The following is a 57,671-nucleotide window of genomic DNA, read 5'->3' on the forward strand; positions in this document are numbered from 1 at the left end:
TGCAGGGGGGACCCTGTGGGAGAGTAGGACACCGCCGAACAAATTTTGAGAAAGGCCCACGCCGTTATGGCGTGGGCCTTTCTGCGTTTACGGGCGTTTTTGTATTCGCGGGGGAATTGGCAGGCCCACAGGGAGCCTGCCACCGAGTTTCAGAGCCGGCCCGCCGCTTTCAAGGCCAGGTACGCGTCGGCCAGTGCGGGAGCGAGATCTTCAGGCGTCGCGTCCACAACCGTCACACCGTGCCGACGGAGTTGCTCCGCCGTGCGGTGCCGTTCGCTCTGCGCCTGTGCTGCTGCCGCCGCCTCGTACACCGCGTCGGCGTTTCCGCGTGCCGTCGCCATTCGGGCGATATGCGGGTCGGCCACAGAAGCGAGCAGCACCGTATGGCGTTGGGTCAGTTGGGAGAGCACGGGAAGCAGACCCTGTTCGACCGGTGCCGCGTCGAGCGTCGTCAGAAGGACGATCAGGGAACGGCGTGGAGCCGTACGGAGCGCCGTGGCCGTGAGTCCGCGCGCGTCCGTTTCGACGAGCTCCGGCTCCAGCATGGCCATCGCGTTGACCAGGGACGGGAGGACATCGCCTGCGGCACGGCCCTGGACGAGGGCACGGACCCGGCGGTCGTAGGCGAGCAGATTCACGCGGTCGCCCGCGCGGGAGGCGAGAGCGCCGAGGAGGAGTGCCGCGTCCATCGAGGCGTCCAGGCGTGGGGCGTCGCCGACGCGGCCGGCGGAGGTGCGGCCGGTGTCGAGGACCAGGAGGATGTGCCGGTCACGTTCGGGACGCCAGGTGCGTACGGCGACCGCAGACTGCCGGGCCGTGGCTCGCCAGTCGATGGAACGGGTGTCGTCGCCGGGAACGTACTCGCGCAGGCTGTCGAATTCCGTGCCTTCGCCGCGGGTCAGGACGCTGGTGCGGCCGTCGAGTTCACGCAATCGGGCGAGTTTCGACGGCAGGTGCTTGCGGCTGGTGAACGGGGGCAGAACCCGTACGGTCCAGGGCACTTTGTGGCCGCCCTGGCGGGAGAACAGACCCAGGGGGCCGTAGGAGCGGATCGTGACGCGGTCTGCCTCGCGGTCGCCACGGCGGGTGGGGCGCAGGCGGGTCGTCACGTGTCGGCGTTCGCCCGGTGGGACGGTGAGGTGGTGGCGTGAAGCGTCGATCTCCGTGCCGGGCTGCCAACTGCTCGGCGGCCAGCCGTCCCTGAGGCGGGCCCGGAGGGTGCGTCCGGACGGGTTGGTCACGGTGAGGGCGATGTCGGCGGTCTCGCCGAGGCGCGCGGACGTGTCGCCGGAGCGGGATAGCACGAGGCGCCGTACCGGAGCAGCCAGAGTGAAGTCACAGGCGCAGGCCAGGGCGAGCGGGCCGTTGACGGCGAGGAAGCCCGTCCAGCTCGGTTCCCAGATGCCGATGGGGATCGATCCGATGGCCGCGAGGAGGGCGGCGCGTCCGGTGAGGGGCATCAGCGGGGGACCGGGACGTGGGCGAGGATCGCGTTGATGACGGAGTCGGCCGTCACGCCCTCCATCTCGGCCTCGGGGCGGAGTTGGACGCGGTGGCGGAGGGTGGGCAGGGCGAGGGCCTTGACGTCGTCGGGGATGACGTAGTCGCGGCCGGTCAGCCACGCCCAGGCGCGCGAGGTGGCAAGAAGTGCGGTGGCGCCGCGCGGGGAGACGCCGAGGGTGAGGGACGGCGACTCTCGGGTGGCACGGCAGATGTCCACCACGTAGGCGGTGATCTCGGGGGAGATGGTCGTCTTGGCGACCGCGGCACGGGCGGCTTCGAGGTCGGCGGGGCCGGCCACGGGGCGTACGCCGGCGGCGCGCAGGTCGCGCGGGTTGAAGCCCTCGGCGTGGCGGGTGAGGACGTCGATCTCGTCCTGGCGGGAGGGGAGAGGGATCGTCAGTTTGAGGAGGAAGCGGTCGAGTTGGGCTTCAGGGAGGGGGTACGTGCCCTCGTACTCGACCGGGTTCTGGGTCGCGGCGACCAGGAACGGGTCTGGGAGCGGGCGCGGTGTGCCGTCCACCGTGACCTGGCGTTCCTCCATCGCTTCGAGGAGGGACGACTGGGTCTTGGGAGGGGTGCGGTTGATCTCGTCCGCGAGGAGGAGGTTGGTGAAGACGGGGCCGGCCTGGAAGGAGAACTCGGCGGTGCGGGTGTCGTAGACGAGGGAGCCCGTGATGTCGCTCGGCATGAGGTCGGGGGTGAACTGGACGCGTTTGGTGTCCAGTTCGAGTGCGGAGGCGAGGGCGCGCACGAGCAACGTTTTCGCGACTCCGGGGACTCCTTCAAGTAGCACGTGTCCGCGGCAGAGGAGAGCGACGACGAGACCGGTCACGGCGGGGTCCTGGCCGACCACGGCTTTGGCGATCTCGGCGCGCAGGGCCTCCAGGGAGGCTCGGGCGTCGGCCGGGTTCCCGGTGTTCCCGGCGTTGTCGGTGGTCGGGTCCATCATGGACGGCGTACCTCTCTTTCGAGGGCGTCGAGTTGGTCGGTGAGGGCGATGAGGTCCGTGTCATCGCCGGGCGGCGGTCCGAAGAGGAGGGAGTGCAGGGCCTGGCCGTCGCCGTGGAGGTGGGCGGAAAGGGCGGGGAGCAGGGCCTCGGGAGCGTCCGCCTGGGAGACGGAGACGCCGACGAGGGGGGCGAGGCGGGTGCGAGCGGTGGAGCGAAGAGCGGCAGCCGCGCGGTCGCGGGCGTTGGCTTTGCGGTAGAGGCGGGCGCGGCCTTCGACGGTTTCGGAGGCGCGGATCGCCACGGGGAGTTTCTCGACTACCAGGGGGCCGAGTCGGCGTGCCCGCCAGAAGGCAGCCAGGACCGCGGCGAAGAAGAGCTGGAGTGTGCCCCAGAGCCAGCCGGAGGGGAGCAGGTCGAACAGGGACTTCTGGTCGCCCGTGCCGGTGGCCGAGGCGTCGGAGAGCGAGGGGAGGTACCAGACCAGATGGTGGCGGGAGCCGAGGAGTTGGAGGGCGAGCGAGGCGTTGCCCTGTTCGTCGAGCCGGTCGTTGAGCAGGATGTCGGGCGCGCCGAGGACGATGGTGTCGCCGCCTCCGGAGACCGCGGGGACGCGGATCAGCGTGGCCAGACGCTGGCTGGGGTAGCACGAGTCGGCGTCGAGGTGGGTGGTGGTGTAGCGGATGCCACCGGTGTCGGCGCTGCCGGCGCGGCGGGCCTCGGCCAGGCTGCAGTGGGGGTCGAGCGTGGACTTCAGGCTGGTGGCGGGGTCGGCGGTGACGCCGGGGGCGAGCCGTTCCACGGACGTGCTGCCGGCGGCGACCAGGATCGTGCGGCCGCCCGATCCGGCGGTCGACACCCGCAGCTGGGACTGCTGCCCCGGCGTGAGCAGGTCGGGGACGGCGACGAGCAGGGTGGTGTCGCGGCCGGCCGCGGCCCGGGCTTCCGCCAGGGTGGTGACCACACGGGTGGACACGCCCCGGTCGGCGAGGAGTTCGGCGACGGCGCGGCTTCCGTGGGGGTCGGCGGAGCGCGGGTCGAGGGCTCCGTGCCTGCTGTCGGAACGGACGACTGCGATGGCCACGGCACCGGCCAGCAGGAGCACCACGGCGAGGACGATGCCCCGGGTCCGGGTCCACACCTGGCGGGTGGTGGGCGCGGTGGAGGTGGGCGGAAGGGCTACGCCGGTGGTCATTCGGCGGCCCCCTGGCGGGTGTTGTGGGCCGTGCTCGGGGTACTGCTGGCGAGTATCGGCTTGGTGCGTTCCAGGTCGCGGTCGAGTTCGGCGATGCGCTCGTACGACGCCTGGGTCGCCCTGCGGCCTCCGTACGTCACGTCGTCGAAGTCCCGGGCGGCCGCGCGCAGCCGGTCCGTGTGGGCGGGCAGGACGCGGCCGGCTTCGGCGGCGGCTTCGTCTGCGGTGCGGCCCGGGCGGACGTCGAGCAGGGCGCGTTCCTCCAGGGCGCGGACGACGGCGCGCATGCGTTCCTGGAGGGCCTGGTTCCAGTGGCCCTGGGCGGCGTGTGCCTCGGCGGCCGCGCGGTGTTCGGCGGCGCTGCGGGGGCGGTCGTCGAACAGGGCGGCGGCGGAAACGGGTCGGCGGCGTGGGGTGCCCAGGCGCCACCACAGGGCGCCGAGGACGGCGACGATTGCCAGGACCACGACGACGAGGCCCAGCGTGCCCCCGGGCGTCGCGGACGCGGCGGCGGAGAGCATGCGGCCGACCCAGTCCAGGAAGGCGTTCAGGGCACGCTGGAACAGCCCGGGGTCGTTCTCGTGGTACATCCGCTTGGACAGCTCATGCCGTGCCGCCTCCCGTGCGGGGTCGCGCGGGATCGTCACGGGCGGTTCGTCGCCCGAGCCCAGCGACAGCAGGGCCGTGGCCCGGGCCCGTAGCAGGCCGTGTACGGCCTCTTCGGCGGCGCGCGGCAGGGCGGCGGGCACCGCTGTGAGAACTCCCCCCGTCGGACTCACCGCATCAGCTCCCCGGGACGGTGCCGGGGGTGCTGGCGCCGTAGTTCTCGACACCGGCGGCGCGGGCCAGTTCGAGGTCGAGGGCCTCGCGGCGGATGCGCTGGTCGATGTAGAGGAGCACGGTGACGCCCGCGTTGATCGGGAAGGTGAGCATGGAGCCGATCACCGAGCCGATGCCGCTGACGATGAGGAACGTCCAGCCGACGTTGGCGTTGGTGCTCTCGAGGAAGCCGGAGAAACCGTCGCCGCTGAGGATGGCGGCGCCAACGGCGAAGGGGATGACGGCGATCGAGGAGACGATGTTGGCGATGATCGTCGCCAGGATCTGGATGCCGAAGACCCGCCACCAGGAGCCGCGGACCAGCTTGATGGAGCGCCCCAGCGACTTCGTGATGCCCTGCTTCTCCAGCATCAGGGCGGGGGAGGCCAGGGAGAAGCGGATCATCAGCCACAGGGTGACCACGCCGCCCGCGAGGATGCCCAGGACGAGCAGTGCGGCGATGGCGCCGCCGGGGCCGCCGGCGATCGCGACGACGATGCCGGGCAGTGCGCCGACGAGCAGGATGCCGACCGCGATGAGTCCCATCAGGACGATGAGGCCGAACAGCTTGACGACCTGCGGGCGCGCGTCGCGCCAGGCCTCGCGGGTGGTCACGGACTTGCCGAGCACGGCGCGGCTGGTGACGGTGGTCAGCAGGGCCGTCGCGATGATGGTGCCGACCAGCGTGATCAGCAGGACGGCGCCCGAGCTGGCCATGACCTCGCCCGCGGCGCGGGACACCTCGCTGAAGGAGGCGCTCGGGTCGTTGAGGGTGTCGGTGGTCTCGGTGTCGTTCAGGACGAGGCCCTGGAGGAGGATCACCGCGACCTGGGTGACGACGGCGACCGTCAGCGAGATGCCGAGGACCGTGCGCCAGTAGGTGCGCATGGTGGAGACTGCGCCGTCGAGGATCTCGCCGACGCCGAGCGGGCGCAGCGGGATCACACCGGGCTTGGCGGCGGGCGGGGGGCCGCCCCAGCCGCCGCCCCAGGCTCCGTATCCGCCGGGCGGGCCGTAGCCGCCGCCCGGACCGCCGGGCCCACCGGGGCCGCCGTAGCCTCCGTAGCCGCCGCCAGGGGGCTGGCTGCCCCAGCCGGGGCCGGGCGGTGGGGGCGGCGGTGCCTGGCCTGGTGCCGGGGCGCCCGTGGGCGCGGACCACTGGCCGGGTGGTGGCTGGTCCTTGGACCACTTCGAGCCGGAGCCCTGTGGGTCCGTTTCCGGCTGATCGGTGGGCTGCTCGGCAGGGCCTGCGGGGACGGGGCGGTCGGCAGGGGCGGACGCGCCGGGTTCCCGCCCGTCGGACGGGGCGGATCCGGGCGAGGCCCAGCCCGGAGTGTCGTTCATCGAAGCTCCTTCACGGTGCCCGTCCGCGGTCGCGGTGGCAGGTTGGCTGCCATCGTGCCATGGGGTGGTCACCCAGTGACCTGCCGCGGTACAGGCTCCGCACCTTCAATTGTCCGCCGGATACGGGGCAGACTGACGGCATGGCTGATCAGTACGCGCAAACCGGCGAGGACAAGCGGCCGACAGGAATGCCCGTGATCCGGTGGGAGGAGCCGCCCGAGGGCCCCGTAGTGGTCCTTCTTGACCAGACCAGACTGCCGGCCGAGGAGGTCGAGCTGGTGTGCACGGATGCGTCCGCGCTGGTGGAGGCGATCCGGACGCTCGCGGTGCGCGGGGCGCCGCTGCTCGGGATAGCGGGGGCGTACGGCGTCGCGCTCGCCGCCGTGCGGGGTTTCGACGTGGACGAGGCCGCGGTGGCGCTGGCGGGTGCCCGGCCGACGGCCGTGAATCTTTCCGTCGGGGTGGGCAGGGCCGTTTCGGCCTACCGGTCGGCTCTGGCCAAGGGCGGTGACAGCGGGGCTGCGGCCGTGGCGGCACTGGTTGCGGCGCGGGCGCTGCACCGGGAGGACGCCGAGGCCAGCGCCCGGATGGCCGGGCACGGGCTGGCGCTGTTGGACGAGTTGCTGCCGGGCGGAGGGCACCGGATCCTGACGCACTGCAACACCGGGTCGCTGGTGTCGGGAGGTGAGGGAACGGCGTTCGCGGTGGCCCTCCAGGCGCATCGCGTGGGGCGGCTGCGGCGGCTCTGGGTGGACGAAACGCGTCCGTTGCTGCAAGGCGCTCGCCTGACGGCGTACGAGGCGGCTCGCAGCGGCATGGCGTACACCTTGCTCACCGACAACGCGGCAGGTTCGCTGTTCGCGGCGGGGGAGGTGGACGCGGTGCTGATCGGGGCGGACCGGATCGCGGCCGACGGATCGGTGGCGAACAAGGTGGGGAGCTATCCGCTCGCGGTGCTCGCGCGCTACCACCATGTGCCGTTCATCGTGGTGGCGCCGGTGACGACAGTGGATCTGGAGACGCCGGACGGTGCGTCCATCGAGGTCGAACAGCGCCCCGGATATGAGGTGACCGAGGTCACAGCGCCGCATGTGCCGGTGACGGGAGCGGGAGGCGGGATTCCGGTGGCACCTCTGGGGACCCAGGCGTACAACCCGGCGTTCGACGTGACGCCGCCCGACCTGGTGACGGCGATCGTCACCGAGGAAGGCGCCGTTTCGCCCGTGACGGCTGAGGCTCTTGCCGAGCTGTGTGCCAGGTCACGCCAGGTAGCGATCAGCTAATCGGACGATGGCGGCTCGATCGACGGTGACGGCCCCTCGACCTGCGGCGATTCGCAGACGAAGGGGCCGTGACATCAGAGGGTGACATCCGTGGGGAGCCCCAGCACCCGGTTGCCCGTGTGAACGGGCCGACATCCATCACTGACATGGACGTCGGGGGACGGGGGCAGACAGTGACGGCTCCCTGCGGCTATCGTCACTGGCCGGTGACCCTGGTCACCTGCGCAACCTTCACTGTTATGAGAATGGGATGATGTCGTTTATGAAGGGACGAGTCCTTGTCGTCGACGACGACACCGCACTGGCCGAGATGCTCGGCATTGTGTTGCGTGGTGAAGGTTTTGAGCCGTCTTTCGTAGCCGACGGTGACAAGGCGCTGGCCGCTTTCCGTGAGACCAAGCCCGACCTGGTGCTGCTGGACCTGATGCTGCCCGGTCGGGACGGTATCGAGGTGTGCCGCCTGATCAGGGCGGAGTCCGGGGTGCCGATCGTGATGCTCACGGCGAAGAGCGACACCGTCGATGTGGTCGTGGGCCTGGAGTCGGGCGCGGACGACTACATCGTGAAGCCGTTCAAGCCGAAGGAGCTGGTCGCCCGGATCCGGGCCAGGCTGCGGAGGTCCGAGGAGCCGGCGCCGGAGCAGCTCGCCATAGGTGACCTGGTCATCGACGTGGCCGGGCACTCGGTGAAGCGGGACGGGCAGTCGATCGCGCTGACCCCGCTGGAGTTCGACCTGCTGGTCGCGCTCGCCCGCAAGCCGTGGCAGGTGTTCACGCGTGAGGTGCTCCTGGAACAGGTCTGGGGCTACCGGCACGCGGCGGACACCCGTCTTGTCAACGTTCACGTCCAGCGGCTGCGCTCCAAGGTCGAGAAGGACCCGGAGCGGCCGGAGATCGTGGTGACCGTCCGTGGTGTCGGATACAAGGCCGGACCGAGCTGACATGTCCGAGGACAGTGCTGCTTCGGCCCCCGGCCGGTCCGGGGACCGTCCGGAGCGGCCTGTCGGCGGAAAGAGGCCCCGTTCGCGCTGGGCGATGCTCTTCGAGGGCGGCCTGCTGCAGGGCGGGGTCCAGGGCAGCCCGGTGCTGCGGCTGTTCATGCGCTGGGTGCGGCGGCCGTTGCTGCCGGTCATGCGGCTGTGGCGGCGCAACATCCAGCTCAAGGTCGTCGTCACCACCCTGCTGATGTCGCTGGGCGTCGTTCTGCTGCTCGGATTCGTCGTCATCGGGCAGGTGCGCAACGGCCTGCTGGACGCCAAGGTGAAGGCCTCGCAGAGCCAGGCCACCGGGGGTTTCGCGGTGGCCAAACAGAAAGCCGACGAGGCCGCGGCCGGCACCGGTGACACCGCTGTGTCGGCGGACGGCCGGCAGTCGCAGAACCTCACCCCGTGGATGAGTGATCTCGTCGAGTCCCTCTCCAGCGGTGGTCAGGGCGCCTTCGACGTGGTGACGCTGCCCGCGGGTGACAACAGCGGCGGCGGGCGCGGACCGCGTGCCTCCGGCCAGGTCGACCCGACGTCCAGCGTGCCCGACGACCTGCGCACGCGGATCAACAGCAGCATGACGGCCGCGCAGAGCTACACGCGGATTGTCTACAAGGACAGCGACAAGGAGTCGCAGCCCGCCCTGGTCATCGGCAAGCAGGTCAACGACCCGAACAGTGACCCGTACGAGCTGTACTACCTCTTCCCGCTCACCCAGGAGGAGAAGTCCCTCAGTCTGGTCAAGGGCACGCTCGCGACCGCCGGGCTCTTCGTCGTCGTACTGCTCGGGGCCATCGCCTGGCTGGTGGTGCGGCAGGTCGTCACGCCGGTGCGGATGGCGGCCGGGATCGCCGAGCGGCTGTCCGCCGGGCGGCTCCAGGAGCGGATGAAGGTCACCGGCGAGGACGACATCGCGCGGCTCGGCGAGGCCTTCAACAAGATGGCGCAGAACCTCCAGTTGAAGATCCAGCAGCTGGAGGACCTGTCGCGGATGCAGCGCCGGTTCGTGTCGGACGTGTCGCACGAGCTGCGTACGCCGTTGACGACCGTGCGGATGGCCGCCGACGTCATCCACGAGGCGCGCGAGGACTTCGACCCGGTGACCGCACGATCCGCGGAGCTCCTCGCCGACCAGCTGGACCGGTTCGAGTCGCTCCTCGCCGACCTGCTGGAGATCAGCCGCTTCGACGCGGGCGCGGCGGCGCTGGAGGCCGAGCCGATAGACCTCAGAGAGGTCGTACGGCGGGTGGTCAGCGGGGCTGTGCCGCTCGCGGAGCGCAAGGGCACGCACATACGTGTGCTCGGCGACCTGCAGCCCGTGGTCGCCGAGGCGGACGCCCGGCGCGTGGAGCGGGTGCTGCGCAACCTGGTGGTCAACGCCGTGGAGCACGGCGAGGGCAAGGATGTAGTCGTCAAGCTGGCCTCGGCGGGCGGGGCGGTCGCGATCGCGGTGCGCGACTACGGCGTCGGGCTCAAGCCCGGCGAGGCGACCCGGGTCTTCAGCCGCTTCTGGCGGGCGGACCCGGCACGCGCGCGTACCACCGGCGGTACGGGCCTGGGGCTGTCGATCGCTCTGGAGGACGCGCGGCTGCACGGCGGCTGGCTGCAGGCGTGGGGGGAACCGGGCGGCGGTTCGCAGTTCCGGCTGACGCTGCCGAGGACCGCTGACGAGCCGCTGCGGGGCTCGCCGATACCCCTGGAGCCCAAGGATTCCCGGCGCAACCGGGGTCTCAGTGACGCCGGTCTGCCGAGCGGCGAGGACAAGCGGGCCACCGTGCCGGTGCAGTCCGGCGGCGGACAGGGGGCGGCGCTCGCTTCCATGGCACAGCGGATGGCCACCGTGGCCCCGACCGCCGACCCGACCGCGCTGCCCGGCAACGGTGCGCGGGTGGTACCCAGGCCCAGCGGGGGCGCGAGGCGCCAGGAGGGCACGCCCGGGACCGGCCCGGCGGACGACGGGAGCGTCGGCGGGCAGGACGAGTCGAACAAGCCAGGGGAGGCATTTCGTGGTCGCTGACCGCGAGGGGAGCGCGCGGCCCGGACCGGTGCGCGCGGTGGCGTACGCCGCCTGCGGGGCCGTACTGCTGGCGGGCTGTGCCTCCATGCCGGACAGCGGCGACCTGCGGGATGTCGAATCCACGCCCCGGCAGGACACGCAGGTGCGGGTGTTCGCCATGCCGCCCCAGCAGGACGCCTCCTCCACCGAGATCGTCCAGGGCTTCCTGGAGGCTCTGACCAGCGACGATCCGCGCTATGACACGGCGCGCAAGTATCTGAGCACGGCCGCCGCGAAGACCTGGCGGCCGGAGTCGCAGGCGACGGTGCTGGCGAACGGGCCGAGCATCCAGACCGACCCGCGCCCGGCCGGCCGGGACGGCACGGACAGCATCACCTACTCGCTGCAGGGCAGCCGGGTGGCCACGGTCGACGCGCAGCAGGCGTACACGCCTGTCGCCGGGGCGTACCAGCGGACGGTGCATCTGACGAAGGACGCCAAGAGCGGGCAGTGGCGGATCGACGCGCTGCCGCAGGGCGTCGTGATGGGCAAGTCCGACTTCCAGCGCAACTACACGTCCGTCAACAAGTACTACTTCGCCTCGGACACCTCGGCCGGAGAGACCGGGCAGCCGGTGGCGGTCGCCGATCCGGTGTTCGTCCGCAGCCCGGTGGATCCGACGACCCAGCTGGTGCGTTCGCTGATCAAGGGCCCCACCACGTGGCTCGGCCCGGTGGTCCGGTCGAGCTTCCCGACGGGTACGGCGCTGAAGAAGGGTGTGTCCGGGCTGACGCCGGACGACCAGAACCAGGTCACCGTGCCGCTGAACGTCAAGGCGTCCCGGATCGGGTCGGCCAAGTGCACCGAGATGGCGACCCAGTTGCTGTTCACGCTGCGGAGCCTGACGCCCACCGTGGACTCGGTCGCGCTGCGGTCCGTCAACGGCGGCCGGATGTGCGACGTCACCGAAGATCAGGCCGAGGCCACCGCCTGGCGCCCGTCCGCCAAGCGGCCCGACTACCTGTACTTCCTCGACAGCAAGCACCGGCTGGTGCGGATGACGACCGGCGGTACCGGCACCAGCGCGGTCGCCGTGCCGGGCCCGTTCGGCGCGGGCACCAAGTCGCTGCGGTCGGTGGCGGTCGCCCGCGACGAGCGGACCGCGGCCGGGGTCACCGGCGACGCCAAGTCGCTGTACGTCACCTCGCTCGCGTCGGACGGTTCGCTGGGCGATGCCGTGCTGACCAGCCACGGAGCGACCGAGGACGACCGGCTGACGGCGCCGAGCTGGGACGCCCGCGGTGACCTGTGGGTGGCCGACCGGGATCCCGCCAAGCCGCAGCTGTACATGCTGGCGCAGGGCGTCGGTCAGCCGCTGGCGGTGCAGATCCCCGAGCTGGACGGCCGTATCAAGGACGTGCGGGTCGCCGCCGACGGGGTGCGGATCGCGCTCGTCGTGGAGAAGGACGGCAAGCAGTCGCTGCTCGTGGGGCGGATCGAGCGCACCAAGTCCGATGACCAGCAGGAGGTTTCGGTCCTCGAACTGCGTTCCGCGACTCCTGGCTCCGAGGAGGTCACCGCGATGTCCTGGGCCGGGGACAGCCGGCTCGTGGTGGTCGGGCGCGAGCAGGGCGGCGTGCAGCAGACGCGGTACGTCCAGGTCGACGGCTCCACGCCGGACGGGCTGGCGCCCGCGGCCCTCACGGGTGTCCTGGCAATCGCCGCGTCCGAGGACGACCGGGTGCCGCTGGTGGCCGACTCGCAGGACGACGGGATCGTCCGGCTGCCGTCCGGGGCGCAGTGGCAGAAGGTGGTCAAGGACGGTTCGGCGCCGGTCTATCCGGGCTGAGCCCGGAGGTGGCGTGAGACCGGCCGTCCCGGTCCGGCGCGGAGCCGGCGGGGCGGCCGTCTTGTTCGGGCGGGGCGCCCGTTGTCCGTGCGGCCGGGACGACCTTGTACGGAGCGCCCGGGGGCTGTGTGCCCAGGGCGACCGTTCTCGGGTGGAACACCGGTCTCCTCACCCGTGTGGGTGACGCGTTGTATGGGTCGCACGGAGTTGTCCACAGGCAGTTGTCCACAGGGGTGGCCGGTGTGGCCGGTCATTGGCACAGTGGGCACATGCGGGGGTGGTGGCAGGACCTCACCGACCTGGTACTCCCGGCCGAGTGCGGAGGCTGCGGTACGCCTCGCACGGTGCTCTGTGCCGAGTGCCGTGCCGCCCTGAACGGGGCCGTACCGCGCCGGGTGCGCCCGGTGCCGAAGCCGCCCGGGCTGCCGGCGGTGTACGCGGCGGCGCATTACGCGGACGAGGTACGGGCGGCTCTCCTCGCCCACAAGGAACGGGGCGCGTTGGCGCTCGCCGGGGCCCTGGGCGCGGCTCTGGCGGGAGCGGTACGGGCCGGACTCCGGGAGAGCCGGACGGCCTGGGCCGGTGACGGGAGCGGCGGTGCCCGGGCCGGTGGGCCCGTGCTGCTCGTGCCGGTGCCCTCCGCGCCGTGGGCCGTGCGGGCGCGGGGACACGATCCGGTGCGCCGGATCGCCCTCGCGGCGGCCATGGAGCTGCGCCGCACCGGGGTCTCGGCCCGGGTCGCCCCGGTGCTGCGGCAGCGGCGGGTCGTGGCCGACCAGTCGGGGCTCAACTCACGGCAGCGGCTGGTGAACCTCGACGGCGCACTGGAGGTGACGGCCGGCGGCGCCCGGCTGCTCGCGGGCGGCCGTGTCGTCCTCGTCGACGACCTCGTCACGACCGGCGCAACCCTCGCGGAGGCGGCGCGTGCGGTACGGGAGTCGACGGGGCCTGGAGGGGCAGAGGAGGAGACAACGGCTGTGTATCGGCGCGCGGCTTGGGAAGGAAGGGAAGAACGGACGGCCGGACCGAGGGAAGAACGAGCGAGGTGGACACGGGACGCACCGGGAATGGCCGAGGGGAACTCCCTCGCATGGCCGATCCGTGCGGCTGTGGTCGCGGCCGTACCGGATTCTTTCGAAATGAACCGGAACTGACTGTGAGCGCTCATCGTTGCAGGTAGTGACCGGATCAATTCACCTGAATGGAGGTACGCATCAGTAGAGGGTGACGACATCCGTCCGGGCGAGATATGTTCGGTTGTGAGGGAGAAAGCCGCAGGCCGTGCCTCCCGTATCCGAATGCCGTGCCGCGGGTTTTCCGTAATCATCGCGGTGCTGGGGTGCAGATCTTGCCCATGGGGGAGGAGGAGGTGACGTCGTCGAGTCCGAGGCTCCGGGGTTCACCGGAGTCGGGTGCAAAAAGGGAGATGCTCCGCCAGTGAAGCGGAGTGCTCCGGGAACGGAGTTCTGCGTGGACATCGTCGTCAAGGGCCGCAAGACCGAGGTGCCCGAGCGGTTCCGCAAGCACGTGGCCGAGAAGCTGAAGCTGGAGAAGATCCAGAAGCTCGACGGCAAGGTGATCAGCCTCGACGTCGAGGTGTCCAAGGAGCCCAACCCCCGACAGGCCGACCGTTGCGACCGAGTGGAGATCACGCTCCGCTCCCGCGGTCCGGTGATCCGGGCGGAGGCAGCGGCCAGCGACCCGTACGCGGCACTCGACCTGGCGGCGGAGAAGCTGGACGCGCGGCTGCGCAAGCAGCACGACAAGCGGTTCTCGCGCCGTGGCGCACAGCGGATCTCGGCCGCCGAGGTCCCCGACCACGTCCCGGACGCGGCGACGCTCAACGGCGACGGCAGCCCCGTCCGGGCGGAAGAGCCCGACGGTGTGCCCACCAAGAAGATCGGTTCCCTGGAGGTGAAGGGTGAAGGCCCCCTCATCGTCCGCGAGAAGACCCACGTCGCTTCCCCGATGAGCCTCGACCAGGCCCTCTACGAGATGGAACTGGTCGGACACGACTTCTACCTGTTCGTCGACTCCGAGACCAAGGAGCCGAGCGTCGTCTACCGGCGGCACGCGTACGACTACGGCGTCATCCACCTCAGCACGGACCCGATGGTCGCCCAGGCGCAACCCCCGGCGGCGGGAGGCACGCTGGGCGGCTGACCCGCCCGCCCGGCAGCTGAGCCTGTGCCCCTGGAAGCGTGTGTGCGCCCCCGGGGGCACCGGTGTGCGACCACTTCGCGCCCCGCTCTGTCTCCGCGTTGTCGCCCGGGCATGGAATCATGGCCGCAACGGTCCAACCGGTGGATCGCTGCCTTGGGTTGGCGATGGCACAGCACCACAGGCCACAGCCTTCAGGGGGAGGAACGATGGCGGACAGCTTCGGACCGCTGCAGGACGATGCCGACGACGGCGTCGTCGGCCTGGGCCCGGACGCGGGGGCCACTTCGCGCAAGGAACCGATCAGAGTCCTTGTCGTGGACGACCATGCCCTCTTCCGCCGCGGTCTGGAGATCGTGCTCGCCGCCGAGGAGGACATCCAGGTCGTCGGGGAGGCGGGTGACGGCGCCGAGGCCGTCGACAAGGCCGCCGACCTGCTGCCGGACATCGTGCTGATGGATGTCCGGATGCCCAAACGCGGTGGTATCGAGGCGTGCACCTCCATCAAGGAGGTCGCGCCCAGCGCGAAGATCATCATGTTGACGATCAGTGACGAAGAGGCCGATCTCTACGAGGCGATCAAGGCGGGCGCGACCGGATATCTCCTCAAGGAGATCTCGACGGACGAGGTGGCCACGGCCATTCGCGCGGTGGCCGACGGACAGTCGCAGATCAGCCCTTCCATGGCGTCGAAACTCCTTACCGAGTTCAAGTCGATGATCCAGCGCACCGACGAGCGCCGGCTGGTGCCGGCGCCACGGCTCACCGACCGAGAACTCGAAGTACTCAAACTCGTCGCCACGGGCATGAACAACCGCGATATCGCGAAGGAGTTGTTCATCTCCGAGAACACCGTGAAGAACCATGTGCGCAACATCCTGGAGAAGCTGCAGCTGCACTCCAGGATGGAGGCGGTGGTCTACGCGATGCGGGAGAAGATCCTGGAGATCCGCTGAGTCCGCCGACGTCGGTCAGCGCAGCGCGGTCGTCAGCGCGCGGGTGACGTCCCGGACGAGCGGCTCGCGCAGTTCCGGGGTGTCCACCCGCTCCACGCGCACCGTGGTGCAGTTCACCCAGCTCGCCGCTTCGACGAGCGCCTCGGCCACCGCCGGAACCGCCTTCGGGCCGTCCAGTGTGACCTGGCGTGCCACCAGGATGCCGCCGGCCTCACGCGCCGGGTCGACCCGGCCCACCAGGCGGCCGCCGGCCAGCACCGGCATCGCGTAGTAGCCGTACACCCGCTTGGGCTTCGGGACGTACGCCTCCAGGCGGTGGGTGAAGCCGAAGATCCGCTCGGTGCGTGCCCGGTCCCAGATCAGGGAGTCGAAGGGGGAGAGCAGCGTCGTACGGTGCCGGCCGCGCGGAGCTGTGGCCAGGGCCGCCGGGTCCGCCCAGGCGACCTTGGACCAGCCCTCCACCTCCACAGGGACCAGGCCCGATTCGGCGATCACCGCGTCGACCTGCTCGCCCTTGAGCCGGTGGTAGTCGGCGATGTCCGCGCGCGTGCCGACGCCCAGCGACTGACCGGCCAGCCGGACCAGGCGGCGCAGGCACTCGGTGTCGTCCAGATCGTCGTGCAGCAACGTGTCCGGGACCGCGCGCTCGGCGAGGTCGTACACCCGCTTCCAGCCGCGTCGCTGGACGCACACCACCTCGCCGTACATCAGCGCGCGCTCCACGGCGACCTTGGTGCCGGACCAGTCCCACCACTCGCTGGTCTTCTTCGCGCCGCCCAACTCCGTGGCGGTCAGCGGGCCTTCGGTTCGCAGCTGCTTGATGACCTGGTCGTACGCGCCGTCGGGGAGCTCGTGGCTCCAGTGCGGGCGGTCGCGGTAGGCGCGGCGGCGGAAGGCGAAGTGCGGCCACTCCTCGATCGGCAGGATGCAGGCCGCGTGCGACCAGTACTCGAACGCGTGGGGTCGTGCCGGAGACGCGCCGAAAGATCCCGTCGTCCAGTAGGCGGCCTCGACCGCCTTGCGGCCGACGGCGCCGAGGCGGGCGTACGGGATGAGCTCGTGGGAGCGGGCGAGGACCGAGATGGTGTCGAGCTGGACCGCGCCGAGGTGGCGGAGCACGCCCCGCACGCCCGAGCGGCGGTCGGGGGCGCCGAGGAAGCCCTGTGCCCTCAGGGCGATTCGGCGGGCTTCGTCCGCCGAGAGGGCGGCGGTGGGGCGCGGAAGGGTCGTCATGGCTCGGACGATAGAGGGTGGCACTGACAGTCCCGTACGACATGGGGTTTCATCCCTGCGAAGGGCCCGGCAGGTAGGGCGCGGCCGAGGGCAGGCCCAGGTCCGACGGCAGCAGGGAGCCCACCCAGCAGTCGCGTCGCACACCCTTGTTGTTGAGGGCGGAGCGAAGGGTGCCCTCGATGGTGAAACCGGCGCGTTCCGCGACCGCGCGGGAGCCGTGGTTGCCGACCTCGGCACGCCACTCGACCCGGTCGATCGCCAGCTGCGTGAACCCCCAGCGGGCGGCCGTGAGGGTGGCCTCGGTGATGTAGCCGCGGCTGCGGTACTCCTTGGCGGCCCAGAAACCCACCTCGGCCGTCCCCAGGGAGCGCATGGTCAGGCCGAGCATCCCGGCCAAGTCCCCCGTCGGCAGGAAGACGCCGAAGGTGAACATCGAACCCTCGGACCAGCCGTCGGGGACCAGCTGCTCCGTGAAGCTCCGGGCGTGTTCCGGGAGATAGGGCGAGGGAATCGTCGTCCAGCGCTGGATGTCCGGGTCCTGGACGGCCGTGTACACCGCTTCGGTGTCCTGCGGGCCGACCGTGCGCAGCAGCAGGCGGGGGGTGGCGAGCGTGACGGGTTCCATCGGCCGATTCTGCTCGGCCCGGCGCCTGGCACGCCATCCATTTCGCGTTCCGTGACCGGGTGATCACGGATCGCGCAATTCCTCGGCGGATGCGGCACTATCCGCATGCACCGGCCGTTGTCCCCTGTGAAGCGGCGATGAAGCGGAAAACAACCTGGCGACACCACCGAGCACAACCGAATACCCACCCGGAGGAGTCACACGAAGGGGGCTCGGGGAGCCCTCGGGAAAGCAGCGGACGGCCGTCGGGCCGCCAGGCCTCCCGGCGCGGCCGGGTCCTCGCATACGATGGCCGTTGCTCAGTACGTCCAATGGAAACCGACCGTCCCAGGCCCGACCGGCAAGGAGACAAACCCCCGTGTCCGTCCTCTCGAAGATCATGCGTGCAGGCGAAGGCAAGATCCTGCGCAAGCTGCACCGCATCGCGGACCAGGTCAACTCCATCGAAGAGGACTTCGTCGACCTCTCCGACGCCGAGCTGCGGGCCCTCACCGATGAGTACAAGCAGCGCTACGCCGACGGAGAGAGCCTCGACGATTTGCTCCCCGAGGCGTTCGCCACCGTCCGCGAGGCCGCCAAGCGCGCCCTCGGCCAGCGCCACTACGACGTGCAGATCATGGGTGGCGCCGCCCTCCACCTCGGCTACGTGGCCGAGATGAAGACCGGTGAGGGCAAGACCCTCGTCGGCACCCTCCCCGCGTACCTCAACGCGCTGTCGGGCAAGGGCGTCCACCTCATCACGGTCAACGACTACCTGGCCGAACGCGACTCCGAGATGATGGGCCGCGTCCACAAGTTCCTGGGCCTGAACGTCGGCTGCATCCTGGCCAACATGTCGCCGGCCCAGCGCCGCGAGCAGTACGCGGCGGACATCACGTACGGCACGAACAACGAGTTCGGCTTCGACTACCTGCGCGACAACATGGCATGGTCCCAGGACGAGCTCGTCCAGCGCGGCCACAACTACGCCATCGTCGACGAGGTCGACTCCATCCTGGTCGACGAGGCCCGTACGCCGCTGATCATCTCCGGCCCGGCCGACCAGGCCACCAAGTGGTACGGCGACTTCGCCAAGCTGGTCCTGCGCCTGAAGAAGGGCGAGGCCGGCAACCCGCTCAAGGGCATCGAGGAGACCGGCGACTACGAGGTCGACGAGAAGAAGCGCACGGTCGCGATCCACGAGTCCGGCGTCTCCAAGGTCGAGGACTGGCTGGGCATCGACAACCTCTACGAGTCGGTGAACACGCCTCTGGTGGGCTACCTGAACAACGCCATCAAGGCGAAGGAGCTCTTCAAGAAGGACAAGGACTACGTCGTCATGGACGGCGAGGTCATGATCGTCGACGAGCACACCGGTCGTATCCTCGCCGGCCGCCGCTACAACGAGGGCATGCACCAGGCGATCGAGGCGAAGGAAGGGGTGGACATCAAGGACGAGAACCAGACCCTCGCCACGATCACCCTGCAGAACTTCTTCCGCCTCTACAAGCGCCACGACCACAACGGCAAGGAACAGGCCGGCCTGTCCGGCATGACCGGTACGGCCATGACCGAGGCCGCCGAGTTCCACCAGATCTACAAGCTCGGCGTGGTCCCGATCCCGACGAACAGGCCCATGGTCCGCAAGGACCAGTCGGACCTGATCTACCGCACCGAGGTCGCCAAGTTCGAGGCGGTCGTCGACGACATCGCGGAGAAGCACGAGAAGGGCCAGCCGATCCTCGTCGGCACGACCTCCGTCGAGAAGTCGGAGTACCTCTCGCAGCAGCTCTCCAAGCGCGGCGTCCAGCACGAGGTGCTCAACGCCAAGCACCACGAGCGGGAGGCGTCGATCGTCGCGCAGGCGGGCCGCAAGGGTGCCGTGACGGTGGCCACCAACATGGCCGGCCGTGGTACCGACATCAAGCTCGGCGGCAACCCGGACGACCTCGCCGAGGCGGAGCTGCGCCAGCGCGGCCTCGACCCCGAGGAGCACATCGAGGAGTGGGCGCAGGCGCTGCCCTCGGCTCTGGAGAAGGCCGAGCGCGCGGTGAAGGCCGAGTTCGAAGAGGTCAAGGAGCTCGGCGGCCTCTATGTCCTCGGTACCGAGCGGCACGAGTCGCGCCGGATCGACAACCAGCTGCGCGGTCGTTCCGGCCGTCAGGGCGACCCCGGTGAGTCCCGCTTCTACCTCTCCCTCGGCGACGACCTGATGCGCCTGTTCAAGGCCCAGATGGTGGAGCGCGTGATGTCCATGGCCAACGTGCCGGACGACGTGCCGATCGAGAACAAGATGGTCACCCGCGCGATCGCGTCCGCGCAGTCGCAGGTCGAGCAGCAGAACTTCGAGACCCGTAAGAACGTTCTGAAGTACGACGAGGTGCTCAACCGCCAGCGTGAGGTCATCTACGGCGAGCGCCGCCGCGTCCTGGAGGGCGAGGACCTGCAGGAGCAGATCCAGCACTTCATGGACGACACGATCGACGCGTACGTCGGTGCGGAGACCGCCGAGGGCTTCCCGGAGGACTGGGACCTCGACCGTCTGTGGGGCGCCTTCAAGCAGCTCTACCCGGTCAAGGTGACCATCGACGAGCTGGAGGAGGCGGCCGGCGACCGGGCCGGTCTGACCGCCGAGTACATCTCCGAGTCCATCAAGGACGACATCCACGAGCAGTACGCGTCGCGCGAGGCGCAGCTCGGCTCCGAGATCATGCGTGAGCTGGAGCGCCGGGTCGTGCTCTCGGTCCTGGACCGCAAGTGGCGCGAGCACCTCTACGAGATGGACTACCTCCAGGAGGGCATCGGCCTGCGCGCGATGGCCCAGAAGGACCCCCTGGTCGAGTACCAGCGCGAGGGCTTCGACATGTTCACCGCGATGATGGACGGCATCAAGGAGGAGTCCGTCGGCTACCTGTTCAACCTGGAGGTCCAGGTCGAGCAGCAGGTCGAGGAGGTCCCGGTCGAGGACGCCGCGGCGGTCCCGGAGGGTGTCCAGGACGCGGTGCCGGCCCAGGCGGGCTCCCGTCCCGAGATCCGTGCGAAGGGCCTGGAGGCGCCGCAGCGGCGGGGCATGCACTTCTCCGCGGCCACCGTGGACGGCGAGGGCGGCATCGTCGAGGGCGACTTCGACTACGACGACGAGGAGCCGGCGCGTTCCGAGGCGGACGGTCTCACCCGCGCCGAGCGCCGCAAGCAGGCGAAGAGCCGCCGCGGTCGCAGGAAGTAACGGCAGCACCGACAGCGCTCCACCAGGGCCGGCCACCCCGCAAGGGGGGCCGGCCCTTCGGTCTGTGGCCGGGGCTGGTGGGCCTTGGGTTTGTGGCCGGGAGTTCGGCGGACTTCGGCTCGTGGCCAGGGAGCGGTGGGCCTTCGGCTTGAGGCTCGAGGCCTGAGGGCGGCGGCTTTCGGTATGTGCCCGGGGGCGGACTTCGGCTCGTGACGTTGGTCCGGCAGTTCTTCGGCCTGTGGCGCGGGGGACGGGGTCCTCACAGCGCCGGGGAAGCGTCCTGCCGGCAGAACGCTTCCCCCGGCGCGCTGAGCCAGGACTAGCCGCCGTGCGGTGTGCGGGGGCCGCCCAGTTCCACCGCTGTGCAGCGCCAGCGCAGGTCCTGGCCCTGTTCCAGGCGGAAGGCCATGGCGCGCAGCTGGTCGCCGGCAGCGACGCGGGCGAAGACCTCCAGGGCGCCGGCGCGGGGCACGTAGTAGCCGATGTCGCGGACGACCGGGTCGGTGCCGCGGGTGCGCAGGGGGCCGCGTTCGGCGAGGCGGGCGAGGTCGTCGTAGGCGGGGCCCGCCGTGTGCCGCAGCATCCAGTGGACGGGACGGCGGCCGCTCAGGACGGCCAGCAGGCGCTCCGCGAAGAGGTCGGTGGGGCGTGGGTTCGGCGGAGCCGCCGGAGGCGTCAGAGGCCTGCGGGAGGACGCGCCGGGGCGACGGGAGTCACGGCGGCCGGGCGGGCGGGTGCCCGGGCGGAGCTGGGCGGTCCTGGTCATGACCTTGTTCATGGGGATCCCCGTTCGGCGGGCCTGGCGGGTACCAGGCGGTAACTTGCGGTTGAGGATCTTGTACGGGGGCCGGGCCGGCGACAGCAAGGCGGTGACGGCCCGTGTCGAGGGCCTGGAAGGGTTCACCTATCCGAGTGATCGGGGGTGCGGGAAACCCACTGGGCGGGCGGCGGTGCCGGGTGAATCGCCGGGCACCGGGTTGACGTCCCCGACGTCACCGCCCGGGACCCGAAAGGGGACGCCCGCACGTATCCTGAAGGCCCTCCGGGAGGCGCCAGGACCTTCCGGAGACGCAGAGAGTCGAAGAGTCCGGAAGAGAGCGGCCACCCATGCGCGTCTACGTCCCCCTGACCCTCTCCGGGCTCGCCGAGGCGCACAAGACGGGCGAGCTGGGGACCGGTCCGTTCGCCGCCTACGCCGTCACGCCCGCGCTGCGCGAGTGGTACCTCACCGACGACATAGAGGAACTGGAGTACGCCGCGCTCAACCGGGCCGCGCTCGCCTCCCTGCGGCTGCTGGCCGCCGACCAGGGCGCGCCGCGGCGCCGGGTCGTGGTCGCCGTGGACGTCCCCGACGGCACGGCGGCGGCCGACCCGGACCGCGGGCTCGACCCGGCGGCGCTGGGCGAGGTGCGGGTCACCGGGACGGTCGCGCTGGCCAAGGCGGCCTCCGTGCACGTCGACTCCGACGACGCGGAGGAGGACGTGACCGCGGCGGCCGGGGCTCTTCCGGCGGCGGACGGCGGGGACGACGACGCGCAGTTCGTCGTGGACGGGGCGGAGGACCACGAGCTGCTCTGGTACGCCACGCAGGAGATCCCGAACCTGGTGGGGCTCGGCGGCTGAGCGGGGCCAACAGGGCCCATTCGAACGCCTGTGACCTGCGGCGATGCGTCGCCGGTCTTGATTGTCAGTGCTGGCGGGTAGCGTTTTTGGCATGGGGAAGCACGGAAGCGCGCACATCGTCTGGGACTGGAACGGGACCCTGTTCCACGACAACGACGCGATCATCGGGGCGACGAACGCGGCATCGGCCGAGCTGGGCCTGGCGCCGATCACGCTGGACCAGTACCGGTCGCTGTACTGCGTGCCGGTGCCGAAGTTCTACGAGCGGCTGATGGGGCGGCTGCCGACCGAGGCCGAGTGGGAGGCCATGGACGAGATCTTCCACCGGTACTACGCCGAGCACCGCGGCTTGTGCGGGCTGACCGACGGGGCGGTCGAGCTGCTGGCCGGGTGGCGTTCGGCTGGGGGCAGCCAGTCGCTGCTGAGCATGTACGTGCATGACGAGCTCGTGCCGTTGGTGCGGGGATTCGGGATCGAGCCGCACTTCATACGGGTCGAGGGGCGGGTCGGGCCGTCCGGGGGCAGCAAGGCCGAGCACATGGTGCGGCATCTGCGGTCGCTGGGGGAGGTGCAGCCCGGGCGGACCGTGGTGATCGGGGACGCGGCGGACGACGCGGTGGCCGCGCGGGCCGTGGGCGCGAAGGCGGTGCTGTACACCGGGGGGTCGCACGGCAGGGCGAGCCTGGAGGAGGTCGGCGTGCCGGTCGTGGACTCACTGGCGGAGGCGGTCGAGGAGGCACAGCGGCTCGTGGCGTGACCGGTTGGCTGCGGGTGCGGGTGCGGGTGAGGGTGCGGTGGGGGCTCGGGTGAGGGTGGGGTCGTTCACCGGCGCTTGCAGGGTGCCTCCCCCAGAGGGGGTACCCCCAGCGCCCACCCTCCCCCACTCTCGGCTTCGCTCGAGCGGGGGCCCCCATCGCCCCAGCGGCACGACTGTCCGCAGGCTATGCAGGAGGCGGCGGGGGAGCGGCCCTTTTAGGGGCGCGGGGAACTGCGCGACCGGCCCCCACTCACCCGCAGCCGAAATTCCGGCCCCGCCCACCCCGCCCGCGGCCAAGCGAGCGCCGCGTCGCTGTGCAGAACGTCAAAGTTCCACCCCCTCTTTTGTACACATACGGCTCATGACGGCCCCCGGGTGAGGAGCGATAGCCTTGGTGGCGTGATCAGCGCGATAGTTCGCGGGGGCGTCGGCGCCCCTGCCCTGCGCCCGGTGAGCACGGAACACCTCCGTGACCGGGCGGCGGTCGCTGGTCTTCGCGGGCGGAGGGCACCCGAAACGGCCCTGGTAGCGGCGTCGCCGAGAGCGACGTCACACCCTCGGGGCATGTCGAGAATGGCCGAATACCCCCCGCTCGTCTCACCCTGCGGCATAGCGTCGGAGCAGACCGGAGACCCCGGCCGTGGCGTCGAGCCGCAGGGGGAAGAGCCCGTACTTCCTTCTACGTCACGCAATGGCGCGCGACAGGAGCCAGAGGACAATGCAGACCAAGCTGGACGAAGCCAAGGCCGAGCTGCTCGATCGGGCCGCCCGGGTAGCTGAGAACAGCCCGGCAGGGGGGCACCTACCGACTGGGACGACGGGGACGGCGGACCAGGAGTCCGTGTTCACGTTCCTTCAGCGCTACTACCTGCACACCGCGCCAGAGGACCTCGCCGACCGCGACCCGGTCGACGTCTTCGGCGCAGCCGTCTCGCACTTCCGTCTCGCCGAGACCCGTCCGCAGGGCACCGCGAACGTCCGGGTCCACACCCCGACCGTCGAGGAGAACGGGTGGACCTGCAGCCACACCGTGGTGGAGGTCGTCACCGACGACATGCCCTTCCTCGTCGACTCGGTCACCAACGAGCTGACCCGGCAGGGACGGGGCATCCATGTCGTGATCCACCCGCAGTTCGTGGTCCGCCGCGACCTCACCGGCAAGCTCATCGAGATGCTGCCCATCCCGGCCGCCGGCGGGGAACTGCCGCACGACGCGCACATCGAGTCCTGGATCCACGTCGAGATCGACCGCGAGACCGACCGCGCCGACCTCAAGCAGATCACCGTCGATCTGCTGCGGGTGCTGTCCGACGTCCGCGAGGCCGTCGAGGACTGGGAGAAGATGCGGGAGGCGGCGGTCCGTATCGCCGAGGACCTCGGCGCCGAGCCGGTCCCCGGCGACCTGCCCCGCCCCGAGGTCGAGGAGGCCCGCGAGCTGCTGCGCTGGCTGGCCGCCGACCACTTCACCTTCCTCGGCTTCCGCGAGTACCAGCTGCGCGAGGACGACTCGCTGGGCGCCGTGCCCGGCACCGGCCTCGGCATCCTGCGCTCCGACCCGCCCCACGCCGGTGAGGAGGGCCACCCGGTCAGCCCCTCCTTCGAGCGGCTCCCGGCCGACGCGCGCGCCAAGGCCCGCGAGCACAAGCTCCTCGTCCTGACCAAGGCGAACAGCCGGGCGACCGTGCACCGGCCGTCCTACCTGGACTACATCGGGGTCAAGAAGTTCGACGCGGACGGCAACGTCGTCGGTGAGCGCCGCTTCCTGGGCCTGTTCTCGTCCGCCGCGTACACCGAGTCGGTGCGCCGGGTGCCCGTGATCCGCCGCAAAGTAGACGCGGTGCTCGAGCGGGCCGGCTTCTCGCCCAACAGCCACGACGGCCGCGACCTGCTCCAGATCATGGAGACCTTCCCGCGCGACGAGCTGTTCCAGACCCCGGTCCCGGAGCTGGAGTCGATCGTCACGAGCGTCCTCTACCTCCAGGAACGCCGACGGCTCCGGCTCTACCTGCGCCAGGACGAGTACGGCCGCTACTACTCGGCCCTCGTCTACCTCCCCCGCGACCGCTACACGACCGGTGTCCGGCTGCGGATCATCGACATCCTGAAGGAGGAGCTCGGCGGCATCAGCGTCGACTTCACGGCCTGGAACACCGAGTCGATCCTCTCCCGGCTGCACTTCGTCGTCCGGGTCCCGCAGGGCACCGAGCTGCCCGAGCTGTCCGACGCCGACAAGGACCGTATCGAGGCCCGCCTGGTCGAGGCGGCCCGCTCCTGGGCCGACAGCTTCGGCGAGGCGCTCAACGCCGAGTGCGGCGAGGAGCGCGCGGCCGAGCTGCAGCGCCGCTACATCAACTCCTTCCCCGAGGGCTACAAGGCCGACCACACCCCGCGTGCGGCGGTCGCCGACCTGGTCCACCTGGAGCGGCTCACCGAGGAAGCGGGCAACGACTTCGCGCTCAGCCTCTACGAGCCGGTGGGCGCCGCCCCCGACGAGCGCCGCTTCAAGATCTACCGTAAGGGCGCCGCGATCTCCCTGTCGGCGGTGCTGCCGGTCCTGAACCGGCTGGGCGTCGAGGTGATCGACGAGCGGCCGTACGAGCTGCGCTGCTCGGACCGGACGACCGCGTGGATCTACGACTTCGGGATGCGGATGCCGAGGACGGCGGGCGGCGGCAACGGCGACTACCTGGGCGACGACGGCCGTGAGCGGTTCCAGGACGCCTTCGCGGCGACCTGGACCGGCCTGGCCGAGAACGACGGCTTCAACGCGCTGGTGCTGAGCGCCGGGCTGAGCTGGCGGCAGGCGATGGTGCTGCGGGCGTACGCCAAGTACCTGCGGCAGGCCGGTTCCACGTTCAGCCAGGACTACATGGAGACCACTCTCCGTCACAACGTCCACACCACCCGGCTGCTTGTCTCGCTCTTCGAGGCGCGGATGTCGCCGGACCGGCAGAAGGCCGGCCTGGAGATCACCGACGCCCTCCACGAGGAGCTGGACGCCGCCCTCGACCAGGTGGCGAGTCTCGACGAGGACCGCATCCTGCGCTCCTTCCTGACCGTCATCAAGGCGACGCTGCGCACCAACTTCTTCCAGGAGACGGTGGAGGGGACCCCGCACTCGTACGTCTCGATGAAGTTCGACCCGCAGGCCATCCCGGACCTCCCGGCGCCGCGCCCGGCGTTCGAGATCTGGGTGTACTCGCCGCGCGTCGAGGGTGTGCACCTGCGCTTCGGCAAGGTCGCGCGCGGCGGTCTGCGCTGGTCCGACCGGCGTGAGGACTTCCGGACCGAGATCCTCGGCCTGGTCAAGGCGCAGATGGTCAAGAACACCGTCATCGTGCCGGTCGGCGCCAAGGGCGGGTTCGTCGCCAAGCAGCTGCCGGACCCGGCGAAGGACCGGGACGCGTGGCTGGCCGAGGGCATCGCCAGCTACAAGACGTTCATCTCGGCGCTGCTCGACATCACCGACAACATGGTGGCCGGCGAGGTCGTGCCCCCGCAGGACGTGGTCCGGCACGACGAGGACGACACCTACCTGGTGGTCGCGGCCGACAAGGGTACGGCGACGTTCTCCGACATCGCCAACGAGGTCGCCGGGAGCTACAACTTCTGGCTCGGCGACGCCTTCGCCTCCGGCGGCTCCGCGGGCTACGACCACAAGGGCATGGGCATCACCGCGCGCGGCGCCTGGGAGTCCGTGAAGCGGCACTTCCGGGAGCTGGGCGTCGACACGCAGACCGAGGACTTCACCGTCGTCGGCATCGGTGACATGTCCGGTGACGTGTTCGGCAACGGCATGCTGCTCAGCGAGCACATCCGCTTGGTCGCCGCCTTCGACCACCGGCACATCTTCATCGACCCCACCCCGGACGCGGCCACCGGCTACGCCGAGCGCCGCCGTCTGTTCGACCTGCCCCGCTCCAGCTGGGGCGACTACAACACCGAACTGCTCTCGGCGGGCGGCGGGATCTTCCCGCGCAGCGCCAAGGCGATCCAGGTCAACAGCCATATCCGCGAGGCGCTCGGCATCGAGGCGAAGGTCGCCAAGCTGACCCCGGCCGAGCTGATGAAGGCGATCCTGGAAGCGCCGGTCGACCTGCTGTGGAACGGCGGTATCGGCACCTACGTCAAGGCGTCGACCGAATCGAACGCGGACGTCGGCGACAAGGCCAACGACGCCATCCGCGTCGACGGCGCCGACCTGCGCGTCAAGGTCGTCGGTGAGGGCGGCAACCTGGGCCTGACCCAGCTCGGCCGGATCGAGTTCGCCCGCCAGGGCGGCAAGATCAACACCGATGCCATCGACAACAGCGCCGGCGTGGACACCTCCGACCACGAGGTGAACATCAAGATCCTGCTCAACGGCGTGGTCGCGGACGGCGACATGACGGTCAAGCAGCGCAACAAACTGCTCGCCGAGATGACCGACGAGGTCGGCGCCCTGGTGCTGCGCAACAACTACGCGCAGAACGTGGCGATCGCCAACGCGCTGGCGCAGTCCAAGGACATGCTCCACGCCCAGCAGCGGTTCATCCGCCACCTGGTCAGGGAGGGCCACCTCGACCGGGCGCTGGAGTTCCTGCCCACCGACCGCCAGATCCGCGAGCGGCTCGGCTCCGGCCAGGGACTGACCAGCCCGGAGACGGCCGTCCTGATGGCGTACACGAAGATCACTGTCGCCGACGAGCTGCTGGCGACCTCGCTGCCGGACGACCCGTATCTGAGCGGCCTGCTGCACGCCTACTTCCCGACGGCCCTGCGCGAGCGGTTCGCCGCCGCGCTCGCCACCCATCCGCTGCGCCGTGAGATCACGACCACGGTCCTGGTCAACGACACGGTCAACACCGGTGGTACGACCTATCTGCACCGGCTGCGCGAGGAGACCGGGGCCTCCCTGGAGGAGATCGTCCGGGCGCAGACCGCGGCGCGTGCGATCTTCCGCTCCGCCCCGGTCTGGGACGCGGTCGAGGAGCTGGACAACAAGGTCGACGCGGCCGTCCAGACCCGGATCCGGCTGCACTCCCGCCGTCTGGTGGAGCGCGGCACCCGCTGGCTGCTCAACAACCGGCCGCAGCCGCTGGAGCTGATCGAGAACGTCGACTTCTTCTCCGAGCGGGTCGAACAGGTCTGGCAGCAGCTGCCCAAGCTGCTGCGCGGCGCGGACCTGGAGTGGTACCAGCACGTGTACGACGAGCTGTCCGCGGCCGGTGTCCCGGACGAAGTGGCGACCCGGGTGGCCGGCTTCTCCTCGGCCTTCCCGGCGTTGGACATCGTCTCGGTGGCCGACCGCACGGGCAAGGAGCCGCTGGACGTCGCCGAGGTCTACTACGACCTCGCCGACCGTCTCGGGGTCTCCCAGCTGATGGACCGGATCATCGAGCTCCCGCGCGCCGACCGCTGGCAGTCGATGGCCCGTGCCTCCATCCGCGAGGACCTGTACTCGGCCCACGCGATGCTCACCGCCGACGTGCTCGCCGCGGGCAACGGCACGTCGACGCCCGAGCAGCGCTACGAGGCCTGGGAGCAGAAGAACGCCGCCATCCTGGGCCGGGCCCGGGCCACGCTGGAGGAGATCCGCAGCTCGGACTCCTTCGACCTGGCCAACCTGTCGGTGGCCATGCGGACGATGCGGACGCTGCTGCGCACGCACTCGTAGGCGCAGTCGCAGTCGTGCGACATGAAAGGCGCCCCGGGCCGGTGACGGCTCGGGGCGCCTTTCTTTCTCGGCTTCTTTCTCGGCGGTGACGGTTCGCGCCGACACGGGTGTTCCGGACAGACCCGAGCCGCGCCGTGTGGGGACGGCGCGGCTCGGGTCGTACACATCTGCTTCAGGAGGGCTGAGTGACCTTCGGAGCGTCGGCCTGCTTCGGCGGCGCGGCCTTCGGCTTCGGCTTGGCCCTGGGCTTCGCCTTGTCGCCGGTGAAGGCCTCGTACTCCGCGAGGACCTCCTCGGTCGGCCCGTCCATGCGCAGCACACCGCGCTCCAGCCACAGCACCCGCTCGCAGGTGTCGCGGATGGACTTGTTGTTGTGGCTGACCAGGAACACCGTGCCCGCGTGCTGGCGCAGCTCGCGGATGCGCTCCTCGGACCGCATGCGGAAGGACGCGTCACCGGTGGCCAGGGCCTCGTCGATGAGCAGGACGTCGTGGTCCTTGGCGGCGGCGATGGAGAACCGCAGCCGGGCTCCCATGCCGGAGGAGTAGGTGCGCATCGGGAGGGTGATGAAGTCGCCCTTCTCGTTGATGCCGGAGAAGTCGACGATGTCCTGGTAGCGCTCCTTGATCTCCTCGCGGGACATGCCCATGGCGAGGCCGCCGAGGTAGACGTTCTTCTCGCCGGTCAGGTCGCCCATCAGGGCCGCGTTGACGCCGAGGAGGGAGGGCTGGCCGTCGGTGTAGATGGCGCCGTTCTCCACGGGCAGCAGGCCGGCGACCGCCTTGAGGAGGGTGGACTTGCCGGAGCCGTTGGTGCCGATCAGGCCGATGGCCTCGCCCTTGTAGGCGACGAAGGACACGTTCTTGACGGCGTGCACCTTGCGGACGCCCGCCGCCTGCTCGGCGTGCTTGCGGCGCAGCATGCGGTTGAGGGCGGCGGTGGCGGAGCCGCGGCCGGCGCCGGTGCCGTTGACCCGGTAGACGATGTCGACGCGGTCGGCGACGACGGTGGGGATGGGGGTGTCGCTCACGCTGCGGGTGTCGCGCACGATGGGGGTGTCGCTCACATTCTCAGCCACGGCCGTACGTCTCCTCAGCCTTCCAGAAGTAGATGAAGCCGCCGACGCCCATGACCAGGGCCCAGCCGGTCGCGACGATCCACACGTGCGGCGGCAGCTGGCTGGAGTGGAAGCTGTCGATCAACGCGTAGCGCATCAGGTCGATGTAGACCGCGGCCGGATTGTCCTTGAGTACCGGGTTCACCCAGCTCGGCAGACCGTGGTGGTTCTTGGTCAGCTTGTCGATGTTCCACATGACGCCCGAGATGTACATCCAGGTGCGCAGCACGAACGGCATCAGCTGGGAGATGTCCGGAGTCTTGGCGCCCCAGCGGGCCATGATCAGCGACATGCCGGTGTTGAAGGTGAACTGGAGGATCAGCACCGGGATCGCCAGCAGCCAGGAGGCGGCCACCGGAACGCCGAAGCAGAGCAGGATGACGACCAGGGCGGCCATCGAGAACAGCAGCTGCTGGAGCTGCTGGAGGCAGAAGGAGATGGGCAGCGCGGCGCGGGGGAAGTGCAGGGCGCGGACGAGGCCGAGGTTGCCGGCGATCGCGCGGGTGCCGGTCATGATCGAGCTCGACGTGAACGTCCAGATGAACACGCCCGTGACCAGGAACGGGATGTAGTCCGGGACGCCCCTCTTGGTGCCCAGCAGGATGCCGAAGATGAAGTAGTACACCGCGGCGTTCAGCAGCGGGGTCATGACCTGCCAGACCTGGCCGAGCTTCGCCTGGGCGTACTGGGCGGTGAGCTTGGCGGTGGCGAACGCGGTGATGAAGTGCCGTCGCGCCCACAGCTGGCGCACGTACTGCGGCAGAGTGGGACGGGCGCCGCTGACCGAGAGTCCGTGCCGGGCGGCGAGTGCCGCGAGGTCGTCCTCGGCCGTGACCGGGGTCGGGGGCGGTGTGTGGAGAACCTGGGTCACATCCGCTGCTTTCACTCGGGGGGTGGGGGTGCGGCGTCCGGCTGGGCACCGGCCCGTCATCCGGCGTTTCTTTACGCTTCTCTTCACGTTTTCTTACGTCGGGACGGGACCGTATCGTCGCAACGGGGAGCGTAGGCGGAGTTGGCGTCGGAACGCAACCGTTTCGTCGTCACGGACTGGTGTGCGCCGTAACACTTCCGAGGTCGGGACGCGACCGATTCGTTGCCGGGGGACGAGCCGCGCTCGTGTTCGGTACGGCGGTGAGCTGGGACTCGTTCAGCGCGGCTGCGTTGCGACGATCGGGTGGTGGGCCTCGTCGGGACGCAACCGTTTCGTCGTTACGCCCCTATGCTGGGGGACATGACGACGAACGCCGAGGAGTCCCAGACGCGTCCGCGCCGACGAGCCCCCGCAGGGGCGGCCGTCCTCCGCGAGGACGTGACCGAGGCCATCCGGGCCGCCGTCTTCGAGGAACTCGCGGCGGTCGGGTACGCCCGTATGTCCATCGAGGGCATCGCGCGCCGCGCGGGCGTCGGCAAGACCGCCGTCTACCGCCGCTGGCGCTCCAAGCTGCACCTCGTCCTCGACGTCGTCTCGGCCCTGGCGGTGCTGGGCCTGCCGGTGCCCGACACCGGCTCCCTGGAGGGCGACCTGCGGCTCCTGTACGAGGTCACCTCCCGTGCGCTGCGCCACCCGGTCGCCTCGCAGATCATCCCGGACCTCCAGGCCGAGGCGGCCCGCAACCCGGAGATCGCCGAGGCCATGCAGAAGACGCTGCGCGAGGGCCAGGACGGCGTCGCCAGCAAGATCATCGAGGCGGCCCAGCGACGCGGTGAACTCGCCGCGAGCCTCGACGACGACCTGGCCATGGACCTGATCTCCGGCCCGCTGTACTGGCGTTCGGTGGTGATCCGTACCCCGAAGCTGCCGAAGGGGTATCTGGCGGCGCTGGCCCGTGGCACCGCGGAGGCGCTCAAGGCGCTGTGAACCACTCCGCCGGGGGATGTCACAGGCGGGGCCGCCGTCTCGTCGTAGAGGGCGCAGGCATCCTCGACCAAGGAGTGGACGATGAACCTCGCCCTGTGGATCGCCGCCGGACTGCTCGCCGCGGTGGCCCTGACCGGTGGGATCAGCAAGACGTTCGTACCCCGGGAGAAGCTGGCCACGGCCCACGGCGGAGGCTGGACCGGTGAGGCGGGCACCGGCTTCGTCAAGACGCTCGGAGTGCTGGAGCTCCTGGCCGCGGCGGGTCTGGTGCTGCCCGCGGTCGTGGGTGTCGCACCGGTTCTGGTGCCCGTGACGGCCGCCGCCTGGGTCCTGCTGATGGCCGGTGCGATGATCACCCACGGCCGGCGCGGCGAGACCGCGTTCGTGGCGCTGAACCTGGTCTACCTCGTGCTCGCGCTGGTCGTCGCGGTGGGCCGGTTCGGCCCCGCGTCGTTCTGAGCGGCCGGTTCATGGGTGTCGCAGGGGAAGTCGGGGGAGAAGGGGGAAATGGGGGAGTGGGCATGAACAGGACCGAGGAGTTCCAGGAGCTGCGACCGCTGCTGTTCTCGATCGCGTACCGGATCCTGGGCAGCGTCAGCGAGGCGGAGGACGCGGTCCAGGAGGGCTGGCTGCGGTTCGAGGGCTCGCCGACGGAGGTCAGGTCGCCGAAGGCGTTCCTGTCGGCCGCGGTCACCCGGATCTCGATCGACGTACTGCGCTCGGCCCGCGTCCGGCGCGAGGAGTACGTCGGCCCGTGGTTCCCCGAACCGCTGCTCGCCGACCCCTACGAGGATCCGGCGCGGTCGGCGGAGCTGGCCGACTCGGTGTCGATGGCGGCCCTGCTGCTCCTGGAGCGGCTCAGTCCGCTGGAGCGGGCCGTCTTCGTGCTGCGCGAGGTGTTCGACTTCGGCTTCCCCGAGGTCGCGTCGGCGGTGGGCCGCTCCGAGGCCGCGTGCCGTCAGCTCGCCGTACGGGCCCGGCGCCACATGGCCGAGGGCCGCCCCCGTTTCGAGGCGGACCGCAGGGATCGCGACGAACTGGCGGCACGCTTCTTCGAGGCCCTCCACGAAGGCGACCTGGCCGGCCTCCAGGACCTGCTCGCCGCCGACGTGTCCCTGGTCGGCGACGGCGGCGGCAAGGCCCCGCAGCTGGCCCGGACGATCGCCGGCGCCCAGAACGTGGCCCGCCTGCTCGCGGCCGTCTTCCCGGTGCTGGACCGGGTCGAGGTGAGCTGCGAGCAGCACGAGGTGAACGGCCAGCCGGGCGCGATCTTCCACGACCGCGACGGCAGGATCCTCCAGACCTTCTCCCTGGACATCCTCGACGGCCGGATCCAGACGATCCGCCTGGTCCTCAACCCCGACAAACTCGCCCACATGGGCCCGGTGGCCGACGCCTGGGCCATCTCGGAGCAACTCAAACGAGCCCGCCACCCCGGGGACTGACCATCCCGCACCGCCCCCGGCCGCCGGGTGCGGGGGCTGGTGAAGCGGCGGGGCGGTGGGGCCGTGGGTCAGGTTCGGGCTGCTTCTGGGTGGTGGCGGAGCCAGCCTTGCCAGGCTGAGGTGATCATGTCCTGGACGTCGTGTTTGGCCTTCCAGCCCAGTTCTGTGGCGATGCGGTCGGCGGAGGCGACCACGCGGGCCGGGTCGCCGGGGCGGCGCGGGGTGACGGCCGGGGGGCGGTCGTAGCCGGTGACCGCGTTGATGCGGTCGATCATCTCGCGGACCGAGACGCCCTCCCCGCGCCCGATGTTGAGGGTCAGTTCGCGGCCCGGCTCGGCCTGGAGGGCGCGGGCCGCCGCCACATGGGCCTCGGCCAGGTCCACCACGTGGATGTAGTCGCGGACGCAGGTGCCGTCGGGCGTCGGGTAGTCGTCGCCGAAGACGCGCGGCGGCGCGTCCTCCGTGAGCTTCTCGAAGACCATCGGGACGAGGTTGAAGACGCCCACGTCGGCGAGTTCGGGGCGGGCCGCGCCGGCCACGTTGAAGTAGCGGAGCGAGGCTGTGGAGAGACCTGTGGCCCGGCCCGTCGCGCGGACCAGCCACTCACCCGCGAGCTTCGTCTCGCCGTACGGCGACATCGGCACGCACGGCGTCTCCTCCGTCACCAGCTCGACGTCCGGCATGCCGTAGACCGCCGCCGAGGAGGAGAACACGAAGGACGGGACCCCCGCCTCCGTCACCGCCTGGAGCAGGACACGCAGACCTTCGATGTTCTCCCGGTAGTAGTGCAGGGGGCGCTCCACCGACTCGCCCACCTGCTTCTTCGCCGCCAGGTGGACGACCCCGGTCACCTCGTGCTCGGCCAGGGCGCGCGCCATCTTCTCGCCGTCCAGCGTGGAGCCCACCACCAGCGGGACATCCTCCGGCACGCGCTCGGCGACGCCGGTGGACAGGTCGTCGTACACCACCGTCCGCTCGCCCGCCTCGGTCATCGCGCGTACGACATGCGCCCCGATGTAACCGGCGCCGCCGGTGATGAGCCAGGTCATGTATGCCCGTCCCCTCCGTCATTTGGCCCGTGGTGTTCGTCAGCCGCGGTCACTCTTCAGTGAAGCAGGTGCCGCTGACGTCAGCGGACGGCCGAGGTGACGTCCCGCGCTCACGGAGGGGGGCGCGACGGCCTGCGGGCGGCGCGTGGCGCGCCACAGGCGGGTGAGGGAGAGGACGGCTGCGGTGGCCAGCAGGCCGTTGCGGGCGAGCATCAGCAGACAGCCGGACCAAGTGCCGTGCACGACCTCGGCGTAGAACGTGGGATAGGCGACGGCACTGAGCGCGGTCGCCGTCACGACCAGCGCGGCGACCGGGCGCTGGGTGGTGTGCCGGCTGGTCAGGCAGACGGCGGTCAGGCCGAGCAGCCAGATCAGGTACTGGGGACTGATCACCCGGCTGGTGACGGTGAAGAGGAGCACCGCGCTCAGCGCCGCGTCGTACGGGGTGGCCTCGGTCCAGCGCCGGGCCCGCACCCGCCACAGCAGCAGGAGCGCGAAGGCGACGGCGGTGAGCGCGAGGGAGGCGGTCGCGACCGCGTGCACATGCGGGCCGACCAGCTCCATCGCGCCGTACTGGTAGCGGGTCGTGCCCCGCCAGCCGGCGTGCCGGGCGAGGCTGAGCGCGGTGCCGCCGAGGGACTCGACCTGCACACCTCGGCCGCCCTGCTGACGGAGGAAGGTGAGCGGGTTGCGGAAGAAGAGCAGGAACGCGGTGAGGGTCGCGGCCCCGGTCATGGCCGCCCAGGTCCACGCCGTGCGCGTCGTGCGCCCGCGCTCGACGCCCAGCAGCACCAGCGCGGGCCACACCTTCACCAGCGCGCCCAGCGCCGCGAGCGCCCCGCACGCGCGCGTGGTGCGCTCCAGCACCAGCAGGGAGAGCACGGCGAAGGCGGTGACCGCCACGTCGTAGCGGGCGAGCGGGAGGTGCAGCAGGAGGGGGAGGGCGCCGGTCCACAGGGCGGCCCCCAGCAGCGTGCGCCCGGGGCGCGTGCCCGCGCGCATGAGCGCCGCCGTGATCAGCGCGTCGGTCGCCAGGGTGAGCGCCACGAACGCCTGGAAGTAGCTCAGCCCGGGCACCAGCCCCGGCGCGAGCAACACCGCGCCGGCGCCCGGCGGGTACTGCCACAACGTGTCGTGCGCCGGGAACGCGCCGTGCGACAGGACGCCGTACCAGTGGAAGTAGAGCCGCCACACTTCGCGCGCGACCGCTCCGTGTCCCAGGAGTCGCTCGTTGTTGTGGGCGAGGAGCCACAGCATCAGCGCGCGTGTGCCGAGCCAGACACCGGCGAGGCAGAGGGGGCGCGCGAGGCGCGGCGAGCGCGGGGGGCGTGCGGTACGCGCGGGGCGCCGCAGGCGCGGGAGTCGAACAGGCGGGGCGAACGGGGCGGGTGGGAGCGGGAAGAAAGAGCGGCGATTCATCAACCGCGAGCGTAAGCCGCGCGGATGGTGTATCCATGCCGATACGCCGTCAATACCCGGCAAAGGTTGGCTAATCGCAAAAGATCGGGACGTGGTGAGTATCGGGCCTCTCGTAAAAGCGCATCCGCGGACAACGCGAAGGACAGCAACCGGCCGGCCGACTCCGTCGAGTCGGCCGAAGCCGTTGGGGGGACCGCCCGACGGTCCGCCGGGCCGCGCGCGCCGTGCCGTCGTCGTGGCCGTCCCGGCCGCGGTGATGCTCGCGGTCGGCCTCTGGGGGCTGCACCGCGGCGGGATGTGGCGTGACGAGGCCGTCACCTACCAGGTCGCCCGGCGCACGGTGCCGCAGATCTGGCGGCTGCTGCACGGTGTGGACGCGGTGCACGGCCTGTACTACCTGCTGATGCACGTCGTCCTCGCCGTCGCACCCGGCCGGCCGGGCGAGGTCGACCTCCGGCTGCCCTCGGTGTGCGCGGCGGCCGTCACCGCGGGCCTGGTGGCCGCCCTCGGCACCCGCCTGGCCCGGCCGCGCGTCGGTCTGTGGGCCGGACTGATGTACGCGGTCACCCCGCTGGTCGGGCACTACGCGCAGGAGGGCCGCTCCTACGCCCTGGTCGCCGCGGGCGCGACCGGCGCGACCCTCCTGTTCGTACGGGCGGCGACCGAAAGGGAGGCCGGGGGAGAGAGCGAAGCGGTGGCCGGAGGAGAGGCCGAAGCGGTGGCCGGAGGAGAGACCGAAGCGGAGGCCGAAGCGGTGGCCGGAGGGCGGTGGCAGGCCTGGTGGTGGTACGGCGCGGTCCTCGGAGTCACCTGCTGGCTGCACGAGTTCGCGGTCCTGCTGCTGCTCGCGCACGCGGGAACTCTGGCGCTGGCCCGATCGTCGGGAAGGGTGTGGCGGGGGTGGGGCTGCGCGGCCGCGGGTGTGGCGGTGTCCCTTACTCCGATGGCCGTTGTCTCGCACGCGCAGTCGGCCCAGCTGGCGTGGTTGTGGGAGCCGGACCTGGAGACCGCGCAGGTGCTGCTGCGCCAGTACCTCGGACCGACCGACGGGGTGTACTGGACGTGCCTCGCGCTCGGTCTGCTGGGGCTGACCCGGCTGGTGGGCCGGCGCGGTGAGGTGACCCTCGCTGCGGTGGCGTTGCCGCTCGCGGTGCTGCCACCGGTGGCGTTGATGCTGGCGTCGCAGCTCACGCCGCTGTACGTCGACCGGTATGTGCTGTACGCGCTCGCCGGGGCGCCCCTGCTGGTGGCGCTCGGCGCGGACCGGGTCGCCGGGGCGCTCGGTCGGCTCTGGTCGCACGCCACGGCGACCACGCCGAGGTCGCCCGCGCTCACCCTGGCGGGGGTCCTGGCGCTCGTGCTCGCCTTCAGCCACCAGGTGCCGCTGCTGCGGCACGACCGTGTGCCGACCACCCGGCCCGACGACCTCGGCGCGGTCGCGGCGGCGGCGGCGCGGGTGTTGCGGCCCGGCGATCCCGTGCTGTACCTGCCGGCCCACGCGCGGGGGACGGAGCTGGCCTACCCCGACGACTTCAAGGGCGCGCGGGACGTCGCACTGGCCGAACCGGCTTCGGCGTCCGCGACGTTGTACGGGCGCGAGGTGGGGGCGGGGACGCTGCGGCGGCGGCTGGCCGGAGTGGACGAGGTGTGGGCGGTGATGGAGAAGTACGCGCTGGTGAGCGGCTACCGGCCGCGGCTCGCCACGGAGCGCGCCAAACTCGCCGTGCTGAACCAGCAGTTCGTGCTGCGGGAGGAGATGGTGATCGACCGGATGGCGCTGCGGCTGTATGTGCGGCCGATTCGGGGCGGGCTGGGCTGACGGGAGGCTCAGCGCGCCCCGTCCTCCGAAGCCGCCGTGTCCAACGCCCCCGTCAGCTGGTCCAGGCGTGCCTTCAGATCCCTTATCTCGTCCACGTCGAAGCCGGTCGCGGACATGATCCTGCGCGGTACCTCGAACGCCCGCTCCCGCAGCTCCGCGCCCTGCTCCGTCAGCCGTACCTCCACCGAGCGTTCGTCGCGGGCGCTGCGCTCCCGGTGGACCAGACCCGCCGCCTCCAGGCGCTTGAGCAGGGGCGACAGCGTGCCGGAGTCCAGGCGCAGGTGTTCGCCGAGCTTCTTGACCGGCAGGTCGCCCTGTTCCCACAGCACCAGCATCACCAGGTACTGCGGGTAGGTGAGCCCGAGGTCCTTGAGGATCACGCGGTAGACGCTGTTGAAGGCGCGGGACGCGGCGTGCAGGGAGAAGCAGATCTGGCGGTCCAGGCGGAGCCACTCTGTCTCGGGGGCGGGGGTCGGGGTCGTCGCGGTCATGGCTCCATCGTACCTCTTGTGAGTCATTTAGTTGTGTGCAATTGAATTGTGTGCTCTACTTGTCGTCGTGAGGGCGGCAGGAACGGAGCCGCCGGAACACAGAAACTTCGAGAGGGATGGTCTTCCATGGACGCGCTCTACACCGCAGCCGCCACCGCCACCGGCCGGGAGGGACGGGCGGTCAGCTCGGACGGGCAGCTGGACCTCGCGCTGGCGTTCCCGCCGGCTCTCGGCGGCAACGGACAGGGCACCAACCCCGAGCAGCTCTTCGCCGCCGGTTACGCCGCCTGTTTCGCCAGCGCGCTCGGCGCCATCGGCCGTCAGGCCAAGGTGGACACCGGCGAGATCTCCGTCACCGCCGAGGTCGGCATCGGCAAGGACGAGTCCGACGGCGGCTTCGCGCTCAAGGTCACGCTGCGCGTCGAGCTCCCCGAGGAGCTCTCCAACGAGACCGGCGAGAAGCTCGTCCACCAGGCCCACGAGTACTGCCCCTACTCCAAGGCCACCCGGGGCAACATCCCGGTCGAGCTCATCGTCGAGTAGTCACCCGCGTAGTCACCCGAGCAGTCGGCCGAGCGGCCACCGGTACGTCCTTCGTCCGGGTGAGCCGTGCGAGCACCTCCCCGGTCCGCCAGCTCCAGTCCACGACCACCGCATCCCCGGGCAGCCGCTCGCGCCGCGTCAGCAGCAGCCAGCGCACCCGGGGGCGGTGGTCGGGGGCGTCGGCCAGCTCGATGCCGTATCCGGGGAGCAGGCGTACGGCGTAGTAGGCGTGCGTGACCACCGGTTCCCCGGGGCCGATGTGCCGGGCCGCCCAGTCGTACGACGGCCAGCGCGGCGGCTGGACGAAGCCGACCGGGTCCAGTGACCGCGGCACGACCGCTCCGGCCTGCGCCGTCAGGAAGCCCAGGCAGACCCCGCCGGCCACGGCCCAGCCGAGCGCCCGCCGCCGGACCGGCCAGGGCCGCTCGGCCGCCAGCTCCACCGCGAGCGCGCACTGCGGCGCCAGGAGGGCGGGGCCGAGCAGCTCGCCGAAACCGTGGCGGACGCCGTACCCGGCCAACAGGGCCCCCACGGCGAACAGCAGTACGAGCGGATCACGCCAACCTACGGACCGTCCCGCGTCCTGCCTTGCAGCCGATCCCGCGGCCCCTTCCGGGGCCGATCCTGCGGCCCCTTCCGGGGCCGATGCCGCGTCCCGCGTTCGCAGCCACAGCGCAGGCACGCCGAGCAGCGCCAGCCAGCACTGCCCGACCACCCCGCCGTAGGCCCCGTACGCCCCGTCCAGCCCGTGCGCCTGCGGCAGCACGCGTGCGTGGGTGCCGCAGGCGATCACCCCGGCCGCCACCGCGCCCATCAGCCCCCACCGCCCCCACACCGCGCCCTGCCACCCCCGCTGCCACCCCGCCACGAACGCCACCGCCCCGGCCGCCGTCGCCACGCCGAGCAGCGGGTCGACCAGCGCCACCACCCCGTACAGCACCCCGAGCGCCGCGTATCCGGAGAGGCTGCGCAGGCCGCTCGGGCCGACATAGCGCACCCGGCGCAGATCGCGGGCCCGGGCGCCGGTCAGGGCCCAGGCCCAGAGGGTGAGGCCGAGGGCGAACGTGGAGGGGTAGCCGAGGCTGCCGGTCAGGGGCAGCAGGGCCAGCGAGCCGCCGCCCCACCCCGGCCGGGTGCCCCACAGCACGGACACGAAGGCCAGCGCCAGCACCGGCGCCCAGGGGCGCGGGGTGAGGACGCGGACCAGCCGGCCGAGCCCGGTCAGCAGCACCAGTAGGTTCAGCGGGCCGCACACCCGCAGCAACTGCCACCCGCTGAGCCCGGTCAGCCGCGCCAGCGCGTCCTGCGCGAGCACGTACGGGGAGGCGGCGGTGCCCGCCGGGCCCGCCCGCAGCAGCCGCTCCACCGCCGCCGCGTGCTGTCCGGCCTCGCAGCACGGCGGTACCCGCCAGTACGCCAGGGTCATCACCAGCCAGAACAGCAGGCCGAAGACCTGGTACGGGGTGAGTCTCCGGACACGGCCGCCGCGCAGGGCGGTGGAGCCGCGCGCGGCGCGCCGCACCAGGGCGCCGGTGCTCACCGGAGAGAACGGACAGGGCGGACCATTTGCCGAGTGTTCCCGCCCGCCCCGCCGGCATCCCGGCCGCTCTGCCGCCCGTCACCTCATCGAGTGAGCTTCCGGCAGGCCCACATCGCGTACGTCATCGAGTGAGCCTGCGGCAGGCCCGCACCGCGTACGTCATCGAGTGAGCCCTCGGGAGGCCCCCGCCGCTCACTTCGGCGAGTGAGCCTTCGGCAGGCCCGCACCGTTCACCTCGTGGAGTGGCCCCTGCAGGGGAACCGGAATCACCCGGTGCGCCAGCCGTTCGAGGAGCAGTGGCATGCCCACCACCGGCAGCAGCCAGGCCAGCACGATCAGCCGGTCGCCCCCGATGGTGATGTCCGGATGCCCGGCCTGAGTCAGGATCCCGGTGCCCGCGGCCGCCAGCAGGAAGGCCCCGAAGGCCGGCCGCCGCCGCGCTCCCCATGCCCCGGCCGCCAGCGCCGCCGGGAACAGTGGGGCCGGCAGCTGCCGGCGCAGCCACTCCACCCAGAAGTCCCACTCCAGATGGAGGAACTCCGGCCAGGGCCGCACCCGGTCCGGATGGCTGTAGTGGTCGGTCAGCAGGTCCTGCATGCTCTCCGCCTCGGAGGGATAGTGCAGCAGCCGGGCCAGCAGCAGGGTGCCGGCGACCGCCACGCAGCCCGCCGCCGCGATCGCCGCCACTCCGTGCCCGGCCGCCCGGCCGTGCCGCCGCCGCCCGAGGGCGACCGCCGCTCCCGCCCCGGCCAGGCACATCCCGAGGAACAGCGCCTGTGCGTGCTTCACGGCGAACAGTGCCGACAGCGCGCCCGCCACCAGCGCCGTTCCCGCCCGGGGCCGCCCGGTGAGGGCCAGCGCGCAGCCCCACACCGCCGTCAGGGTCAGCGCCAGCATCAGGCCCTCGGTCATCGGCCGCATCGCGGTCGTGCCCACCGGCAGGACGTAGTACAGGGCCTGCCCGGTCAGCGCGAGCGGTACCGGTACCGACAGCGTCCGCAGGACCAGGAAGGCCAGCACCCCGCCCGCGACCGTGACCAGTACACCCGCCAGCCACACCCCCCAGGTCACCCCGAACACGGTGACGAACGGCAGCAGGAACACCGGATAGCCGGGCCGCACCTCGAAGATCGCCCGCAGCCGGGGGCCCACGAAGGGCACGATGTGGCCGTCCGTCTGTCCGGCCGCCAACCGGGTCTCCACACGCCGCAGTTCGTCCTCCCGGCACTCGGCGAAGACCCGCCCCGCCGGGCTCGGCGCATGGAAGTGCACGACGTTCACGCTCTGCGCGCGGGCCGCCTCGGAGGCCTGGCCGGCGCACGCCCAGTCGACCGTCCGGGCCGCCGCCGCCCGTTGGTCCGCCCCGCCCAGGGCCAGCGCGTAGGACACGTAGTTCTTGGAGTCGGGGGTGTCCCGGCCGGTGACGTCGGCGAGTTGCAGCACCGCGAACACGGCGGCCAGGACCAGCACCCAGGTGCGCGGTCTCACGTCGACGCCAGCAGATCGTGATCCGGGGCCGGTTCCGGCACCCGCACGTCGGCGGCCGGCATCGACTCGCCGAGCAGCAGCGTCCGTACGACCCGTTCGGCGGCCCTGCCGTCGTCGAACTCGCAGAAACGGGAACGGAAGTCGGCCCGCAGCCGTGCCGACTCCTCGTCCCGCCAGCCGCCCGAGGCGAACAGCCACGTCAACTCCCGGTAGGAGTGCGAGACATGTCCCGGGGCCTCGGCGGTGATGTCGAGATAGGCGCCCCGGCTCGCGGTGTACGCGGCCCAGTCGTCGGCGTGCACGACGATCGGCCGGTCCAGGTTGGCGTAGTCGAACATGACGGAGGAGTAGTCGGTGACCAGCGCGTCCGACGCCAGCAGCACCTGCTCCCCGTGCGGCTCGCCGGTCGCGTCGACCACGATCCCGCGCCGGTGCAGCTCGGCCAGGCCCATCCCGCGCGCCGGACCGGTCGCCAGCGCCGGATGCAGCCGGACCACCAGGGTGTGGCCGGCGCCGAGGTCGGCGGCGAACCGGGCCAGGTCGATCCGCTCGACATGACCGCCTCGGACGTAGTCCCGGCGGGTGGGGGCGTAGAGCACGACCGTGTGGTCGGCGGGAATGCCGTACCGGGCCCGGAAGTCCGTGGGACCACCCTGGACCAGGACGTCGTTGCGCGGGCTGCCCGTCCGGGCCGACGTGAAGTGGCAGGGGTAGGCCCGCTCCCACACCAGCTCGGAGTGGCGGTTGGCGACCAGACTGTGGTCCCAGCGGTCGGCGCGGCGCAGCATCTGCGGCACGTCGAGACCGAGCCGGGCGCCGGGCTTGCCCAGCAGGTCGGCGCCCAGGTACTTCAGCGGGGTGCCCCGATGGGTGTGGATGTGCACGCTGCCGGGCCGCTTGACCAGCGCGCCGGGCCAGTTGACGTCGTTCACGAGGAACTTCGCGCGGGCGGTGAGCCGCCGGTACTCCGGGGAGTCCAGCAGTACGTGCTCCACGTCCGCGGGCAGCTCCGCCGCCACCTCCGCGTCCTTCACCACCCAGACACCCCGCAGTCCCGGCGCGATCTCCCGGGCCTTGCGGTAGACGGCCGCCGGGTCGCCCCGCAGGCCCTGGTGCGAGGACGCCGAGTAGAGGACCAGCCGCTCGTCCAGCGCACGGTGGCCGCCCAGCGCGGTCAGTGCGCGCCGGGCCCGGGCGCCCGCCGCCCGCCGCACCCGCAGCACCTGCCGTCCGCTCTCCCGGCCGGCCCGCCCGGCCTGCTGCCGCAGCAGGTACGACGCGTACGAGCCGCCCAGCACCCCGAGGTCGGCACCCTCCGGCCGGTACGCCCGGTACAGCTCCGCCGTGCGCCGGAAGAACTCGCCCTTGGCGGCGGGCGGCAGCCGGTCCGGCTTGGCGAGGATGTCCAGGCAGTGCTCGCCCATCTTCCGGTGCAGATACGGCCGCCAACCCGCCAGCTCCGGGCGCGAGTCGACGAACTCGAACACCCTCCGGTACTGGTCGTGGACGTCGAAGTGCTTGCGGCTGGTGGTGGAGAGGATGTTGCCCTGGCGGCGCTGGCGGTAGTTCAGGCAGATCCGGTCGAGGGTGGCGATCCGGCCGGCGCCGAGCAGGACCGGGAAGGTCCAGGGGGTGTCCTCGTAGTAGCCCGGCGGGAACCGGAAGTCGTTCTCCGTGACGAACTCACGCCGGTAGGCCTTGTTCCACACCACCATCAACAGGTCGAGGATCTCCGGGTGTTCGGCCGCGGTGAAGACGCCGTCGGTCGAACTCAGCACCTCGGCGAGGGCGTTGCGCCGGGTCCCGCCCCACCAGTAGGTGCGGGCGTAGTCGAAGACGAGGACGTCCGGGTCGCCGGTCTCCGTCAGCCGGTCGGCGATCGCGTGCAGCGCGCCCGGGGTGAGGGTGTCGTCGCTGTCGAGGAAGAGCAGGAAGTCGCCGGTGGCGTGGGGGAGTCCGGCGTTGCGGGCCAGGCCGAGGCCGACGTTCTCGGGCAGGTGCAGGGCCCGAACTCGCGGGTCGCGGGCCGCGTACTCGTCGAGGATCGCGCCGCAGCCGTCCGGGGAGCGGTCGTCGACGGCGATCACCTCGATGTCGTGGAAGGACTGTTCCAGGATCGAGTCGAGGCACTCGCGCAGAAAGCCCTGCACCTTGAAACAGGGCACGATCAGACTGAGTCGGGGCACGGTCAGCTCCTCACGAAGGCGGTGGTGGCCGGCGCGGGCAGGCGTTCCGCGAGGGGGATCAGCGGCGGGAGCGACTCCGGAGGCTGGCCGAGGAACACCCGGCGTACCACCCGTTCGGCGGCCAGACCGTCGTCGAACTGGCAGAAGCGGGCCCGGAACTCGGCCCGCAGCCGCTTGGACTCCGGACTCCGGTGGGAACCCTCGCGGAAGATCCGGGCCAGTTCCTCGGGGGTGCGCGCGACCGGGCCCGGCGGCTCGGCCATCAGGTCGAAGTAGACGCCCCGGGTCTCCCGGTAGACCTCCCAGTCGTCGGCGTAGACGACGATCGGCCGGTCCAGGTTGGCGTAGTCGAACATGATGGAGGAGTAGTCGGTGATCAGCGCGTCCGCCGCGAGACACACGTCCTCGGCGGAGCGGTGCGCGGTGACGTCGATGACCCGGCCGGTGCCTGCGAAGGCGCCCCGGTCGTAGAAGTAGTGGGCGCGCAGGAGGACGACGACGTTCTCGCCGGCGGCCTCGCAGAACGCCTCCAGGTCGAGGCCGGGCTCGAAGCCGGTGTGGTGGTCGCGGTGGGTGGGGGCGTACAGCACGGCCGTCCTGCCGTCCGGGACGCCCAGGCTGCGGCGGGCCCGGACCACGTCGTGGGCGGACGCCGTGTAGTAGACGTCGTTGCGCGGATAGCCGTACTCCAGCGCCTCGTACGAGCCGGGGAAGGCGCGCTCCCAGGTCTGGGTGGAGTGGCGGTTGGCGGAGAGGTTGAAGTCCCAGCGGTCGACGCGGCCGAGCAGCTTGGTGAAGCTGCCGGTCTGCGCGGCGACCACCGGGTACGTCGACTGGTCGACGCCCATCTTCTTCAGCGGGGTGCCGTGCTGTGTCTGGAGATGCACGCTGCCGGGCCGCTTGACGACGCCCTCCGCGAAGTTGGCGTTGTTGACGAGGTACTTGGCGCGGGCCAGCACCTGCCAGTAGCGGCGGCTGCCGATCACCGCGTACTCGACGTCCGGGGGCATGGTGTGTTCCTGGCCGGCCTCGACCAGGAACACCGAGCGCAGCCGCGGGGCGAGCTGGCGGGCCGTGGCGTGGATCGCGGCCGGGTTGCACGCGTAACCGCGTCCCCAGTAGGCGCAGTACACGGCGAGGCTCTCGTCCAGCGGGCGGCGCAGATCGAGGGCGTAGCGCAGCCGGGTGAGCGGCAGCCGTGGGCGGGGCAGCCGTGCGGCCGCCCGGACCACCGCCCGGTTGGCCCCGCGCAGCGCCCGGAACGCGGTGTACGCGCCCGCCGCGAGGAGCCGGTGCTGCACCCCGAGACTGCCGCCCGGCATCCTGAACCCGGCCGGCCGGTACGTGCGGTACAGCCACCCCGCCCGCCGGAAGAACGCCCGGTGCCCGGACGGCAGCCGCTGGGGGCGGGCGGCCGTCCTCAGCACGACCTCGAAGAGCTGCTCGAACAGCGGCCGCGCCCGCTCGCCCGGGAGCTCCGCCGCGAACGCCCCCGCCAGCACCAGCTCGACCTGGTCGAGGAGTTCGTGCTGATGCGCACCCGGCAGGTTCAGCCGACTGCCCTGCCGGCGCAGCCGGTGGCGTACGACCACCGAACGCAGCACCGCGACCAGGTCGGCGGCGACGGTGGTCCGGCCGCCCCAGCCGAGGTCCGTGAAGTGGCCGTCGGGGAAGCGGAGCCGACGGTCCGTGAGGAAGGCGCCGCGGTAGGCCGCGCTCCACGCCGGCAGTGTCACGCCGGTCAGCGCGGGTGCCTCGGCCGGGGCGAAGGCGCCCTGCGGGGTGCCCGCCGGCAGCGTCGCCGCCGGGTTGGCCGGCTCGCCCTCCCACCAGGGCGCCCGCTCGTGCTCGAAGTACAGCACGTCCACGTCACCGGTCTCGGAAAGCCGTGCCGCCAGCCGCGCCAGCGCCCCCGGGACCAGGACGTCGTCGCCGTCGAGGAACAGCAGGTACATGCCCTTCGCCGCCCGCATCCCGGTGTTGCGGGCCCCGCTCAGCCCGGCGGACGGCGGCGAGTGCACCGGGGCCACCCGGGAGTCCCGCTCGGCGTATCCGGCGGCGACCGCGGCGGCCGGGGCGTCGGGCGCGTCGCAGACCGGGATCAGCTCCAGGTCGCCGAAGGACTGGGCGAGGACCGAGTCCAGCGCCTGGGACAGCCGGCCGGCGACCCCGTGGGACGGGACGATGATGCTGAAGCGGGGCATGCTGCTCTTTCTCAGGTGTCCATGCGGCCCGGCCTCCCCGTGGGGCGCCAGGTGGACGGCCGGGACGGAGTGGGCCGCGAGGTGTTGGGGGGCATGAAGGAACTCCCTGGAAGGCAAACGGCGGTCAGCGGCTCTCGGTGACGGGCAGGTGGCCAGAAGGTTGCGGAACGGTGGCCAGGGGGGAGTGGGCGAGCCCCGAGGCCGCCGACGGAACAGGGTGTCGCTCGTCCAGGGGGATGAACTCCGGCAGTCCGGCCGTCTCACCGAGCACCACATGCCGTACGACCCGCTCGGCGGCGCGTCCGTCGTCGTACCGGCAGAACCGCTCGCGGAAGGCGGCGCGCAGCTGCGCGGAGCGGGAGCCGCGCCAGTGGCCGCTGGCGAAGATGTCGATCAGCTCGTCCTCGCTGCGGGCGACCGCGCCCGGCGGGGTGGAGCGCAGGTCGAAGTAGGTGCCGCGGGCCGCGTGGTAGGCGTCCCAGTCCTCGGTGTGCACGACGATCGGGCGGTCCAGGTTGGCGTAGTCGAACATGATCGACGAGTAGTCGGTGATCAGCGCGTCCGAGGCGAGGCAGAGCGACTCCACGCTCGGGTGGTCGCTGACGTCGATCACCCGCGCCCCGGCCGCGAGCGGGCCGCCGTGCCAGTAGTGGGCGCGGGCCAGGATCACGAAGCGCGGGCCGAGCCGGCGCACGATCCGGTCCAGGTCCAGCGCGGGGCGCTGGGTGCGCCGGTAGTCGCGGTGGGTGGGCGCGTACAGCAGCGCGACCGTGCCCTCGGGGACACCGAGCGACTCGCGGATCCGGGTCACGTCGGCCGAGGTGGCCTGCTGGAAGACGTCGTTGCGCGGATAGCCGTATTCGAGGGTGGTGTAGCCGCCGGGGTAGACGCGCTCCCAGGTCAGGGTGGTGTGGCGGTTGGCGGACAGGAGGTAGTCCCACTTGTCGACGCCCCGCAGGAGCTCCTCGAAGTCCATGTCGGCGCCGGCCGCCGGGTGTTCCTGGAGGTCGAGGCCCATGTGCTTGAGCGGGGTGCCGTGCTGGGTCTGCACGAACACCTGGCCGGGGCGCTTCTTCAGCCGCCGGTCGAAGTTGACGTTGTTCACCAGGTACTTGGAGCGGGCCAGTGCGGTCCAGTAGCCGAAGGTGCCCGGGCGCAGCCGGCGCGGGCCCGGCGGGACGGCGTGCTGGTGCTCGGGGTGGGCGATCCAGGCGGTGCGGATGTGCGGGGCGTGGCTGCGGAACGCCGCCTCCAGCGCGCCCGGGTTGCAGCTGTGGCCGCGGTTCCAGTAGGCGGCGAAGACCGCGCGGTCGGCGCGCAGCGGCAGCCGCAGCTGGACGCGGTAGTGCAGCTGGAGGAGGGCTGAGCGCAGGCCCCGGAGGGACTTGACGCCGGCCTTCACCGTGCGGCGGCCCGCGAACCGGGCCAGCTGGAGGGCACGGTAGGTGCGGTGCAGACCGTAGTGGACGAGGCCGTGGCGCAGCCGGGTGGGCCACGGGACCGGGGTGCCCTCGGCCCGGTGACGGCGGTAGTGGGCACGGGCCCTGCGCAGGAACTCGGCGCGGGTGCCGCGGGGCAGCCGCTCCCGCTTGGTGAACACCGTCGACAGGTGGTCGATCATCCGCCGGAACAGCACCGGCCGCCAGCGGGCCAGTTCGGGCCGCTCGTCGAGGAACGCGAAGACCCGGTCGTACTGGTCGAAGATGTCGAAGTGGCCGCGGCTGGCGGTGGAGAGGATGCTGCCCTGCCGTCGCTGCCGGTAGTGCACACAGACCCGGTCCAGGGTCGCGATCGACCCGGCGGTCATCAGGACCGGGTAGGTCCAGGGGGTGTCCTCGTAGTAGCCGGGCGGGAAGACGAAGTCGTGCTCCGCCACGAACTCCCGCCGGTACGCCTTGTTCCAGGCCACCATGAGGACGCGGAGGAGGCCCGGCCGGTCCTCCAGCCGGAAGGGCGCCGGGCCCTGCTCGGTCAGTTGCGGCGCGGCCTTGTTGCGTTCCGCCCGGCCCGTCCAGAAGGTCCGCGCGTAGTCGTAGACCAGCACGTCCGGTTCGCCGGTCTCCTTGATCCGGTCGGCGATCGCCCGCAGCGCGTCGGGGGTGAGCGTGTCGTCGCTGTCCAGGAAGAGCAGGTAGTCGCCGCACGCCTGCTCCATCCCGGCGTTGCGGGCACCGCCCAGGCCCTGGTTCTCCGGCAGGTGCACGGGCCGTACACGCGCGTCGCGGGCCGCGTACTCGTCGATGATCGCGCCGCAGGCGTCCGGTGAGCGGTCGTCGACGGCGATCAGTTCCAGATCGGGATACGACTGCGAGAGCACCGAGTCCAGGCACTCGGGCAGATACGCCTGGACCTTGTACGCGGGGACAATGACACTGAACCTGGGCAAGGGGCATCCATGGGTCGGTCGGCGCGGGCGTTCTGCCCGGGAACGGCCAATGGAGTGATTTGGTTACGGTTCCCTACGTCATGTGGGTTACGTTCCGTGCTGTGCTTTCCGGGGACACCCCCAGCCCCCGGCGAAGGACGAGCCGATGGCCGACTCGCCCTTCCTCGAAGCGTCTTGTGCGGTTATTTGACCGCGCCCGCCATCACTCCCGTCACGAACTGCCGCTGGAACGCGAAGAACACCGCCAGCGGGATCACCATCGAGATGAAGGCGCCGGGGGCCAGGACGTCGACGTTGTTGCCGAACTGGCGGACCTGGGTCTGGAGCGCCACCGTGATCGGCTGGGTGCCCGACTTCGTGAACACCAGCGCGACCAGCATGTCGTTCCACACCCACAGGAACTGGAAGATGCCCAGACTCGCGATCGCCGGCCCGCCGAGCGGCATCACCACCCGGGTGAACAGGCGCAGTTCACCGGCGCCGTCGAGACGGGCCGCCTCCAGCAGCTCCCGCGGGATCTCCGCGAAGAAGTTCCGCAGCAGGAACACCGCGAACGGCAGGCCGAAGCCGACATGGAAGAGGACCACCCCGAGGATCGTCCCGAACAGGCCGATCTTGCCGAAGAGTTCGGCGATCGGGATCAGCGCGACCTGGACCGGGACCACCAGCAGGCTGACCACGATCAGGAACCACCAGTCCCGGCCCGGGAACTCCATCCACGCGAACGCGTAGCCGGCCAGCGCCCCGATGATCACCACCAGGACCGTCGCCGGAACCGTGATCAGGACCGTGTTCCACAGCGAGTTGGTGATGTCGCTGTTCTCAAGGAGGTTCTGGTAGCTGTCGAAGGTGAGCTGGGACGGCTTGGCGAACACGTTCCACCAGCCGCTCGCGCTCATGTCCTCCGGGGAACGCAGGGAGGAGGCGAGCAGCCCGATCGTCGGCACCAGCCAGAACAGGGCGACGACGATCAGGAAGACGCGGACCAGACCACCGTTGATCTTCTCCAGCAGCCAGCTCATCGCCGCTCCTCCCGTCGCAGCCGACGCACGTTGAACCACATCACCGGGATCACGAGGAGCAGCAGGAACACCGCGATCGCGCTCGCGATGCCCGGCTGGTCCTCCGCGAAGCCCTTGCGGTACAGCTCCAGGGCGAGCACGTTCGCGTCGTCCTGCGAGGAGCCCGGCGCGATGATGTACACGAGGTCGAAGACCTTCAGCACGTTGATCATCAGGGTGACGGTGACCACCGCGAGGACCGGCGCGAGCAGCGGCACGGTGACCTTGCGGAACACCTGCCACTCGGTCGCCCCGTCGACCCGGGCCGCCTCGAGGAGTTCCCGGGGGACACCGGCCAGTCCGGCCGCGATCAGCACCATCGCGAAGCCCGCCCACATCCAGATGTACGACCCGATGATGGCCGGCGTGGCCAGGGACGGGCCGAGCCAGTCGACGCCGTTGTAGGGCTGCTTGAAGTTGCTCGCCGGCAGCCTGAGCCGGGCTCCGTCGGCGGCGGCGGGGAGGGTGAAGGTGCCGTCGGCGGCGGCCTTGGCCGAGGCCACCACCTTGCCGTCCTTCACCGCCTCGATGCGCATCCCGTCGTAGCCGACCTCGGACGGGTCGGGGGCGCCGAGCCTGCCGACGCCCTTGCCACGGGTGAAGTCCTGCCAGGTGGTGCCGGTGATCTTCCCGGGGTCGGGCTTCGCCGCCACGGCCTTCTTCGCACCGTCGGGCATCTGGTCCGGGGCGACGCCGACCAGGGGGAGAGCGATGGTCTGCCCGGTGTGGACGGTGGCCGTGGTGACGAAGCCGCCCTGGTCCGGCTTCAGCGGCGACTCCCGGCCCGGGTGGGCGTTCGGGAACGCGGAGGACTGGGCGAAGGTGTCGTGGACCCCGACCCAGACCGCGTTGGCGACGCCCTTGTCCGGGTCCTGGTCGTAGACGAGACGGAAGATGATCCCGGCGGCCAGCATCGAGATCGCCATCGGCATGAAGACGACCAGCTTGAACGCCGTGCCCCAGCGGATCCGTTCGGTCAGCACCGCGAAGATCAGACCGAGGGCGGTGGAGACCGTCGGCGCGAACACCACCCAGATGATGTTGTTCTTCAGGGCGGTGCGGATGCCGTCGTCCGTGAAGATCGCTTTGTAGTTGTCGAAGCCGGCGAAACCGTCGCCGTTCGCGTTGTAGAAGCTGCGGATCAGCGAGTACCCGATCGGGTAGACCACGAGCGCGCCGAGCAGCACCAGGGCGGGGAGGAGAAAGAGGAACGCCACGGTCCTGCGGGTGCCGGTCACGCTCTTGCGGCGGCCCGGAGGAGCGGGGGCCGTGGTCGCGGGTGCGGCCATCGCCCGGTCAGCTTCCGCTGCCGTAGGCGGCCGCCGCGTCCTTCTCCAGCTTCGCCTGGGTGCCCGCGACGTCCTTCGGGTTCTTCAGGAAGTCCTGGAGGTCCTTCCACTCGCCCTTGCCCGGGGTACCGCCGAACGCCTGCGGGGCCTGGTCGGACATGTCGAAGCGGAAGTCGTCACCGGACGCGATCAGGGCCTTGGCGATGGTGCGCTGCACCTCGTTCGGATACGCCGAGTTCGGCACGCTCTTGTTCGGCGAGAGATAGCCGCCGAGCTTCGCCTGGATCGTGGCCGCGTCCGGGGAGGCCAGGAAGGTCGCGAGAGCCTGGGCGCCCTTGGAGTCCTTGAAGATGACGGCCGCGTCACCGCCGGAGACCACGGGCGCGGTGGAGCCGACCGCCGGGAACGGGAACACCTTGGCGTCCGTGCCCACCTTCGCCTTGGTCTGACCGATGTTGACCTGCACGAAGTCGCCCTCGTAGACCATCGCCGACTTCGGCTGGTCGCCGCCCGTGAAGGTCTGGGTGACCGAGGTGGTGAACTCCGTCTGCAGCGCGCCGTTCTGGCCGCCCGCCAGATAGTTCTTGTTGCCCCAGATCTCGGCGAGCGTGGTCAGCGCCTGCTTCACCGACGGGTCTGTCCACTTGATCTTGTGCTGGGTCAGCTGGTCGTACTTCTCCGGGCCCGCCTGGGAGAGATACACGTTCTCGAACCAGTCGGTCAGCGGCCAGCCGTCCGCGCCGGCCACCGAGAACGGGGTGACACCCGAGTCGTACACCGCCTGCGAGGTGGTCAGCAGGTCCTTCCAGGTCTTGGGCTCCTTGGCGCCCGCGTTCTCGAAGACCGTGGTGTTGTACCAGATCAGCGACTTGTTGGCGGCCTTGTAGTAGACGCCGTACTGCTTGCCGCCGACCTTGCCGATGTCCTGCCAGCCCTGCGAGTAGTTCTTCTGCACTTCCTTGAGCGCGTCCGCGCCGAGCGGCTTCGCCCAGCCCTTCTGCACGGCCTGTTTGATCGCGCCGGGCTGCGGCAGCAGCGCGATGTCCGGCGGCTGACCACCCGCGATCTTCGACCCGAGGAAGTTGATGATCGGATCCTGGGCGGGCACGAAGGTGACCTTCGCACCGGTGCGCTTCTCGAACTCCGCGAGCACCTGCTTGAAGTTCTTCTGCTCCTGCCCGGTCCAGACGGCGGCCACCTCGAGTGTGGTGCCGTCCAGCTTCGGGAGGGTGAGGGTGGAACCGGACGTACTGGCGCTGCTCCCCGAGCCGTTGTCGTCCTTCTTGTCGTCACTGCCTCCGCACGCGGTGAGCACGAGGGCTCCCGCAAGGAGTGCGGTGAGTGTCGTGAGGGCCCTGTCTGTCCGGATGGTGTTGCTCATGGCGCGCATCACTTCCCCGTTCGTCGTTCTTCGTTGAACGTCAGAACTCTGTTCCGTGCGCTCCGGTGTACGCGGGGGTTCGCCTGTGCGGCAAGGGTGCGTACAGGTGAGGGCCGGAGATCGTGATCGCCTCGTGATCAGTGACCCGGGTTCGCCCTCGCTCACAGCAGCGAGGGAACCTCCGCCGCCGAGACCTCTTTCGCCGCTCTCTCCACCGCGCTCGCCAGCAGCGCCAGGTCCGTCGGGCCGTTGCCCAACTCCCTTACCGGGCGACGGGTCGGGGGGTCGCCCATGCGGGGCCAGTCGAGGGGGACGACCGTGGGGCGCTGGGTCGCCGTGCGGGGGATGCGGCCGGTGACGCGGCCCGCCTGGAACGCCGTGACACGGCCGTCCGGCGTGGTCAGGCGGCCGCGGCCCGGCGCCGGTTCGTCGGGTCCCGCGGCCGGTGGGTCCAGGGTGACGCGCAAGGTGGCCCGCCGGGCCGGTTCCGTCTCCGCCGTACGACCGCCGGTGCCGGCCGCCACGATCAGGTGGACGCCGAGCCGGTCGCCCTCCTTCGCCACCGCCTCCAGAGCCCGCATCACGGAACCGGCGGCCGGCCGGCCCGGTGAGCCGAGGGCGGGGGAGACCAGGGCGTCCAGATCGTCGACCACGACGACCAGGCGCGGCAACGGCGGCGGCGCCTCGGTGCGCCGGCGGGCGGCGGCCCCGGCCGACGGGCGCAGCCGGAGCGTCGAGCTCGGCGGTGCCTCTATGTCGGCGGCGCCCGACGCGGCGGGGCGGCCGCGCTGGGCGACGATACGGCCCGAGATCTCCCGCTGGGCGTGCCAGTCGGTGAAGTCGGAACGGCCCAGCAGCTCGGCCCGACGCTTCAGCTCGGCGCTCAGCGACTGCGCCAACTCCCGCATCCGGACCGGGTCGTTGACGGAGAGGTGGGTCGTCACATGCGGTATGTCGGTGCACACCCGCAGGCCCTCGCCGAGTCCCGCGCCGGAACCGGTGCCGACGCCGTCGCGGCCGTCGATCAGGACGATTCCGAGCCGGTCGGGGCGCTCGGCGGCGGCCAGCGAGGCGACCATCGCCCTCAGCAGCTCGGTACGGCCGCTGCCGGGCGGGCCCTCGATCAGCAGATGCGGTCCCTCGGTCACCAGGTCGGCGCCGAGCGGGCCGCGCGGGCCGGCGCCGAGCACCGCCCGGGCCCGGCCGCCCAGCGACTCCGCGTCGTCGGCCGCGTCCGCCCAACGGGCCATCAGCGAGGCCGGGGTGGCCCGGGCCAGCCCCAACTCGTCCAGCAGACGGGCGGACTGGGGGAGCGGGGTGGCCACGCGGGTGTGCCGGTCGCCGGCCGGCCCGTCGGGGCGCAGCGGGGCCATCGCCCTCGCGAACCGCTCGGCCCAGGCGGGTGAGACCGCGTCCACCGCGGCCAGGGTGCCGGGACCGAGGGGGCCCGCCGCGTCGGTGCGGGCCACCCGCAGCAGATGCAGTGCGGTCGCCACGTCCCCGCTGAGCAGGGCCACGGCCCCGCACTCCCGGAACGTCGGCGTCACCGCGCACGCCGCCTCGTAGGTCTGGGTGACCGGTGAGGTGGGCGAGGTGGGCGCCGTCTCCGCCAGGCAGATCACATGCACTCCGGCGCGCGGCCCGGCGACGGTCAGCCGCGCCACCGCGTCCCGCAGCGCGGAGCCGCCGGGATCGCCGTCCACGACGACGACCGTGTACGGCCCCGGGAAGCCGCCCCAGCCGTCGCCGTCTTCGGCGGTGAGGTCGTCGCGGGCCCAGGAGGGGCGGTGGGCGGCCTCGGCGGGCGGGGCGTCCGTGGTCGTACCGGCCAGGTTCGGGCGGTCGGCGACGGTGGCCGGTCGTCGGGGCGCGGACAGGTCCTCCACCCTGCGGAGCAGTTCCTCCACGCGGGCGGCGGCCTGTTCGCGGTCGTAGGCGAGCAGGAGGCGGCAGTCCTGGCCGTGTCCGGGGCGGACGTGCGGGAGCCAGCCGAGCCAGGACCACTCGGCCGTGCGCTCCTCCAGGGGGCGGGCCCGGTCCGCGCTGATCAGCACGATCTCCAGCAGGTCGGGGGAGTGCAGCGCGGCGAGCTGGGCCAGGACCGCGCGGGCGAGGCCGGCGAGGCGGGTGCGCGGGCCCGCGAGGCCGAGGGCGCCGGCCTCGCGCAGGTCGGCGGTGACCGGCACGGCGGGGAGCAGCCCCGGGGCGTCGGGCGCCGGGCGGTCCGCGGTGCCGAGCCGGACCGTGAGCGTCTCCGGGTGGCCGGGCCCGCGCTCCCAGAGACGGGGGCCGGGGCCGAGCGCGGTCAGCAGCAGGGCGGCGGGATCCGGCCAGGTCTCGGGCTGAGCGGGGACATCGGCCGCTGCCGGGCCGCCGACCTCGGCCGCGGGCTCGCCGTCGGCGGCCGACGGGACCTCACCACGCCCGCCGGCCAGCCGCCGGGCCCAGGCCCCGAGCCCGCCGCGCCTGCGGGCGCCGGGCAGGGCGGGGGCGTCGGTGCCGCGGAGGGGGGTGCCTTTGCGCCTCGCCGAGGGGGCGGGGCCGTCGGAGGCGTCGTCGGCCGGTGAGGCGCCGTCCGGGGACGGGCGGTGGTGCGCTGCCGCCGGATGACCGGGGGCTGCGGGCCCGGCAGGGCCGCCGCTTCGGGCGCCGGGGCCGGACGCGGGCCCGTGGGAGCCGCTTGGGGCACCGGGCCCGCCGAGAACTCCGGAGCGGCCGGCGTGGGTGTCGCCGGAGCGTTGCGTGGGGGCGGACCGGCCCGTGGCGGTGAAGCGGTCCGTGGGGGTGGGGCGGTCCGTGACGGTGGAGCCTTCCGCGGCGGCGGGGCGTTGTGGGTCACCGGAGCGTTGCGCGGGGGCGGCACCACCGCGTGGGCCGGGCAGCCCGCCGCGACCTCCGGCCGCCGCGGGGTCGTACCCGCGCCCGGTCGACGAGGGCTCGTACCCGCGTCCGGCGGACAAGGGCGGCTCGTGCCCGGATGCGGTCGCCTGCGCTCCGTCCCAGCGTCCGGCCGGGGACGGTTCGTGCCTGGATCCGGTCGGCTGCGGTCCGTCTCCGCGTCCGGCCGACGGGGGCTCGTGCCTGGGCCCGGCGGCCGGTGACCCGTCTCCGCGCCCGGCCGTCTGCGGTGCGTCCCCGCGCCCGGCGCCCGCGGGGGTCCCGCCGGCCTGTCCGGCCCCGGTCGCCGGGGTCCCGCCGCCCCACCCGGCCTGCGGCGAGCCGCCGCCCTGGCCGGCCGTCGGCAGCCCACCCCGGCTCTCGATCCTCGGCGCTTCCCCCTGCGCGGGTACGACCGGTGACTCCACCGGCCCGTGCTCCTGGCCCCCCGCCGCTCCGCCCGCGGCTCCCCAGCCCGCCGTGCCGTAGGTGTGATGGGTGCGGCCCGCGGGGCCGTTCGGGCCGTCGGCCGCAGCCGCCCCGCGCGCGGAGCCCGCGATACCGCCGGCAGCCCCGCCGGCCGCGAAGCCGCCGCTTCCGTCGTCCGCGTCCGCGCCCTCACCGCCGAGCAGCACCCGTACGCAGCCCTCCCCGTCCGGTGCCGTGTCCACCCGGGCTCCCGGTCCCCCGGACGGCGTAAGCCGCAGTGCCGATTCCCCGATGCGCAGGAGCGCTCCCGCGGCGAGACGGACCGGGCGGTCGGTGACGCGGGTGCCGTCCAGGGCCGTGCCGTTCGTGGAGTGCAGGTCGGCGACCGAGACGCGGCCGTCGGCTGCGACCGTGACGGCGCAGTGCAGCCGTGAGACGTCCGGGTCGTCGAGCGGGACGTCGGCGTCGGCGGAGCGGCCGATGGTGATCTGGCCGCCGTGCAGGAGATGGACCCCGCCCGCGTCGGGCCCGGCGATCACATGGAGCTGGGTCGGGGCGTCGTCCAGCTCGGGATGCGGCTCGGGGGCGGCCGGCGCGCCCAGGGACAGCACGGCGCCGTCGACCAGCGGGGGCTCGCCCAGGGTCCGGCGGCGGGCGTCCAGCCGCTCGGCCCCCGCGTACAGCACCACCGGGGCGCCGCTCGTCTCCCGGCCGCCCGGGCCGCTGTCACCGGTGACCGCCGAGGCCAGCGCGGAGGCCACCGCGGCCAGATCCGTGCCCGCGGGCGCCGTCACCAGCACGTCCCGGCTCACGGTCCGGCCCCGCTGCGCGGCAGGGCCCAGCGGGTCTACGACGGTCAGCCGGATCTGCATCGCCGTCAGCGGTCCCTTCTGCGCGGGCGCGGAATTCCCCCCACCGCCACGAGCACGTCGGCCAGTTCTGCTGTCGCACGCATCCTCGCACCTGCCACTGACAACGTGCCCACGCCCCGATGGTAAGTGATCTTGATTGGTCAGCTCTGCCCCCAAAAGTGCCTGACCAATACCGCGCGGGCGATCACTTGAGATCGGTCACGTCCGGACCCGGCAACCACCGGACCGAAGCGAGCGTCTTTCCATCGAACAACTGCGGGAACGTCTACGTATGGGGATACGTCCGGAACACTTATCGGCCGCCTACCGTGCGGGGGAAAGCACAGCCGGACGACAGCCCGGTGCCAGGGACCACGGCACTACAGTGGGTCGGACACAAGAACCGGACACACCAGCAAGCAGCAGGGAGCGGATGACGTGCGGCCGGTAGGCAGCAAGTACCTCCTGGAGGAGCCGCTCGGACGCGGCGCCACCGGTACCGTCTGGCGTGCCCGCCAGCGGGAGACCGCGGGCGCCGAGGCGGCCGTGCCCGGCCAGCCCGGGGAGACCGTCGCGATCAAGGTCCTCAAGGAGGAGCTCGCCAGCGACGCCGATGTCGTGATGCGGTTCCTGCGGGAGCGCTCCGTGCTGCTCCGGCTGACCCACCCGAACATCGTCCGGGTCCGTGACCTGGTCGTCGAGGGTGATTTGCTGGCCCTGGTCATGGACCTCGTCGAGGGCCCCGACCTGCACCGCTACCTGCGTGAGAACGGCCCCTTCTCGCCGGTCGCCGCCGCGCTGCTGACCGCCCAGATCGCCGACGCACTCGCCGCCAGCCACGCCGACGGCGTCGTGCACCGCGACCTGAAGCCCGCCAACGTGCTGCTCCAGCAGTACGACGGCCAGATGCATCCGCTGCTGACCGACTTCGGCATCGCCCGGCTCGCCGACTCCCCGGGCCTGACCCGCACCCACGAGTTCGTCGGCACGCCCGCGTACGTGGCGCCGGAGTCCGCCGAGGGCCGCCCGCAGACCTCCGCCGTCGACATCTACGGCGCCGGCATCCTGCTGTACGAGCTGGTCACCGGCCGCCCGCCGTTCTCCGGCGGCAGTGCCCTCGAAGTCCTCCACCAGCACCTCAGCGCCGAGCCGCGCCGCCCGTCCACGGTTCCCGACCCGCTGTGGACCGTCATAGAGCGCTGCCTGCGCAAGAACCCCGACGACCGGCCCAGCGCCCAGAACCTCGCGCGCGGCCTGCGCGTCGTCGCCGAGGGCGTCGGCGTGCACGCGAACTCCGCGCAGATCGCCGCCGCCGAGGGGGTAGGCGCGCTGCTGGCCCCCGACCCGGCGCCGACGGCCGTACCGGGGTCGGCCGACCCCACGCAGGTGCTGCCGAACACCGGCGCGGGCGGGTCGTACGACCCGAACGCGGTGACCAGCTTCCTCCCGCACACCGGCGGCCCGACGGGCGCCGCCGACCCGACCGCCGTGCTGCCGAACACCGGCGCCGCCGACCCGACGGCCGTCATGCCGCCGATGCCCCAGGGACAGCCGGGCCAGCCGCAGCCGGAGCAGCCGCACCCCTGGCAGACCCAGCTCCGCGCGGCCCGCGACCGCAACGAGCAGACGCAGGTCCAATACCTCGACCCGAACGAGGACCCGCTGCGCCGTCGCCCGCAGCGCCAGGTGGCCCGGCCGGAGCAGCAGCCGCCGCGCCAGGCCCCGCAGCAGCAGCCGGTACGCCGGCCGCAGCCGCGCGGGCAGCAGGGCGGCGGGTACGGCCAGCAGGGCGGGTACGGGCAACAGCAGCCCGCCGGGTACGGCCACCAGCCGCAGCAGTACGCCCCGCCGCAGCAGCCCCAGCGGCCGCAGCAGCCCCAGCGGCCGCAGCAGCGCTATGCGCCCCCGGCCGCCCCCGCCGAGCCGCAGCGGGCTCCGCGCGAGCCGCGGCAGCGCAGCGCCAACCCGATGAAGATCCCCGGCCTCGGCTGCCTCAAGGGCTGCCTGTTCATGGTCGTCATCCTGTTCGTCGCGGGCTGGCTGATCTGGGACCTCACCCCGGTGCACACGTGGGTGGGGGAGGGCAGGGGCTACTGGAGCCAGCT

General features: G+C 71.8%; 39 protein-coding genes (1 of these 39 running past the window's edge). 17 read left to right on the top strand and 22 right to left on the bottom strand.

Annotated elements, in window-relative coordinates:
* Positions 1 to 149: 149 nt before the first annotated feature.
* Genes ACWGJB_RS32560 through ACWGJB_RS32580 form a run of 5 tightly spaced genes read right to left on the bottom strand, consistent with a single transcriptional unit; the run spans position 150 to position 5,808 of the window.
* On the bottom strand, positions 150 to 1,460 hold the full coding sequence (locus ACWGJB_RS32560) for a DUF58 domain-containing protein (RefSeq protein WP_453383640.1): 1,311 nt from the start codon (positions 1,458 to 1,460) through the stop codon (positions 150 to 152).
* Positions 1,460 to 2,449 carry an AAA family ATPase gene (locus tag ACWGJB_RS32565; RefSeq protein ID WP_453383793.1) on the bottom strand — a complete coding sequence of 330 codons (990 nt, stop codon included), beginning with the start codon at positions 2,447 to 2,449 and terminating at the stop codon, positions 1,460 to 1,462. Before ACWGJB_RS32565 ends, ACWGJB_RS32560 begins: the two co-directional genes overlap by 1 nt.
* A complete protein-coding gene (locus tag ACWGJB_RS32570; RefSeq protein ID WP_453383641.1) occupies positions 2,449 to 3,645 on the bottom strand; it encodes a DUF4350 domain-containing protein in 1,197 nt (398 codons plus the stop codon). Before ACWGJB_RS32570 ends, ACWGJB_RS32565 begins: the two co-directional genes overlap by 1 nt.
* Positions 3,642 to 4,394, bottom strand: coding sequence for a DUF4129 domain-containing protein (locus ACWGJB_RS32575; RefSeq protein WP_453383642.1), 753 nt, complete (start codon positions 4,392 to 4,394; stop codon positions 3,642 to 3,644). The genes ACWGJB_RS32570 and ACWGJB_RS32575 overlap by 4 nt, the downstream gene beginning before the upstream one ends.
* 34 nt (positions 4,395 to 4,428) lie before the next feature.
* Positions 4,429 to 5,808, bottom strand: coding sequence for a DUF7544 domain-containing protein (locus tag ACWGJB_RS32580; RefSeq protein WP_453383643.1), 1,380 nt, complete (start codon positions 5,806 to 5,808; stop codon positions 4,429 to 4,431).
* A 140-nt stretch (positions 5,809 to 5,948) separates the two neighbouring features.
* On the opposite strand from ACWGJB_RS32580, the gene mtnA reads away from it, so the two are divergent.
* The 7 genes from mtnA (at position 5,949) to ACWGJB_RS32615 (ending at position 15,034) form a co-directional block, all read left to right on the top strand.
* A complete protein-coding gene (gene mtnA / locus ACWGJB_RS32585; RefSeq protein WP_453383794.1) occupies positions 5,949 to 7,091 on the top strand; it encodes an S-methyl-5-thioribose-1-phosphate isomerase in 1,143 nt (380 codons plus the stop codon).
* A 250-nt stretch (positions 7,092 to 7,341) separates the two neighbouring features.
* Positions 7,342 to 8,031 (top strand): two-component system response regulator MtrA, encoded by a 690-nt coding sequence (mtrA, locus tag ACWGJB_RS32590; protein ID WP_015659998.1) that lies wholly within the window; start codon positions 7,342 to 7,344, stop codon positions 8,029 to 8,031.
* A gap of 1 nt (position 8,032) precedes the next feature.
* Positions 8,033 to 10,090 carry an MtrAB system histidine kinase MtrB gene (gene mtrB, locus ACWGJB_RS32595; protein ID WP_453383644.1) on the top strand — a complete coding sequence of 686 codons (2,058 nt, stop codon included), beginning with the start codon at positions 8,033 to 8,035 and terminating at the stop codon, positions 10,088 to 10,090.
* The gene (locus ACWGJB_RS32600; protein ID WP_453383645.1) at positions 10,080 to 11,918 is read left to right on the top strand and encodes an LpqB family beta-propeller domain-containing protein; all 1,839 of its coding nucleotides are present in this window, start codon (positions 10,080 to 10,082) and stop codon (positions 11,916 to 11,918) included. Before mtrB ends, ACWGJB_RS32600 begins: the two co-directional genes overlap by 11 nt.
* A 269-nt stretch (positions 11,919 to 12,187) precedes the next feature.
* A complete protein-coding gene (locus ACWGJB_RS32605; protein ID WP_453383646.1) occupies positions 12,188 to 13,072 on the top strand; it encodes a ComF family protein in 885 nt (294 codons plus the stop codon).
* 316 nt (positions 13,073 to 13,388) lie between these two features.
* The gene (gene hpf, locus ACWGJB_RS32610) at positions 13,389 to 14,081 is read left to right on the top strand and encodes a ribosome hibernation-promoting factor, HPF/YfiA family (protein ID WP_453383647.1); all 693 of its coding nucleotides are present in this window, start codon (positions 13,389 to 13,391) and stop codon (positions 14,079 to 14,081) included.
* Between the two features lie 206 nt (positions 14,082 to 14,287).
* The gene (locus ACWGJB_RS32615; RefSeq protein WP_453383648.1) at positions 14,288 to 15,034 is read left to right on the top strand and encodes a response regulator; all 747 of its coding nucleotides are present in this window, start codon (positions 14,288 to 14,290) and stop codon (positions 15,032 to 15,034) included.
* Positions 15,035 to 15,049: 15 nt separating this feature from the next.
* Here the strand turns inward: ACWGJB_RS32615 and ACWGJB_RS32620 are convergent, their stop codons facing one another.
* Positions 15,050 to 16,267, bottom strand: a complete 1,218-nt coding sequence (locus ACWGJB_RS32620) for a winged helix-turn-helix domain-containing protein (protein ID WP_453383649.1) — start codon at positions 16,265 to 16,267, stop codon at positions 15,050 to 15,052.
* A 49-nt stretch (positions 16,268 to 16,316) separates the two neighbouring features.
* Complete coding sequence (locus tag ACWGJB_RS32625) at positions 16,317 to 16,892, bottom strand: GNAT family N-acetyltransferase (protein WP_453383650.1); 576 nt, start codon at positions 16,890 to 16,892, stop codon at positions 16,317 to 16,319.
* Positions 16,893 to 17,250: 358 nt separating this feature from the next.
* On the opposite strand from ACWGJB_RS32625, the gene secA reads away from it, so the two are divergent.
* Positions 17,251 to 20,097 carry a preprotein translocase subunit SecA gene (gene secA / locus ACWGJB_RS32630; protein WP_453383651.1) on the top strand — a complete coding sequence of 949 codons (2,847 nt, stop codon included), beginning with the start codon at positions 17,251 to 17,253 and terminating at the stop codon, positions 20,095 to 20,097.
* A 319-nt stretch (positions 20,098 to 20,416) separates the two neighbouring features.
* On the opposite strand, the gene ACWGJB_RS32635 is transcribed toward secA, so the two are convergent.
* Positions 20,417 to 20,863, bottom strand: coding sequence for an Rv3235 family protein (locus tag ACWGJB_RS32635; protein ID WP_453383652.1), 447 nt, complete (start codon positions 20,861 to 20,863; stop codon positions 20,417 to 20,419).
* A gap of 341 nt (positions 20,864 to 21,204) precedes the next feature.
* Here ACWGJB_RS32635 and ACWGJB_RS32640 point away from each other — a divergent pair, with 341 nt between their 5' ends.
* The 3 genes from ACWGJB_RS32640 to ACWGJB_RS32650 all read left to right on the top strand — a co-directional run bounded on the left by ACWGJB_RS32640 (position 21,205) and on the right by ACWGJB_RS32650 (position 28,133).
* On the top strand, positions 21,205 to 21,720 hold the full coding sequence (locus tag ACWGJB_RS32640; protein WP_453383653.1) for a DUF6912 family protein: 516 nt from the start codon (positions 21,205 to 21,207) through the stop codon (positions 21,718 to 21,720).
* 91 nt (positions 21,721 to 21,811) lie between these two features.
* Positions 21,812 to 22,477: an HAD family hydrolase gene (locus tag ACWGJB_RS32645; RefSeq protein WP_453383654.1), complete on the top strand. Its 666-nt coding sequence runs from the start codon at positions 21,812 to 21,814 to the stop codon at positions 22,475 to 22,477.
* A 718-nt stretch (positions 22,478 to 23,195) separates the two neighbouring features.
* A complete protein-coding gene (locus tag ACWGJB_RS32650; RefSeq protein WP_453383655.1) occupies positions 23,196 to 28,133 on the top strand; it encodes an NAD-glutamate dehydrogenase in 4,938 nt (1,645 codons plus the stop codon).
* Positions 28,134 to 28,305: 172 nt separating this feature from the next.
* Here the strand turns inward: ACWGJB_RS32650 and ACWGJB_RS32655 are convergent, their stop codons facing one another.
* The gene (locus tag ACWGJB_RS32655; RefSeq protein ID WP_453383795.1) at positions 28,306 to 29,199 is read right to left on the bottom strand and encodes an ABC transporter ATP-binding protein; all 894 of its coding nucleotides are present in this window, start codon (positions 29,197 to 29,199) and stop codon (positions 28,306 to 28,308) included.
* Between the two features lie 4 nt (positions 29,200 to 29,203).
* Positions 29,204 to 30,121, bottom strand: a complete 918-nt coding sequence (locus ACWGJB_RS32660; protein ID WP_453383656.1) for an ABC transporter permease — start codon at positions 30,119 to 30,121, stop codon at positions 29,204 to 29,206.
* A 360-nt stretch (positions 30,122 to 30,481) separates the two neighbouring features.
* Between ACWGJB_RS32660 and ACWGJB_RS32665 the strand changes: the two genes are divergently transcribed.
* The 3 genes from ACWGJB_RS32665 (at position 30,482) to ACWGJB_RS32675 (ending at position 32,553) form a co-directional block, all read left to right on the top strand.
* Positions 30,482 to 31,108 carry a TetR/AcrR family transcriptional regulator gene (locus ACWGJB_RS32665; RefSeq protein ID WP_453383657.1) on the top strand — a complete coding sequence of 209 codons (627 nt, stop codon included), beginning with the start codon at positions 30,482 to 30,484 and terminating at the stop codon, positions 31,106 to 31,108.
* An 81-nt stretch (positions 31,109 to 31,189) separates the two neighbouring features.
* Entirely contained in the window at positions 31,190 to 31,567 is a 378-nt protein-coding gene (locus tag ACWGJB_RS32670; protein ID WP_453383658.1) for a DoxX family protein, read from the top strand.
* Positions 31,568 to 31,629: 62 nt separating this feature from the next.
* Positions 31,630 to 32,553 (top strand): RNA polymerase sigma-70 factor, encoded by a 924-nt coding sequence (locus tag ACWGJB_RS32675; protein WP_453383659.1) that lies wholly within the window; start codon positions 31,630 to 31,632, stop codon positions 32,551 to 32,553.
* Positions 32,554 to 32,621: 68 nt separating this feature from the next.
* Here the strand turns inward: ACWGJB_RS32675 and galE are convergent, their stop codons facing one another.
* Positions 32,622 to 33,602 (bottom strand): UDP-glucose 4-epimerase GalE, encoded by a 981-nt coding sequence (gene galE, locus ACWGJB_RS32680; protein ID WP_453383660.1) that lies wholly within the window; start codon positions 33,600 to 33,602, stop codon positions 32,622 to 32,624.
* A 39-nt stretch (positions 33,603 to 33,641) separates the two neighbouring features.
* Positions 33,642 to 34,859, bottom strand: a complete 1,218-nt coding sequence (locus ACWGJB_RS32685) for a glycosyltransferase 87 family protein (protein ID WP_453383661.1) — start codon at positions 34,857 to 34,859, stop codon at positions 33,642 to 33,644.
* Between the two features lie 397 nt (positions 34,860 to 35,256).
* Between ACWGJB_RS32685 and ACWGJB_RS32690 the strand changes: the two genes are divergently transcribed.
* Positions 35,257 to 36,840, top strand: coding sequence for a glycosyltransferase family 39 protein (locus tag ACWGJB_RS32690; protein ID WP_453383662.1), 1,584 nt, complete (start codon positions 35,257 to 35,259; stop codon positions 36,838 to 36,840).
* 8 nt (positions 36,841 to 36,848) lie between these two features.
* Here ACWGJB_RS32690 and ACWGJB_RS32695 read toward each other — a convergent pair whose 3' ends face one another.
* On the bottom strand, positions 36,849 to 37,331 hold the full coding sequence (locus ACWGJB_RS32695; protein ID WP_453383663.1) for a MarR family winged helix-turn-helix transcriptional regulator: 483 nt from the start codon (positions 37,329 to 37,331) through the stop codon (positions 36,849 to 36,851).
* A 126-nt stretch (positions 37,332 to 37,457) separates the two neighbouring features.
* On the opposite strand from ACWGJB_RS32695, the gene ACWGJB_RS32700 reads away from it, so the two are divergent.
* The gene (locus ACWGJB_RS32700) at positions 37,458 to 37,874 is read left to right on the top strand and encodes an organic hydroperoxide resistance protein (protein WP_351701464.1); all 417 of its coding nucleotides are present in this window, start codon (positions 37,458 to 37,460) and stop codon (positions 37,872 to 37,874) included.
* On the opposite strand, the gene ACWGJB_RS32705 is transcribed toward ACWGJB_RS32700, so the two are convergent.
* The 9 genes from ACWGJB_RS32705 to ACWGJB_RS32745 form a co-directional block, all read right to left on the bottom strand.
* The gene (locus ACWGJB_RS32705; protein ID WP_453383664.1) at positions 37,861 to 39,414 is read right to left on the bottom strand and encodes a hypothetical protein; all 1,554 of its coding nucleotides are present in this window, start codon (positions 39,412 to 39,414) and stop codon (positions 37,861 to 37,863) included. The two genes, ACWGJB_RS32700 and ACWGJB_RS32705, sit on opposite strands and share 14 nt — an antisense overlap.
* 192 nt (positions 39,415 to 39,606) lie before the next feature.
* Positions 39,607 to 40,902, bottom strand: a complete 1,296-nt coding sequence (locus tag ACWGJB_RS32710; protein ID WP_453383665.1) for a hypothetical protein — start codon at positions 40,900 to 40,902, stop codon at positions 39,607 to 39,609.
* Positions 40,899 to 43,088, bottom strand: a complete 2,190-nt coding sequence (locus ACWGJB_RS32715) for a bifunctional glycosyltransferase/CDP-glycerol:glycerophosphate glycerophosphotransferase (protein ID WP_453383666.1) — start codon at positions 43,086 to 43,088, stop codon at positions 40,899 to 40,901. The genes ACWGJB_RS32710 and ACWGJB_RS32715 overlap by 4 nt, the downstream gene beginning before the upstream one ends.
* 2 nt (positions 43,089 to 43,090) lie before the next feature.
* Positions 43,091 to 45,292, bottom strand: coding sequence for a bifunctional glycosyltransferase family 2 protein/CDP-glycerol:glycerophosphate glycerophosphotransferase (locus ACWGJB_RS32720; RefSeq protein ID WP_453383667.1), 2,202 nt, complete (start codon positions 45,290 to 45,292; stop codon positions 43,091 to 43,093).
* Positions 45,293 to 45,416: 124 nt separating this feature from the next.
* The gene (locus ACWGJB_RS32725) at positions 45,417 to 47,678 is read right to left on the bottom strand and encodes a bifunctional glycosyltransferase/CDP-glycerol:glycerophosphate glycerophosphotransferase (RefSeq protein ID WP_453383668.1); all 2,262 of its coding nucleotides are present in this window, start codon (positions 47,676 to 47,678) and stop codon (positions 45,417 to 45,419) included.
* Positions 47,679 to 47,860: 182 nt separating this feature from the next.
* On the bottom strand, positions 47,861 to 48,700 hold the full coding sequence (locus ACWGJB_RS32730) for a carbohydrate ABC transporter permease (RefSeq protein ID WP_365803143.1): 840 nt from the start codon (positions 48,698 to 48,700) through the stop codon (positions 47,861 to 47,863).
* Positions 48,697 to 50,028 carry a carbohydrate ABC transporter permease gene (locus tag ACWGJB_RS32735; RefSeq protein WP_453383669.1) on the bottom strand — a complete coding sequence of 444 codons (1,332 nt, stop codon included), beginning with the start codon at positions 50,026 to 50,028 and terminating at the stop codon, positions 48,697 to 48,699. Before ACWGJB_RS32735 ends, ACWGJB_RS32730 begins: the two co-directional genes overlap by 4 nt.
* Before the next feature lie 7 nt (positions 50,029 to 50,035).
* On the bottom strand, positions 50,036 to 51,418 hold the full coding sequence (locus tag ACWGJB_RS32740) for an ABC transporter substrate-binding protein (RefSeq protein ID WP_453383670.1): 1,383 nt from the start codon (positions 51,416 to 51,418) through the stop codon (positions 50,036 to 50,038).
* A gap of 152 nt (positions 51,419 to 51,570) precedes the next feature.
* On the bottom strand, positions 51,571 to 55,587 hold the full coding sequence (locus ACWGJB_RS32745) for an FHA domain-containing protein (protein ID WP_453383671.1): 4,017 nt from the start codon (positions 55,585 to 55,587) through the stop codon (positions 51,571 to 51,573).
* A 417-nt stretch (positions 55,588 to 56,004) separates the two neighbouring features.
* Here ACWGJB_RS32745 and ACWGJB_RS32750 point away from each other — a divergent pair, with 417 nt between their 5' ends.
* Positions 56,005 to 57,671, top strand: the 5' portion of a protein-coding gene (locus ACWGJB_RS32750) for a serine/threonine-protein kinase (protein ID WP_453383672.1). The gene runs 82 nt beyond the window's last position; the window shows 1,667 of its 1,749 coding nt (coding positions 1-1,667); it begins with the start codon at positions 56,005 to 56,007; the stop codon falls past the right edge of the window.

Source organism: Streptomyces sp. NPDC054813 (genome assembly GCF_053611365.1).

Excerpts from the sequence above, each read along its gene's own strand:
- ACWGJB_RS32735 (WP_453383669.1), bottom strand. The coding sequence starts at position 50,028 with ATGGCCGCACCCGCGACCACGGCCCCCGCTCCTCCGGGCCGCCGCAAG.
- ACWGJB_RS32645 (WP_453383654.1), top strand. The coding sequence starts at position 21,812 with ATGGGGAAGCACGGAAGCGCGCACATCGTCTGGGACTGGAACGGGACC.
- ACWGJB_RS32670 (WP_453383658.1), top strand. The coding sequence starts at position 31,190 with ATGAACCTCGCCCTGTGGATCGCCGCCGGACTGCTCGCCGCGGTGGCC.
- ACWGJB_RS32740 (WP_453383670.1), bottom strand. The coding sequence starts at position 51,418 with ATGCGCGCCATGAGCAACACCATCCGGACAGACAGGGCCCTCACGACA.
- galE (WP_453383660.1), bottom strand. The coding sequence starts at position 33,602 with ATGACCTGGCTCATCACCGGCGGCGCCGGTTACATCGGGGCGCATGTC.
- ACWGJB_RS32615 (WP_453383648.1), top strand. The coding sequence starts at position 14,288 with ATGGCGGACAGCTTCGGACCGCTGCAGGACGATGCCGACGACGGCGTC.
- ACWGJB_RS32570 (WP_453383641.1), bottom strand. The coding sequence starts at position 3,645 with ATGACCACCGGCGTAGCCCTTCCGCCCACCTCCACCGCGCCCACCACC.
- ACWGJB_RS32720 (WP_453383667.1), bottom strand. The coding sequence starts at position 45,292 with ATGCCCCGCTTCAGCATCATCGTCCCGTCCCACGGGGTCGCCGGCCGG.
- ACWGJB_RS32730 (WP_365803143.1), bottom strand. The coding sequence starts at position 48,700 with ATGAGCTGGCTGCTGGAGAAGATCAACGGTGGTCTGGTCCGCGTCTTC.
- ACWGJB_RS32700 (WP_351701464.1), top strand. The coding sequence starts at position 37,458 with ATGGACGCGCTCTACACCGCAGCCGCCACCGCCACCGGCCGGGAGGGA.
- ACWGJB_RS32650 (WP_453383655.1), top strand. The coding sequence starts at position 23,196 with ATGCAGACCAAGCTGGACGAAGCCAAGGCCGAGCTGCTCGATCGGGCC.
- ACWGJB_RS32685 (WP_453383661.1), bottom strand. The coding sequence starts at position 34,859 with ATGCTGTGGCTCCTCGCCCACAACAACGAGCGACTCCTGGGACACGGA.
- ACWGJB_RS32580 (WP_453383643.1), bottom strand. The coding sequence starts at position 5,808 with ATGAACGACACTCCGGGCTGGGCCTCGCCCGGATCCGCCCCGTCCGAC.
- ACWGJB_RS32675 (WP_453383659.1), top strand. The coding sequence starts at position 31,630 with ATGAACAGGACCGAGGAGTTCCAGGAGCTGCGACCGCTGCTGTTCTCG.
- mtrB (WP_453383644.1), top strand. The coding sequence starts at position 8,033 with ATGTCCGAGGACAGTGCTGCTTCGGCCCCCGGCCGGTCCGGGGACCGT.
- ACWGJB_RS32560 (WP_453383640.1), bottom strand. The coding sequence starts at position 1,460 with ATGCCCCTCACCGGACGCGCCGCCCTCCTCGCGGCCATCGGATCGATC.
- ACWGJB_RS32640 (WP_453383653.1), top strand. The coding sequence starts at position 21,205 with ATGCGCGTCTACGTCCCCCTGACCCTCTCCGGGCTCGCCGAGGCGCAC.
- mtnA (WP_453383794.1), top strand. The coding sequence starts at position 5,949 with ATGGCTGATCAGTACGCGCAAACCGGCGAGGACAAGCGGCCGACAGGA.
- mtrA (WP_015659998.1), top strand. The coding sequence starts at position 7,342 with ATGATGTCGTTTATGAAGGGACGAGTCCTTGTCGTCGACGACGACACC.
- ACWGJB_RS32695 (WP_453383663.1), bottom strand. The coding sequence starts at position 37,331 with ATGACCGCGACGACCCCGACCCCCGCCCCCGAGACAGAGTGGCTCCGC.
- ACWGJB_RS32745 (WP_453383671.1), bottom strand. The coding sequence starts at position 55,587 with ATGCAGATCCGGCTGACCGTCGTAGACCCGCTGGGCCCTGCCGCGCAG.
- ACWGJB_RS32565 (WP_453383793.1), bottom strand. The coding sequence starts at position 2,449 with ATGGACCCGACCACCGACAACGCCGGGAACACCGGGAACCCGGCCGAC.
- ACWGJB_RS32625 (WP_453383650.1), bottom strand. The coding sequence starts at position 16,892 with ATGGAACCCGTCACGCTCGCCACCCCCCGCCTGCTGCTGCGCACGGTC.
- ACWGJB_RS32605 (WP_453383646.1), top strand. The coding sequence starts at position 12,188 with ATGCGGGGGTGGTGGCAGGACCTCACCGACCTGGTACTCCCGGCCGAG.
- ACWGJB_RS32635 (WP_453383652.1), bottom strand. The coding sequence starts at position 20,863 with ATGACCAGGACCGCCCAGCTCCGCCCGGGCACCCGCCCGCCCGGCCGC.
- ACWGJB_RS32620 (WP_453383649.1), bottom strand. The coding sequence starts at position 16,267 with ATGACGACCCTTCCGCGCCCCACCGCCGCCCTCTCGGCGGACGAAGCC.
- ACWGJB_RS32665 (WP_453383657.1), top strand. The coding sequence starts at position 30,482 with ATGACGACGAACGCCGAGGAGTCCCAGACGCGTCCGCGCCGACGAGCC.